The following is a 56,365-nucleotide window of genomic DNA, read 5'->3' as shown; positions in this document are numbered from 1 at the left end:
CGGCGTGGCGCCGCCGTCCAATCCGCTGAACCTCAACTTTCACGCCCGTGCCACGCTGAACGAGGACCGCAAACGCGCCATCGCCAATGCCGCAGCGGCGCTGATCCCCGAAGGCTCGACCGTTCTTCTGGGCATCGGCACCACGGTTCAATACGTCGCCGAGGCGCTGACCCAGACCCCCGACATCACCATCGTCACCAACAATCTGGAAGTTGCCCGGCTGATGTGCAACGCGCCCACCTGCGATGTGCACGTGGTAGCAGGGCAGCTGCGCCCTGAGGACCGCGATCTGGTTGGAGCACAGGCGTTGGAAGGCTACCGGAAGTTCGTCGCGGATTTCGGCGTGATCGGCGCCGGGGCGCTGGATCCCGAATACGGTATCCTCGATTTCAAACACTTCGACGCCGAGGTCAGCAACGCGATCCGCGCCAGCGCGCGGCGGATGCTGCTGGTGGCCGACCATACGAAATGGAGCCGCTCTGCCGCCCACCGCGTTGCGGGGTTCGATGCGATGGATCATTTCATCACCGACCGCCTGCCCGAGAACGTCGATTGGTCCGGCCCGCCCGTGACGCTGGCCAGCGTCACGGGTCACAGCCGGACTGGCTGAGCAAAACGGACAACGACAAGCCTGAGAGGCATCCCGGCGAACATGCAGGGCCGTTTTACCGGGAGCACAGGCTTCAGAACGGGTTCAGAGCATCGGGCCAGCGCCGGGGGTGTTCGGTGATCAACAGCAGCACGTCCGCCCCCGTCAGCGTCTTGCGCGCATCCTCGATCATGCGCAGGTTCAGCTTGTCGATGTCTGATGCTGACATAGGACGGCGAGGATCGTAATAGACAGTCACCAGAAACGTACGGCCCAGTTTGGTCACCGACATGTCCTGCAATTCGCCGCCATCCTCGGCGATCGCGGACCGCAGGCTGCGCCGGGCGCTCGCGACATACTCCGGCCGCGCGCTCGCGCCGGCCAATTCGCCCAGCCCACCCCGGAATTCACGCACATAGGAACCGATGGCCAGCAGACAGAGCAAGAGTACAATCACTGAATCGCCAACCGGCGCAACCGGTGCCAGCGGGCCATCCCGGAACATATAGATGGCGCCCAGACCGGCACCCGCAGCAGCGGTGATCAGCCCGTCAAACATCGCGGCCTTTGCCTCAAGCCGCAGGATCGCGCTGCGCTTCCCCGTTCGGCGCCAGGTAAAATGATGGAATCCCCACAGGATCGCGCAGACCAGCCCGATCCCAGCAAAGTAGATGATCATGGGGGCAAAATTCAGCGGCTCAGGCGTCATCCCACTGAGGTAGTTGTAAACGTTCTTGATCGCATTCGTAATGGCGAACAGGACCAGTCCCAGCAGGGACAGCGACCGGAAAGTTGAGAAGATCGCCTCGTCCGCAGCATAGCCATAGGGGCGCGCCTTGTCGGGGCCTGCATCAATGCGGCGGCTGATCCGCCGTCCAAGAAGCGCGGAACCGAATCCGATCAGGGAGAACAGACCGTCCATCATGATCGCGTTGGAGTTCGATAGCACACCCGCCACCAACCCTGCTGCGGCCATGAACAGGTTGCCCCACATGGCCACGCCCAGCGAACGGCTTTCAAGGCGCTTTGTGTTGTCGCCGTTCTGCGTAGCCATATCGCGCTTTCCCAATGTGACACCCGTTTCGCTGCATCCCTATCCTGCCATCAAATGTCTGCCAACACCCGCAAGGCATGCCTGCCTTCCGCACAACCATAGAAAAAGGCGGCCCCCTTAGAGCCGCCTTTTCATTTTCGCTTCAGAGCAAGGTCAGTCGCCACTGCCCTCGCCGCTCAGCGTGCTCGGAGCAAAGACATTGCCAAAGCCGGAGTTGTTGCTGTCCTCCGCCGCGGGCGCCTTGCTTTCTTCCTCCTCGGTCTCGCCATCCCCGGTCAGGGTGTTGGGGCTGAAGACCCCGCCAAAGCCGGAGTTGTTGCCAGAGGGCGCTGCCTGAGGTTTCGGCGCGGTTTCGGCCTCTTCCGCCGCCTTGCGGGCCGCTTCTTCGGCGCGGCGCTGGCGTAGTTCCTGGATGCGCAGCTCGGTCTCGATGCGCTTTTGCTCCTGCACATCGGCAATACATTGCGCGGGGCTGTAGACCGTGGCGGTGCCGACAACGACAACCGTAGCGCAGGCCAGAACCACCAGGACCACCGCCGCCCAGTTCGAGCTGAGGAAGCCCGGAACGCGGAACTTGCCGCTTTCCAGCTCTTCGACCGTAGCGTCCTTGCGGGCCGTGGCCACCAGTTCCTTGCGGCGGATGTTCGCCTCGTTGAACAGCGCGGCAAAGACGGTCAGCACCACGATGATAAAGGCCAAGGCCGAGATCGCGGGCGTGATGCCATAACGGACCTTTTGGGCCAGTTCGATGGTCAGCGTCGGATATTCGCCAAAGGTGAAGGTGGTGGTGTTGTAGTTCTCGAAACTGGCGAGAAAGGCCAGAACCGCCGCCGAGGCAATCGCCGGCTTCATGAACGGGAGCAGCACCTTGCGGAACGCCTGCGCATGGGTGGCGCCAAGGTCCAGCGCCGCCTCGGTCAGGGCCACGTCATAGCGTTGCAAGCGTGCCACCAGCACCAGCATGCAATAGCTGGCGATAAAGGTGGACTGACCGATCACCGTCAGGAACAGCCCGTTCGACAGGAAACTGTCAGCGCCAAGACCCACCATGCGGTTGATCCGGTCCCAGAACACCAGCGTAGAAATACCGATGACAACGCCGGGGATCAGGATCGGCGCGATGATGATGGTGTAGTATGTGGCGCGCAGCTTGGGCCAGATCTGGGTCAGCATCAGCGCCCCGGCAAGCCCCATCGCCACCGACAGCACCACCGTGCCTGCCCCGACCAGGATCGAATTCTTGATCCCGTTGAGGATACGCTCGTCCTGAAACAGGGCGGAGAACCACTCGAAGGTCAGGCATTCCCAGGGCGTGGCCCGCGGGAATTCGGGGCTGTTGAAGGCGGTGACCGACATGATCACCAAGGGGCCCAGCAGATAGGCAAAGAAGATCGCCAGATAGATCCAGAGGCTGGCGCGCATCAAGGAGAAGGACTTCATTTGCCGATATCCCCCATGTTGACCTTGAACAGGCGCATGATCGCCAGCACCAGCAGGATACAGGTCACCAGCAGCACCACCGCATAGGCCGCGCCCTGTGGCCAGTCACTGTTGTCATTGAACTGCTGATAGATCAGCTGCGTAAACCAGAGCGACGATGGGCCACCCAGGATTTGCGGCGCCGCAAGCGCCCCGGCCGACAGCATGAAAACCATGGTACAGCCGGAGGAAATGCCCGGTTTGGCATAGGGGATGACCACGCGGCGATGGATCATCGGCCAGCTGGCCCCCATGTCCCGCGCTGCCTCGATCTGGTTGCGGTCAAGGCTTTCGATCACGTTGTAGATCGGGAAGATCATCAACAGGATGTAGGCATAGCCAAGACCCGCATAGAGCGCGATATCGTTGCGGATGAAATCAAAGGGCGTGTCGAATATTCCAAGGCCCACCAAAGCGTTGTTCAGAACCCCGGTTTCGCCAAAGATGATGCGCAGGGCAAAGGCGCGCAGGATCTCATTGATCCAGTAGGGAATGATCAGCATCAACGCAAAGATGCGGATGTGATTGCCTTTGGTCTGCGCCAGATAATAGGCAATCGGATAGCACAGGATCAGGTTGAACAGGGTCACGAATACGGCTGCGATCAGGGTCCGGTAGAACACCCGCAGATCGACGGCGTTATAGTCCTGACTGCCGCCCTCGGGGCCGTAGATCAGGTATTTGTAGTTTTCGACAGTATAGACATCCTTAGGTCCGCCGATTTCCGGCGGTGGCAGGTTGGGCCGGAACGAGAAGTCGAGCATCGACAGCTGCGGCAGGATGATGAGGCCCACGGTCCAGAACAGGACCAGACCCAGCATCAAAGACCCCATGCCGACGCCGTTGCGGTTGAAGAATTCCCTCAGAAAACGAGGCATCACGATCGCCTCCTATTCCGTGGCCAGTTCGCCAGCAGGCAAAGCCACGGCGTTCTGGACATCATATTGCAGGGTCATTGCCTCGCCCTTGTGGCTGTCAAAGGACTGGCCAAGGTTGGGCAGGGAGACCTTTAACTCCTTGCCGCCGTCGCCTTCCATGAAGATGTTGAAGACGTTGCCTTCGAATTCCTCGTTGGTGACGGTGGCGGTGACAAAGTGATCGCCAGAGGCGCCCGCAGGCGCGAGGGCAAAGGCTTCGGGGCGGATGAACAGCATGGCATCGTCACCCGGCTGCATCTTGCCGTGATTGGCGGTGGAGATGCGGGCCAGCAGATCGCCGGATCGGTTGGTGCTGATCAGGGCCGTCTCGCCCGAGACCTGTTTCACCTTGCCGCGAAAGACATTGTTTTCTCCGACAAAGGAGGCGGCAAAGGCAGTGGCGGGGTCGTTGTAAACCGATTTCCCATCGCCGATCTGGTCGATGACGCCAGCGCGCATCACGGCGATATTGTCGGACATGGTCAGGGCCTCGCCCTGATCGTGGGTGATGTAGATGAAGGTGATGCCGACCCGCTTCTGGATCTCGCGCAGCTCGGTGCGCATGTGCTGGCGCAGTTTCAGGTCCAGCGCCGACAGCGGTTCATCGAGCAACAGAACGTCCGGCTCGGCGCACAGGGCGCGGGCAATGGCAACCCGCTGGCGCTGGCCGCCGGACAGTTCCGAGGGCAGCTTATCCCCCTGCCCCGGCAGCGCGATCATGTCCAATAGCTCATCGGCCCGTTTGCGACGCTCGCGGGCAGAGGCGCCCTTGATCTCCATGGAGAAGGTGATGTTTTCCCAGACCTTCATCAGCGGAAACAGCGCCAGGTTCTGAAAGATCAGCGCGGTGGGGCGTTTGTTGGGGCCGATCCCCTTCATGTCCTTGCCACCGATCAGCACCCGGCCATCGCTGGGCTCCAAGAAGCCCGAAACCGCCCGCAGAATGGTGGTCTTGCCGCATCCCGACGGCCCGAGGAAGGAGAAGAAATCGCCCCCGTTGATGTTCACATTCGCGTCGCGGACCGCGACGAAATCCCCAAATCGGATCCAGAGGTTCTCAAGATCTACACCGACCCCAGCACTCATATGGCCTCTCCTCAGATTGCACCCCTCCGGTCCGGTGGCAGACCACCGGTCGGCGCAGGATGCACCCGTTCAATTGTCATTGCGTCTTGCGCCATCTGGCGCGCGGCTGGCCCCCCGGATGCACCGGAAGGCCAGTTTTATCAGGCGCGGATCAGGCGCTCTTGAACTTGTTGACGAACTCGGTGCGCACGTCGGCGTACCAGGGCGCCTCGGCCGGCCAGGGGTTGAGATTGGCCAGACTGTCGCCGGGATAGGCTTCGGCGAAGTTCTTCTTGTAGGTGTCGCCCGAGTAGGCATCTGCGCCCAGAACCGGCGAGTTGTAACCATGGCTGTCGATGGCCACGCCTGCGGGCTCCTTGCGGTAGGCGAACTCGATGAAGGCATAGATCTGTTCGATGTTCTGCGCGCCAACCGGCATCGACATGCCATCGACCCATGCCATCGCACCTTCGACCGGCGCCTGGTAATGCACCGGTTCGCCCGCGGATTTCAGCGCCAACGGCGGGCCATCCCAGGTCTGACCAACCACGACGCCTTCGTTCAGCAGACCGTTCTTCTGGGTATCGGCATCGTTCCAGATCAGCTTGATCCGGTCCTTGCGCGCCACACACCAGTCGGTGATCTGGCCCCAGACCTTGCGCATGGTCTCTTCGTCTTCGTAGGCGGCCCAGACAGAACCCGGCTCCATCTCACCCGAAGCTTCCATGTACAGACCGGCGCCCAGCATCATCGAGTGTGCACGGCCCATGGTCTTGCCGGCGTTCTCTTCGCTCCAGACATCGCCATAGGAGGGCGCATCGCCCGCAGGCAGCCATTTGTCGGTACGGTAAGCGATACCTTCGGTGCCCCAGATATGCGGCAGCCAGTGCGAGCCCTTGCCGCCAAAGTTCCAGGCGTCGGTACCGATCTTGGCCATCGCCGGGTTCACCGCGTCGATGTTCACCTTGCTCATGTCAAAAGGTTGCAGCAACTCCAGCGGGCCCCACTGCAGCGAGCGGTTGTTGGTGGGCGAGACGATATCAAAGCCCTGCCCCTTGGTCGCCTTCATCTTGTTGATGATTTCCTCGTTCGAGCCGATACCGGTGTAATTCACCTTGATACCGGTTTCCGCCTCAAAGGCTTCGAGGAAGGAAGGCGGCAGATAATCCGACCACATCAGAATGTTGACTTCACCCGAAGAGGCCAGCGCGCTCTTGGAATAAAGCGGTGCGGCCAGCGCGGCTGCGCCTGCTGTCTTCAGCACGGAACGCCGGGTGACGGTGTGTTTTGCAGTCATTGTTTGGATACTCCCTATTGGATTATTGGTCGTGTTTTTATTTTCGTTGTCTCAAGTAACAAAAGCTTGCGGTTGGCCTGTCTCAGTCGACAGTGACAGTTTCAAAAATTGATAAGGCCAGAATGTCGCAGCGCGACGCCCAAATGGGTCCAGATTCGCCCCAAAGCCCCTGTTTATCTTGATCTTAATGCGCCGCATTGGAAATGTGGCCGCTAACACTTTGCGCGCCGCCCGGCGTTGCGTCAACGCCCATGCCCGAAGATTGAGCAGTCGGCGCGGCTTGATGCCCATCACAAAGACGTTCCGATCAGTGCAACGCCCCCCGCCATCAGAACAGCCGCTCCCAGACGGCGGATCCAGTTGCCCTCTTTCAGGAAAACGAATCCGATCAGCGCCGCAAAGATGACCGAGGTTTCACGCAGCGCCGAGACCGCCCCGAGGGGGGCGAAATTCTTGGCATAAAGAACCAGACCATAGGCTGTCATCGACACCAGACCGCCGCCGATCCCGATGATCCAGGTGCGCGGGCGCAGGGCTGCCAGAGTGTTCCGCTTGCGCAGCCCGATGAAACCGGCAACGAAGAGATGCAGAAAGGCGCCCCAGGCCCAGTAGCTGAGCGTATTGCCAGACAGGCGCACCCCCAGACCATCGGTCAGCGAATAGGCCGAAATACAAAACCCGGTACCAACGGCATAGCCAAGCGCCGCCCGGCCCACGCCGCTTTCGACACCCGAGCGCAGCGCCTGCCAGCTGCTGAGCTGGATGCCCAGGGCGATCAGCGCAATACCGCCCCAGGCCTGCAGCGGCAGCACCTCCCCAGCAAAGATCATCGCCCAAAGCGCCACCAGCGCCGGAACAATGCCCCGGGCGATGGGATAGACGACGCTCAGATCACCATGGGCATAGGCCCGCCCAAGCATGTAGAAATAGCCAAAATGTATCAGCGTGGAGGCCAGCACGTAGGGCATGCTTTCCGGCGCGGGCAAGGGCAGGAGCACCACCATCGCCGCGCCGGGGATCACATGGCCCAGCGCCACCAGCCCGAGCATTGTGGTGCGGTCGGCGGCGGTTTTTACAATTGCGTTCCAGACCGCGTGCAGCATGGCGGCAGACAGGATGATAGATACGACGAATAGGGTCACGGCCGCAGGGCACCTTTCATGACAGGAGAGTTCAGGGCATTTCCGGCGGCGATCACTGTCAGCCCGCCGGTTCCGGTGTCATGTCCTCGATCAGACGCGTCTCCAGCAGCTGCCCGTTGCGATAGAGCACCGGATAGGACACCGCCGCGATATGACTGTTGAACTCCCGCAGCGCCCGCAACGTCTCCAGATGGATGTCCGAGGATTCAAAACTATCAGCCACCCCGCGTTGCAGGCGCTTCAGGTGCCGTTTGCGGCTGTCGCGTTCCATCCGCTTGACCTCTGTCTTTTCCAGGTTGAGCAGCCGCGCGCTTTCCAGATCGTCCGAGATCAGCACGTTCGAAGCCAGCCGCAGATTGGCCATGATGGCTTCGTGCATGCGGGTGATTTCGCTCCAACCGTCGCTGGAGAACCGTAGGCCCTTACGGTTCAGATCCCCGGCCAGCGCTGCCAGCCGCGCGGCAGCAACATCCCCGGCTGTTTCCAGACGGATCGCGTATTCGACCATCTCCCGTGCGGTTTTCAGCTCGGCCCGGTCAAAGCTGTCCTCGGGGATGCCCGCCACATAGGAACGGATCCCGGACAGGCAGGCGTTGACCTCATGATCGAGCGCCTGAACTGCCTTGATCTGCGCAGCGTCACCACTGCGGTAAAGTTCGGGCAGCGGGCGGAACATCGACTCGATCAGGCCAGACATGCGCAGCAACTCGCGCTTGAGGTCGGCCACCGCCTGTGCCGGGGAAGCATAATCGCCCGGCACCAAGGCGCTGACCGGACGGCCCGGCACCACATCTTCGGGTGCGGCAGGTTCAGGCAGCAGCCGGATCATCAAGCCCTGCATGGGACGGCACAGCGGCAAGGCCACGCAGAGGAGTGATGCGTTGAAGGCGAGATGCGCATATACCAGCGTCTGCCCGCCCTGCAGATCGCCCAACATCCCCTCGCGCAGGGCTTCGTTGGCGGCCACAAGGCAGATCACCGCCCAGCTGCCGCGCAGCCCGAGATTGGCAAAGGGGATCCGCCGGGCCTTGATCGCCATGCCCCGGCTCAGCCAGATCGGAATGAAGGCCGAGCCGAAGTTCGCCCCCAGCACCAGCGACAGACCGGCGGCGAAGGGCAGCGCTCCGATCTGCACCAGCGTGACGCACATCAGGATGGCCGCGACCGAAGAATGCATCACGAATGCCAGCGCCCCGCCCACAAGGAAGGCAGTGATGTAATCGCGCGCCAGATAGCCCGCGATGGCAGGCAGAAAGGCGCTGTCGCGGATCGGGTCCATCGCCTCGCGCAGGAAACGCAGAGAGATCAAGATAAAGGCAACCCCCAGCAGGATCCGCCCCAACTGGCGGGGTTTCTTGGCTTCAGTCTTCACGAACAGGTAGCCACCGATGGCCAGCAAAACCGGCACCAGCCAATCCAGCCGGAACGACAGGATCTGAATGATCAGCGCCGAGCCGAGATCGCCGCCCAGCACGATGGCCAGACCCGCCGGAAAGGCGAGATAACCACTGGCGGCAAATCCCGTCACGAGGAGCGCCACCGCAGCCGAGCTTTGCAGCACCAGCGCCAAACCGATCCCGGACAGCCCGGCCTGCACCTGACTGTCGGCGCCGGTCAGCAGCCGCTGAAAAGAAGCGCCATAGCTGCGCTCGATGCCGGTGCGCACCATGCGCACGGCAAACAACAGCAGCATCGTCGCCCCGGCCAGGCTGATCAGAAAGGTCAGTATCGCCATGTCTGTCTTCGTACCTCAGTCTTCTTTTTCATTATCTGCCTGCTCAGCGATGACGGCGCTGATCCCCCAGTCCGCTAGCGCCTTTGTCAATTTCTTCCCCGGCGGCAGGTCGGTCACGAGAAGGTCCAGTTCCTCCGGCGCAGGGCCGCGATGGGGGGCCGTCTTGCCGAATTTGGGATGCGCCAACACCACGATCACCCGCTCAGCACCCTCTGCGGCCACCTGAACCAGCCGTGCCTCGGGGGCGTTCTGGTACAGAACTCCGTGTTTGGCCGATAGGGCATCCGCCGACAGAACCGCCACATCGAACGCGAACCGACCGGCCTGCTGTTCTGTCACCGGTCCGAAGGTGCCCCGTTCATCGCCCTGCATTTCGCCGCCCAGAACATGCACCCGGTTGCCATTGTGGTTCGACAGGACCTGCGCCACGCCGATGGAATTGGTCACCACCGTCAGCCCCACCTTCTGCCGCAACGCCTCCGCCACAAAGGCAGTGGTGGATCCGACATCCAGAAACACCGTCATGCCATCACCGATCTCCGCAGCCGCGGCCTCGGCGATGCGGAGCTTTTCCTCCGGGTTTTCACCGATGCGGCGAAAAAAACTGGCGCCTGCCTGCGCGCCTGTCAGATGCGCCCCGCCATGCACCCGTCCGATCAACCCCGCCTTGGCCAGCGTCTTGATCGTGCGACGCACGGTTTCTTCCGACACATCCAGCACCCGCGCCAGTTCAGCATTACGCCCCGATCCGCCCAGATGGCGCAGGGCGTCCATCAGTTCGGCTTCGCGGCGTGATAAAGTCGGAGCTGTCGGCATGCTGGTCGGCCTCAATACCCAAGATGGAGCGCGTTTTAGACCTCAAAATGGCCAAAACCACAAGTTAAATCCACACAATTCCACAAATACCGGTCAATAATCACATTATTGTGTGGTGCAGAAAAGGCTTTCCAAACCCCGAAGGGCGGGATTATCTGGCAAAAGACAGCCTGAAAAGAGACGCGCCATGGCCCAACCGGATCAACCCCGGAAGAATGTTCTGTTCATCCTCATCGACCAGCTGCGGGCCGATTGCCTGACCGGCGCCCTGGCCGAGCATGTGGAACTGCCGAACCTGCGCACCTTCATGGAAACCGCCGTCACCTTCGAGCGCAATTACACAGTGGTGAACCCCTGCGGCCCTTCGCGCGCCTCGATCCTGACCGGGCAATACGCGATGAACCACCGCTCGGTCCGCAATGGCACGCCGCTGCGCCACGATGCGCCGACGCTGGCCGGAGAAATGCGCAAGGCAGGCTATCTGCCGATGCTGTTCGGCTATACCGACACCTCCCGCGATCCTCGGGTGCATCACCCGAACGACCCGGCGGTACAGACCTATGAATACCACATGGCCGATTTCCACGAGATGTTGGAGATGCGGCTCGAAATGTCCTACCCGTGGCGCTCCCACCTGATGAACAAGGGCTACACCTTCGAGGACTACTGGGATCTCTACAAACCCATTTCGCCCACTGGCGGCGCGCCCCGCCTCAACGATCCGGCGCCCTACCGGGCCGAAGACAGCGACACCGCCTTTCTAACCGATCGGTTCCTGGCCACCCTGCCCGCCTATGGCGATCAAAGCTGGTTCGCGCATCTGACCTATATCCGTCCGCACCCGCCGCTGGTGGCGCCTGCGCCCTATAACGATATGTACGATCCCGCCGCGCTGCCCCTGCCCAACCGGCTGGCCAATGCGGCGGCCGAGCGCGCCTTGCATCCGTTTTTCGGCCCGGCCATCGACGCGGTGACGCCCGCCTCGACCGTGCTGGGCTTTCCCGATCTGGGCGCCGATGACGACGTGGTACAGACACTGCGCGCGATCTACCTGGGGCTGGCAAGCGAGGTGGATGCCCATATCGGACGGGTCCTGCAGTTCCTGAAGGACAGCGGCCAGGAGGACAACACTCTTGTCATCATTAGCGCCGATCATGGCGAGATGCTGGGAGACCGGCACAGTTGGGGCAAGTTCTCGGTCTATGACGCAGCCTACCAGACGCCGCTGATCGTGCGCCTACCGGGCAATGGCGCGCGCGCTGGGAGCAGGGTGCCGGAGATCACCGAGTCGATCGACCTGACCCCCACCATTCTGGACTGGGTCGGACAGGAGATCCCGAATGCGATGGACGGCACCTCCCTGTTGCCGCTGCTGCGGGGTGAGGCACCCACGGACTGGCGCCGTTACTCCTATTCCGAACTGGACTACGCAGACCCCGCCACCACCGGCGCAGGCGCCTTTGGCATCCGGCCATCGGAGGCCTCTCTCGCGATCCTGCGCGATGAGCGGTTCACCCTGGTCGAGTTCGCAGCCGACCTGCCGCCCATCCTGTTTGATCACCAGGGCGCAGGGGAAATGGAAAATGTCGCCGAGGATCCCGCCCTGCAGGCAGATCTGGCGCGGCTGACCCGCACCATGCTGCGCCACCGGATGAGAAACGCCGACCACACGTTATCGCTGCACGAGATCACCACCAACGGGCCGCGCGCGCACCGGCGCCAGCGCCCCGGCGGTTGACGCTGCCCGCATCTATCGGGCAGAAGATTTTGCGAATTTAGCGATAACATCCCGGTGCCGCCCGGATGCCGCGATCTGACAGGGATGATGCCCATGACCGACCTCCGTGACACCGCCCTGGAACTGTTCTCTGCCGCCGTGGAACGCGCCGATCCAGCGCTCGCCCTACGCCGTCAGATTACCACGCATCCGCTGCCGCCCTGCCCCGAGGGCGGGCGCACCCTGATCCTCGCCGTGGGCAAGGCCGCTATCCCGATGATGCGCGAGGCGCTGGAGCATATTCCGCAGCCCCGGGCGGCGCTTGTGGTGACCAACCCGGAAAACATCTGCGATCTGCCCGGGGCGCGCGTGCTGGCGGGCAGCCATCCCGTCCCGGATGAGGCCAGCGCCGCAGCGGGTCGCTCGGTGATCGACTTTCTTGCAGGCACCACCCCACAGGATCGGGTGATTGCCCTCATGTCGGGCGGCGGTTCCGCCCTGATGGTGGCGCCTGCACCGGGTCTGACCCTCGCGGACAAGGCAGAGGTCGGGCGTCTGCTGCTCGCCTCGGGGCTTGAGATCAACGAGATGAACCTGGTCCGCCAGCAGCTGTCAGACCTGAAGGGCGGCGGGCTGCTCCGCCATGCGGCTCCGGCTCCGGTGACGGCCTATCTGCTGTCGGATGTCATCGGCGACGACCTGCGCGCCATCGCCTCGGGGCCGACGGTGTCCCCCATCGGCACCCGGAGTGACGCTCGCGCGGTGCTGGAGCGGGCGGACATCTGGGAGGATTGCCCCGCAGCGGTGAGGGCACATCTGTCAGCCCCCGAAACACCCACCAGCCTGCCAGTGGCCGAGAATATCCTGATCGGATCGAACCGGCATAGTCTGGCCGCCATGAAACAGGCGGCAGAGGGATGGCAGGCAGAGATCGTCAGCGACCATCTGACCGGAGATGTGGCAGAGGCTGCCGAAACCGTGATCGAGGCGGCGCTTAAAGCCGCAACAGATAGGCCCGTCGCGCTGATCTTTGGCGGGGAAACCACAGTGCGGCTGGCCGGTGACGGCCTGGGCGGGCGCAACCAAGAACTCGCGCTGTGGGTGGCGCAGCTGGGCGCCGCGCAGCTCTCTGGCAACTGGCTGTTCCTCTCGGGCGGCACCGATGGGCGCGATGGCCCGACCGATGCAGCAGGCGGACTTGTCGGACCCGGCACCTGGCAGGCCATCCGGAACGCCGGGCAGGACCCCGAGGCGCTTCTGGCCAATAACGACAGCTACGCCGCGCTCAAATCCGCAGATGCATTGCTGATGACCGGCGGCACAGGCACCAATGTCGCCGATGTCCAGGTCTTCCTGCGCCTGCCCGATTAAGCCTCGGCCCAAAGGCCTAACGACGCCCTAGAGGTCGATCTTGTCCAGATCGTTCAGCAAGTCGAGCAGTGCCTCATAACGCTCCTCACCCATTTTGTTCCGGGTCCGGGCGGCCAGTTCCATGCTGGCACCGATATTGTCATCGATGATCTGCTCTCCTGCTGCGGTGATCGTGATCACCTGACGGCGCCGGTCGCTCTCGTCGCGGCTGCGGCTGATCAGCTGTTTTTCCTCAAGCTTTTGCAGAATGCGGGTCAGGCTAGGCAGCAGCAGGCAGGCCTCTTCCGAAATCTGGGTCGGGTCTGTAGGCCCGCTTTCCTGCACCACGCGCAGCACCCGCCACTGCTGTTCAGTGAGGTTCACGTCGCTCAGGAGCGCTCGAATCGGGCCCATGACCCGCTCACGCGCCCGCAACAAGGCAATCGGCAGCGAACGGTCGGTGGATGGCAGTGCTTTTGTCATGTGCGTTTATCACCTCAAAATCAGGCAAAACGCAATTGGAATGGACGATATCCCGCACAGTTGACCACCGGCGTGGATTTTGTTACACATGTTAATGATCTAGGGAGGAGCACGGATCAATGCCCCATATCACGGTGGACTATTCCCCGAATGTCGCAGGCTATGCGGATATTGCCGGTCTGTGCAACCGGCTGCGCCTTGCGGCGGCGGACACCGGTGTGCTGCCCCTGGCCGGGATCCGGGTGCGCGCCTTTGCCGCGACCCATGTCTCGATTGCCGATGGCGATCCGCAGCACGGGTATGTGGACATTGCAGTCCGCCTGCGCGGCGGCCGCGATCTGGACACCCGTAAACGCGCCACGGCTGAAATCTTCGAGGCTGCACGGCACTATCTGGAGCCCGCGATGCAGGCCCACTCTCTCGCGCTGTCGTTCGAGATGCGCGACATCGACCCCGATCTTTCCCCCAAATGCGGCACCATCCGCGACCATATGAAGAAGGCAAAGCAGTGATGAGCGATCTGGCCAGCAATATCGAGAAACTCAGCGGCTTTCTGGCGCGATTCAAGGACACCGGCATCCAGAACCGCATTGCCGGGCAGGATATCGCCGGATCCGGCGGTGTGTTCCAGTCGACCTCCCCGGTGGACAAGAGCGTGATCTGCGATGTGGCGCGCGGCTCTGAGGCGGACGTGGACCAAGCCGCTGCCGCAGCCAAGGCAGCCTTTCCGGCCTGGCGCGACATGCCCGCCACCGAGCGGCGCAAGATCCTCTTGCGCATTGCCGATGCGATCGAGGCCCGCGCCGAGGAAATCGCCCTGTGTGAGTGCTGGGACACCGGCCAGGCCCTGCGGTTCATGTCCAAGGCCGCCCTGCGCGGGGCTGAGAACTTTCGCTATTTCGCCGATCAGGTGGTGCAGGCCCGCGATGGCCAGCACCTGAAATCTCCCACCCTGATGAATATCACCACCCGCGTGCCCATCGGCCCGGTCGGGGTGATCACGCCGTGGAACACGCCCTTCATGCTGTCCACATGGAAGATCGCGCCTGCCTTGGCGGCGGGCTGCACCGTGGTTCACAAACCGGCCGAGGATTCGCCCCTGACCGCGCGCCTGCTGGTCGAAATCGCCGAAGAGGCAGGCCTGCCGCCGGGTGTCCTCAACACCGTCAATGGCTATGGCGAAGACGCGGGCAAGCGCCTGACCGAACATCCCGATATCAAGGCCATCGCCTTTGTCGGCGAAAGCCGCACCGGGAGCCTCATCACCAAGCAGGGTGCCGATACGCTGAAGCGGGTGCATCTGGAGCTGGGAGGCAAGAACCCGGTCATCGTCTTTGACGACGCCGATCTGGACCGCGCGCTGGATGCGGTGATCTTCATGATCTATTCGATCAATGGCGAACGCTGCACCTCTTCGTCGCGCCTTCTGGTGCAGGACAGCATCCGCGCCGAATTCGAGGCCAAGCTGGTGGAGCGCGTCAATCGCATCAAGGTGGGCCATCCGCTCGACCCCACCACCGAAATCGGTCCGCTGATCAGCAAGGAGCATTTCGACAAGGTGACCTCCTATTTCGACATCGCTCGCGCAGATGGCGCTACCGTCGCCGCCGGTGGTGAGACGGTGGGTGACGAGGGCTATTTCGTACGCCCCACACTGTTCACCGGCGCCGACAACCAGATGCGCATCGCGCGCGAGGAGATCTTTGGCCCGGTGCTGACCTCAATCCCCTTCAACACCGAGGAAGAGGCGCTCGAGATCGCCAATGACACGCCCTACGGGCTGACCGGCTATGTCTGGACCAACGATCTGACGCGCGCGCTGCGTTTTACCGACCGGCTTGAAGCTGGGATGATCTGGGTGAACAGCGAAAACGTGCGCCACCTGCCCACCCCCTTTGGCGGGGTCAAGGCCTCCGGCATCGGCCGCGACGGCGGCGACTGGAGCTTTGAGTTCTACATGGAGCAGAAGCACATCGGTTTCGCCACCGGCCAGCACAAGATCGCGCGCCTCGGCGCCTGATCACCCTTTCGGAAACGCGCGCAACCTTTCGGGAGGAGACCCATGGGAGAGATCGTTCTTGCCGCCAAGATGACCCACGTGCCCACCATGCTCATGTCCGAGCAGGAGGGCCCCATCAAAGGCACCCGCCAGCCCGCCATCGACGGGCACTATGAGATCGCCCGCCGGGCCAAGGCGCTTGGCGCCGATACCGTGGTGATCTGCGACACCCATTGGGTGATCAACGCGGGCTTTCACATCAACGCCAACAAACGCTTCGAGGGGCTTTTTACCTCGAACGAGTTCCCGCAGTTCATCCAAGATCTGCCTTACGGCTATGACGGCAACCCGGAGCTGGGTGATGCCATCGCGAAAGAAGCCTCGGACCGGGGCGCCTATACGCTGGCGCATCATCTGGACAGTCTGGAACTGGAATACGGAACCCTGGTGCCGATGCGCTTCATGAGCCGGGAGCACGACATGAAGGTCGTCTCCGTCGCGGCCTGGGCCACGGTACATGGCCATGACGAAAGCCGTATCGTCGGCGAAGCCATCCGCGCCGCCGTTGAAGCCTCAAACAGCAAGGTGTTGCTGGTTGCCTCCGGGTCCTTGTCCCACAAGATCTGGGCCAACAAGGACTACGCCGCCAACAATGGCACCTTCACCATCAGCTCGGAGTTCAACCGACAGATGGACCTGCATGTGCTGGAGATGTGGAAGAACGGCGATCACGCGACCTTCCTGAAAATGCTGAGCGAATATGCACAATTCTGCTGCGGCGAAGGCTCGATGCATGACACGGCGATGCTGTATGGCGCGCTGGGATGGGATGCCTATGATGGCAAATGCGAAGTGGTGACGCCCTACTTCCCCAGCTCCGGCACCGGCCAGACAAACGTGATTTTCCCGGTCTGAGTACCGGATCAGCAAGGAGGCACAGATGCCCGTTCCCGCCCCCGTTCTATACCCGCCCTTCAACATCGTCCGCCTCAGCCATGTGGAATATGCGGTGACGGATCTGGCCGCCAGCCGCGCCTTTTACGTGGACACGCTGGGCCTTCAGGTGACGCATGAGGACGAAAACCGCATCTATCTGCGCGCGATGGAGGAACGCGGCCACCACTGCATCGTTCTGGTGCAGGCCGACACGCCGTCGGTAGCCGTTCTGGGGTTCAAGCTGTTTGACGAGCCGGATCTGGACAAGGCTGCGGATTTCTTTGCCGCCAAGGGGCTGCCTGTGGAATGGGTGGAGCGCCCGCATATGGGCCGCACACTGCGCACCCGCGATCCTTGGGGCATCCCGCTGGAGTTCTACGTCAAGATGGATCGGCTGGAGCCGATCCACCAGAAATACAGGCTCTATAATGGGGTAAAACCGCTCCGCATCGACCATTTCAACATGTTCTCGGCCGATGTGGATGCCAGCGTTGCCTTCTACAACGAGATCGGATTCCGCGTCACCGAATACACCGAAGATGACGACAGCGGGAAGGTCTGGGCCGCCTGGATGCACCGCAAGGGCGGCGTGCATGACGTGGCCTTTACCAACGGGCTGGGACCGCGCCTGCATCACACCGCCTTTTGGGTGCCGAACCCGCTGGCCATCATCGACCTACTCGACCTGATGGCGACCACCGGTTACGTGGACAATATCGAGCGTGGCCCCGGACGGCACGGGATCTCCAATGCGTTTTTCCTCTATGTGCGCGACCCGGACGGGCACCGGATCGAGATCTATTGCTCGGATTACCAGACTTGCGATCCCGACCTTGAACCGATCAAATGGTCGCTCACGGATCCGCAGCGCCAGACCCTTTGGGGGGCGCCAGCGCCGCGCAGCTGGTTCGAGGAAGGGTCAAGTTTTGAAGGGGTAGAGCCACAGCCCAGCGCCCTGACCGCGCAGCCGATCATTGCACCGTAGAACAACATCACGACAGCGACTGAACCTTGAGGAGGCGAGAAGCGCCTTCCCAAGGTCAGGCGCGGTCCGGGCCAAGGCCCGTACATTGGAGCTTAACTTATGAAATGGGATGAATTCTCAGACTGGGGCCGCAAGGTCGCCGACTGGGCACAGGACTATCACCTGACCGTGGGCGAGAAACCCGTGCGCGCCCGCACCGAGCCGGGCGAAGTGCTGAACGCTCTGCCCAGCCGCCCGCCCGAGGCTGGGATCGGCATGGAAAAAATCTTTGCCGACTTCGAAGAGATCGTGATGCCCGGCATCACCCATTGGCAGCACCCGCGCTTCTTTGCCTATTTCACCTCAAATGCCGCCGCACCCTCGGTGCTGGCCGAATTCCTGGTCTCGGCCATCGCACCGCAATGCATGCTCTGGCAGACCTCACCGGCGGCGACCGAGATGGAAACCCGGATGATGGATTGGCTGCGCCAGGCGCTGGATCTGCCAGAGCCGTATCAAGGCGTCATTCAGGACAGCGCCTCTTCGGCCACTCTGGCAGCGGTGCTGACCATGCGGGAAAAGGCGCTGAACTGGAAAGGCAACGAAGAAGGCCTGTTCGGCCAGAAGCCTCTGCGTGTCTATTGCTCTTCCGAAGTGCATACCTCGATCGACCGCGCGATTTGGGTCGCGGGCATCGGCCAGCAGAACCTGGTGCGGGTGCCGATCAAGGGTGATTGGCGTGGAATGGATCCCGTAGCGCTGGAGGCGGCAATCGAGGCTGATATCGCAGCTGGTTTGCAGCCCGCAGGGGTGATCCTCTGCGTCGGCGGCACCGGCACCGGCGCCACCGATCCCGTGGACAAGGTGATGGATGTGGCCGAGAAATATGGCCTTTACACTCATGTGGACGCGGCCTGGGCCGGGTCGGCGATGATCTGCCCCGAGTATCGCCACTACTGGCCCGGCATTGATCGCGCCGACAGCATCGTCTTCAACCCGCATAAATGGCTTGGCGCACAGTTCGATTGCTCGGCCCATTTCCTCAAGAACCCCGACGATCTGGTGCAAACGCTGGCGATCAGCCCCGAGTATCTGAAGACCCACGGCAAGGACGGCATCATCAACTATTCCGAATGGTCAGTTCCACTCGGCCGCCGCTTCCGGGCGCTGAAGATCTGGTTCCTCATTCGCACCTATGGGTTGGAAGGGCTGCGCAACCGCCTGCGCAACCACGTCAACTGGTCGGTGCAACTGCATGACAAGCTCGCCGCGACACCGGATTTCGAGATCGTGACCCCGCCCATGTGGTCGCTCTGGACCTTCCGCTATGCCCCCGAAGGCGCCACGGATCTGGATGCGCTGAACCTGGCGCTGGTCAATGCGATCAACGATGACGGGCGAATTTACCTGACGCAGACCCGCGTCGATGGCGATCTGGTGATCCGCTTCCAGGCGGGTCAGTTTGAAACCACGGAAGGCGACGTGATGATGGCCCATGATGTCATCACCGAAATCGCCGCCAGCCTGACAGAAGGAGCCGATTGATGCGATTTGCCACCTATAGCGCCAATGGCGAGACTTATTACGGCGCTGTCACGGACGAGGGCATGGCCGCCCTGTCGCCCGGGTTCCCCCATTGGCCGACCCTGCGCGATGTGATTGCAGCGGATGGGCTGCATGATCTGGCAGTGGCTGCCAAAGGTCACCCGGTGACCCACCCGAATGGCACATTCACCTACCAGATCCCGGTCCCCAACCCGGAGAAAATTATTTGCGTCGGGGTGAACTTCCCTGACCGCAATGCCGAATACAAGGACGGCCAGGAAGCGCCGCCGAACATGTCGCTGTTCATCCGCTTCCCGCGCTCTTTCAGCGGGCAAGGCCAGCCGCTGATCCGTCCGCCGGAAACACCGCAGCTGGACTATGAAGGCGAGATCGCGATTGTCATCGGCAAGGGTGGGCGCCGCATCAAGGCCGAGGATGCCTTTGACCACATCGCCGCCGTGACCCTTTGCAACGAGGGCACCCTGCGCGACTGGGTGCGCCATGCGAAATTCAACGTGACGCAAGGCAAGAACTGGGACAATTCCGGCGCCATGGGGCCGTGGCTGGTGCCGTTCACCTCCGCCGCGCAACTGGATGATGTGCGTCTCACAACCCACGTGAATGGAGAGCTGCGCCAGGACGACCGTACCAGCCGGATGCTGTTCCCGATCCGCCGCCAGATCGAATATATCTCGACCTTCACCACGCTGGTGCCCGGCGATGTCATCGTGACCGGTACCCCCACCGGGGCCGGCGCGCGGTTCGATCCGCCCCGCTTCCTGAAACCCGGTGACGAGATCAAGGTCGAGGCCGAAGGCATCGGCACGCTCACCAACACGGTCGAGGACGAAGCATGACCCCGGATCAGCACAATGAGGCCGCCGCGCGCCTGCTGACAGCCGAAGAAACCGGCCAGCAATGCGGGCTCTTGTCCCTCGCCTATCCCGGCATGACGCTGGAGGATGCCTATGCGGTGCAAAAGGCGCTGGTGGCGCAAAAGCTGGCGCAGGGGCGTAAGAAAATCGGCTGGAAGATCGGCCTCACCAGCCGCGCCATGCAGCAGGCGCTGAACATCACCACCCCCGACAGCGGCGTACTGCTGGATGATATGGCTTTCGACAGCGGCAGCACCGTGCCCGCCGGGCGGTTCATCCAGCCGCGGGTCGAGGCAGAGATCGCCTTTGTCATGAAGGCGCCGCTCGCGGGTGCCGATTGCACGCGCGAGAATGTCATCGCCGCCACCGACTATGTGGCACCTTCGCTCGAGATCCTCGACACCCGCATCCTGCGCGCCGACCCCAACACCGGGCAGGCCCGTGTCATCACCGATACCATCAGCGACAATGCCGCCAATGCAGGCATTGTCATGGGCGAGGCACGCCACGCCATCGACGCCCAGGACCTGCGCTGGGTCGGTGCCATCGTCACCCGCGACGGCACGGTCGAGGAAACCGGCCTAGGCGCCGGGGTGCTGAACGATCCCGTCACATCCGTCCTGTGGCTGGCCCGCCGCATGGCGGAATATGGACAACAGATCGAAGCCGGGGATATCGTCCTCTCGGGGTCGTTCATCCGGCCCATCGAATGCCCGCCGGGCAGCGAGATCACCGCCGATTTTGGCCCCTTTGGCCAAGTCGCCATTTCATTCGCCTGACCGCCCCTACCTGACCGCCCCAATTTGACCAAAGAGGTTTTCCATGCCCGCACCCAAGAACAGCTTCAAACAGGCCCTCGCCGACGGCAAACGCCAGATCGGCTGCTGGATGAGCTTTGCCGAACCCTCCGTGGCCGAGATCATGGGCACCTGCGGCTTTGACTGGCTGGTGGTGGATGGCGAACACGCGCCCAACGACATCCGCTCGATCCGGGACCAGCTGATGGCGCTTGAAGCCTCAGACAGCCATCCGGTGGTGCGCGTCCCGATTGGCGAAACTTGGATCATCAAACAGGTGTTGGATGCGGGCGCCCAGACCGTTCTGGTGCCCATCGTCGAAAGCGCCGAACAGGCCGAGGAATTGGTGCGCGCTTGCAAGTACCCGCCCCATGGCACACGCGGTGTCGGCGCTGCAGGGGCGCGGGCCAGCCGGTTCGGATCGGTCAGCGAATACATCCAGACCGCAGATCAGGAGATCTGCCTGCTGGTGCAGGTGGAAAACCGCGCTGGGATCGCCGCGCTGGATGACATCCTACAGGTCGAAGGCATCGACGGTGTCTTTATCGGCCCGGCAGATCTGTCAACCGACATGGGCCACCAGGGCAATGCCGCCCATCCCGAGGTGCGCGCGGTGATCGCGGGTGCGCTGGAACATATCCGCGCTGCAGGCAAGGCGCCCGGCATCCTTGGCGTCACCGAAGAGGCGACACAGGCCTATTTCGACATGGGCGCACAGTTCCTTGCGGTGGGTCTGGATGTGCTGATCCTGGCCCAGAGCGCCCGCAAGCTGGCCGCCGACTGGAAGGCGCGCTAAGCCTCGATTGCCTCCCTGTCAGCCCCATCGGCGCAGAGGTTTTTCATACGCAGGCCCGCAGTGGTTTCCCCGCTGCGGGCCTGCTACGTATTTCCCTGCAATTGACCGGTTTTACCTTCCGCCAGTAGCCTGCAATCACAGGAGCGAGAGCGCGCCAGGACCAAGGGAACACCCCGAAAGAGACCGGCGCGACATCAGGGAGGACAACTATGAAACGCGCTATTCTTGCGGGTATGGTGTCGGCGCTTGCCTTGGCTTCGGCCGCAGCAGCAGACATCAAGATCGCCCATATCTACGGCAAAACCGGCCCTTATGAGGCCTATGCCAAACAATCCCATGACGGGCTGATGCTGGGGCTGGAATACGCCACCGGCGGCACCATGGAGATCAACGGCGAAAAGATCGTCGTGATCGAGAAGGACACCCAGTTGAAGCCGGAAAACGGCAAGGCCCTCCTGGAAGAGGCCTATGGCGATGACGAGGTCGATCTGGCCATCGGTCCGGTCAGCTCGGGCGTGGCATTGGCCATGCTGCCGGTTGCCGAGGAATACGAAAAGCTGTTGATCGTGGAACCTGCCGTGGCCGACAGCATCACTGGCGCCAACTGGAACCGCTATATCTTCCGCACCGGGCGCAACTCGTCGCAGGACGCGGTCTCCAACGCCATCGCACTGGCCGGTGAAGACACCCATATCGCCACGCTGGCGCAGGACTATGCCTTTGGCCGCGATGGCATCGCCGCCTTCAAGGAAGCGCTGGAAAGCGTCGGCAGCGACGTTGCGCACGAAGAATACGTGCCCACCGACACCACCGACTTCACTGCAGCCGCCGAGCGGATCTTCAACGCGATGAAGGATCTGGACGGCAAGAAGAAGCTGTTCGTGATCTGGGCCGGTGGCGGCAACCCGATGAGCAAGATCAACGCCATGGACCCCAGCCGGTTCGGCATTGAAATGGCAACGGGCGGCAACATTCTGGCGGCGATGAAGGCCTACAAGGAATTCCCCGGCATGGAAGGCGCAACCTACTACTACTATGAGATCCCGCAGAACCCGGTGAACGACTGGCTGGTGAAAGAGCACGAAGCCCGCTTTGGCGCGCCGCCGGATTTCTTCACCGCAGGTGGCATGACCGCCGGTATCGCCGCAGTCGAGGCCATCAAGAAGGCCGGTTCGACCGACACCGAAGAGCTGATCACCGCGATGGAAGGCATGGAATGGGAAACCCCCAAGGGCACCATGATGTTCCGCGCCGAAGATCACCAGGCTCTGCAGCCCATGTATCACTTCAAGATCAAGGTCGAAGACGGCGTTGAATGGGCGGTCCCGGAACTGGTGCGCGAGCTGGGCATCGACGAGCTGCCGATCCCGATCCGCAACCAGTAATCCCTTCAGAACCGGCGGCCCGGGGTGTCATGCTCCGGGCCGCCTTTTGTCCGGCCTGGCCATCCATGGCCCATTTCCGCAGCCCCGGCGCCCGTTGTTTCAGGCCCCCGGCGCGGGCAGACCAGAGACTGACATGACTTCCTCTCCCATACTGAGTACCCGTGATCTGACGGTCCGATTTGGCGGCCACGTCGCTGTCGATGCGGTGACCTGCGATTTCTATCCCGGGCAGCTGACCGCGATTGTCGGCCCCAACGGCGCGGGCAAGACGACCTATTTCAACCTGATTTCGGGCCAGATCTCCGCCAGCGCCGGGCGCGTCTTTCTGCATGACCGCGATATCAGCGGCCAGTCGGTCTCTGCCCGCACCCGCGCCGGGATCGGCCGAGCCTTTCAGCTGACCAACCTGTTTCCCAACCTGTCGGTTCTGGAAAACGTGCGTCTGGTGGTGCAAGCCAAATCGGGGCGCAGCTTCAACCTTTGGTCTATGGTCTCGCGCCACGGCGATCTGACCGCCGAGGCCGAGGCGATACTGCAGCGCGTGCGCCTGCTGGAGCAGCGCGAACAGGTGGTGTCAGAGCTGTCCCACGGCAATCAGCGTAAACTGGAAGTCGCCCTGCTGATCGCGCTCGATCCCGCTGTCTATATGTTCGATGAGCCCACCGCAGGGATGAGTGTTGATGAGGCTCCGGTGGTGCTGGACCTGATCGAGGAACTGAAAGACCAGAGGAACCGCACGATCCTGCTGGTCGAACACAAGATGGACGTGATCCGCACCCTCGCCGACCGCATCATCGTTTTGCACAACGGCGCCCTCGCCGCTGATGGTCCCCCGGCCGAGGTCATGGCCTCGGATGTGGTGCAGGAGGCCTATATGGGCCGGGGCCTCGAAGGAGTACTGGCCGATGTCTGATCCAATGTCTGATCCGATCCTGAAACTCGAAGGCGTCTATACCAACATCGCGCAATACCACATCCTGCAAGGGGTGGATCTGCAGGTGCCGCGCGCGGCCGTGACCATGCTTCTGGGCCGCAACGGCGTCGGCAAGACCACCACCCTGCGCACCGTGATCGGCCACTGGCGCGCCCATAAGGGCCGCATCCTGTTCGATGGCGAGGACATCACCAAGCTGCCCACCCCGGCGATTGCCCGCATGGGGCTCGGCTTCGTGCCCGAAGACATGGGCATCTTCGCCGATCTCACGGTCGAGGAAAACATGGTGCTGGCCGCCGTCTCCGGTCCGATCAACTCGGCCCGGCTCGACTGGATCTTTGCCGCCTTCCCGCCGCTCAAGACCTTCTGGAAATCCGAGGCCGGAAACCTGTCGGGCGGGCAGAAACAGATGCTGTCGATTGCCCGCGCCATGGTCGAGGAACGCAAGCTTTACCTCATCGACGAGCCGACCAAGGGTCTGGCACCCGCCATCATCTCGACCATGGCACGCGCCCTGAAGGATCTCAAAGATCAAGGCGCCTCGGTGCTGCTGGTGGAACAGAACTTTGCCGTCGCCAAGGCGCTGGGAGACAGTGCCAATGTGATGGACGACGGGCGGATGATCTGGTCCGGCGAAATGCAGGAGCTGGCAACCGATGCGGCCCTGCAGGAACGCCTGATGGGCCTCAGTCTGGAGGCACATTGATGACTGTCCTGACGCCAATTCGCCCTGAACAGCAGATAAACCTATTGGGAGGCCAGCCATGAGCGCCGCACCTGAACACGCCCCCAAGATGGCCGACGTTTCACTGCGCGACCGTATCGCACCGCATATGCCAGTCCTGCTGGTGCCGCTGATCGCCATCGCCGGGTTCCTCGCCATCCAGAACCCCTCAAGCTGGCTGACACTGACGGTGTCGGGTCTGGCCATGGGGATGATGATCTTCATCATGGCTTCGGGCCTGACGCTGGTCTTTGGCCTGATGGATGTGATCAATTTCGGCCATGGCGCCTTTGTCTCGGTCGGGGCCTTTGTCGGCATTTCGGTGCTGCTGCTCCTTGGGCATATGACCGAGGCGCCCTCGCTGCTCCTGAACCTTACGGCGCTGCTGGTGGCGGTGCTGGGCGCCATGATTGCCACTGGCATCATGGGCTGGGCCTTTGAAAAGGTGATCGTGGAGCCGGTCTATGGCCACCACCTGAAGCAGATCCTGGTGACCATGGGCGGGTTGATCGTTGTGGAACAGCTGATCGTCGTGCTCTGGGGCCCCGAGGAAATCTACATCCTGCGTCCCGAGGCGCTGAAAGGCGCGATCACCTTTGCCGGGGCCGCGATCGAGAAATACCGTCTGGTCGCCGTTGGTGTGGGCCTTGCGGTGTTCCTCGCGATGCGCTGGGTGCTGCGGCGCACCAAGATTGGCTTAATCGTGCGCGCTGGCGTTGAGAATGGCGAGATGGTGCAAGCCCTCGGCTATCGGCTGCGACTGGTCTTCGTCGGTGTCTTCATCGCCGGGTCCGCGCTCGCGGGTCTGGGCGGCGTGATGTGGGGCCTCTACCAAGAGGTCGTCACCGCCCATATGGGTAATCAGGCGATGATCCTGATCTTCATCGTGGTGATCATCGGTGGGCTTGGCTCGGTCGAGGGCTGTTTCATCGGCGCCCTGCTGGTCGGGCTTTTGCAGAATTACATCGCCTTCATCGAACCCAAGGCGGCGCTGATTTCCAACATCGCCCTGATGGTCACCATCCTGATGTGGCGCCCGATGGGCATGATCCCGGTGGTAAAAGCAAAATGATACGTACCCTTCTTTCGGGCGATATGCCCCGCTCCGTGCCGCTGGCGCTGATTCTTGGTGTGATCCTTGTCTGCCTGGCGCTGGCGCCCTTCCTCTTTCCCGGCGTGCGCACGGTGGATACGGCAGCACGCATCTGCATCTTCATTGTGTTGGTCGCCAGCTACGACCTGCTGCTCGGCTATGGCGGTATCGTCAGCTTCGCCCATACGATGTTCTTTGGTATCGGCGCCTACGGGGTAGCGCTGGCCTCGACCCATCTGGGGCGCGGCTTTGACTCCATCGCCATCGGCGCCATCGCCGGAGCAGGCGTTGCAGCGCTTCTGGCGCTGGTGATCGGCCTGTTCTCCCTGCGGGTGCGGGCGATCTTCTTTGCCATGATTACGCTGGCGGTGGCTTCGGCTGTCGCGGTGCTGGTCAGCCAGCTCTCGGGCCTGACCGGCGGCGAAGACGGGCTGACCTTCAAGACCCCGCGCGAGCTGGGACCGGCCTTCAAATTCGGCAAGGAAGCCTTCGACGGCCAGCTGTTCGGGGTAAAACTGAACGGCAAGCTCCTGGCCTATTACTTCGTTTTCATCGGCGCGCTGGTGCTGTTCCTCGGGCTGCTGCGGGTGGTGAACTCGCCCTTTGGCCGTGTCCTGCAGGCAATCCGCGAAAACGATTTCCGGGCCGAGGCAATCGGCTACAAGGTGGTTTACTACCGGGTAGCGGCCACCTGCCTCTCGGCAGCAGCAGCTGCCCTCGCTGGAGCGCTCTATGCCGTCTGGCTGCGCTACGTGGGGCCGGACACCTCACTGTCGATGGAGATCATGATCGATATCCTGCTGATGGTAGTGATCGGCGGCATGGGAACCATGTATGGCGCAGTCGTTGGCGCAACGCTCTTCGTGCTGGCGCAGAACTATCTGCAAAACCTGATGGGCGCCGCGTCCGAGCTGACCAGCGCTCTGCCTCTGCTACCGGACCTGCTCAATGCGGACCGCTGGCTGTTGTGGCTGGGCGTCCTGTTCATCCTCAGCGTCTATTTCTTCCCGACCGGTATCGTAGGCCGCCTGCGCAACAGCGGATAGGGTCCCCGGGTCAAGGGCGGCGCAGCCGCCGCACCACAGGTGCGGTTCACCCTTGACGCGGATACATACCCAATAATCGATCTGGCGTCTTGAGAGGCAGAATGGCCCCTCAAGGCGCCTCTCAGCAAATCCCTGCGCCGCGCAAGCGGCGCCAGACCCAACCAACAGAGACAGATCTTCGATCCGGCAATGGTGGGCGGGAGCCCACGGCTCGCCCGCCTGACCTCAGGAACCGCTATCGAGACATTAGGGGCTAGACAGGCAAACAGGGCGCCGAGAGAGAGCGGCACCCTGTTCAAAAAACTGCGCAAATATCAGCCCGGCACCGTCAACGCCGCCAACCACCAATCCCAAGGTAGGGATGCAATGTCCGACCACTGCCAAAGGGGGGGCAGGATGGCGGGCCGGACGGGACTGGTTGTCAGCGACGTCAGGGACAGTGCAGGATCTCAAGACCCCGCGGGAATAAGTAAACCTTACCGTATTTCGGAGGCTGCGCCTATCTGCCCGAAGGGGCAAACAGCCGGGCCATTTTTGCGTTAACCTAGCCAAAAGGATAGATGTTGCTGCTGGTACGCGGCAACGCGCTGTGGACCGGGGGCTGGGGGCTGATACGTTGCGGGCCGGTCCGCCTCTCACCACAGCCACCACAGGAAGCACCCCCTCCGGATGGCCGCTCTCTCTCGGCGCCGCTCAGAATGCGCTAGTTGCGCACCGGCAGTTTGCGCACTGCGCGGGTCGGGGCGGTTTTCTTGAAACGCTGCTCCAGCTCTTCGACAGGGTAGCCGAGGAAGCTGCAGGTGCAGATCTGCACGTGGCTGTGACCATCATAAAGATGCATGTGGCCTTTGGCGCGTTTCATGTAGAACCCCTTGGCCTGCAGGGCGCTGCGCAGCTCGGACCAGCTGGTCGCATCATCGAAAATCGGACACAGAGATATACGCAGCTGGATCATCATCTCGGTGTCCAGGCGGCTTTGATCGCAGGCGCTGGACCAGGCCGTCTGGGCCATGGCTGCATCGCCGGTCGTCACGGTTTCACGTTCAAAATCATGGGAGTACATGGCAGCGTTCCTCGTTTTCTCTGGCCCTTACCAGCATGGTCTTGTTTGTGACCACAATGGGGCGGCTGCCGGATGCAAATGGGGCCACTTCTTGCGAAATGGCCCCAGTTTTATTTGGTTTTTAGAGCAAGTTGCGCTGCAACTCAGCCCTTTTTCAGAACCTCACGGCCCAGGAGTTCGGCAATCTGCACCGCGTTCAGCGCTGCGCCTTTGCGCAGGTTGTCACTGACGCACCACAGGTTCAGACCATTGTCGATGGTGCTGTCCTGACGGATCCGGCTGATGAAGGTGGCATAGTCGCCAACGCATTCGACCGGGGTCACGTAGCCACCGTCTTCGCGCTTGTCGATCACCATGATGCCCGGCGCTTCGCGCAGGATGTCGCGCGCTTCGTCTTCATCCAGATGGTCTTCGAACTCGATGTTCAGCGCTTCGGAGTGGCCAACAAAGACCGGCACGCGCACACAGGTCGCGGTGACCTTGATGGCGGGATCGACGATCTTCTTGGTCTCGGCGACCATCTTCCATTCTTCCTTGGTCGACCCGTCTTCCATGAAGACGTCGATATGCGGAATGACGTTGAAGGCGATCTGCTTGGGGTAGACCTTGGGCGGCACATCCTGAGTCGGATTGTAAACGGCCTTGGTCTGGTCCCACAGCTCATCAATCGCTTCTTTGCCCGAACCGGACACCGACTGATAGGTGCTGACGATCACGCGCTTGATCTTGGCGCGGTCGTGCAGCGGCTTCAGCGCGACGACCATCTGCGCGGTCGAACAGTTCGGGTTGGCGATGATGTTTTTCTTGGAATAGCCGTGCACCGCCTCGGGATTCACCTCGGGCACGATCAGCGGGATGTCCGGATCGTAACGGTACAACGAGGAGTTATCGATCACCACGCAACCCGCAGCCGCCGCCTTGGGCGCATACTTCTTGGTCGCGTCCGAGCCGATGGCGAACAGCGCCATGTCCCAGCCGGTGAAATCGAAGGTGTCCAGATCCTGGGTAGTGAGGGTCTTGTCGCCAAATGTCACTTCGGTTCCCAGGGATTTGCGGCTTGCCAGAACGGCAACCTCATCCACCGGAAACTGGCGCTCGGCCAGAATGTTCAGCATTTCGCGGCCCACGTTACCCGTGGCGCCCGCGATAACGACGCGATAACCCATATTAGTTTCTCCAGTTTTGCCCGGCCTCGTGGCCGGCTGCGGTGTCATATAGGGATTGCGCCAGAATTTAAAGGGCCACCATCACACCATCACCATCAATCCAGGCTATCACGGCTGAACAGATAGATCACACAGCCAAGGAGCAGGGAGGCCGCGAAAAACCCAAACAGGGCAATGTATGGCGCAGCAGGATCGCTCCCTTGTGCCATCTCTGCGTGAATGCGGCCGCTGGCAAATTGCATCAGTCCAACGCCACCGATGCCGAAAAAGTTCAAGAGCGTGACTCCGCGCCCCACCAGATGCGCAGGCACGAAGGCCCGGCCATGGGCGATCACCACCGGGAAGGAGGCGCCGAAGAAGCCGATCCCCGCCATCAGCGCGACCGGCATCCAGACCGGCGCGCCGCTCAGTACAATCAGGGCCACAAGGCCAAGAACCACCGCCATGCTACCGCCCCAGATCACCCATTTGCGCGTGCCCAGCATCCGGTCCAATGGCCCGTAGACAAAGGTGCCGAGGATCATCGCCACGCCCATGATCAGGGTGATCAGCCCGATCTGACCGGTCTCCATCCCGTAGACATCGGAAAAATAGGGACCGATCCACAATCCCCGGATCGCAGCGACCGGGGCATAACTGACCAGCATGATGGGAAAAATCGTCCAGAGCACCGGCATTTTCAAAAGGTCGAGCACCGAGCCTTTGACCTCTGTATGGCTCTTTGGCGGGTCCTTGACCGTCAGCCAGATCCCCGCCGCCACGCTGGCAGAAACGGCGGCCAGCCCGACCAGCGTCGCGCGCCAGCCGACCAGCTCTACTGCCAGCGCCGTGGGATAAGAGGCCACCAGATTGCCAACTGATCCAACCCCAAGCATCAGCGCCGCCAGAGTCGCAAACCGCACCGGCGGATAGGTCTGTGCAAAGATGAAATAGGAGGCCATCAGAACTGGCGAACAGCCGATCCCGATCAGGAACATCGCGACCGCAATGTGAAACGGCCCGCTTGCCAGGGCGAACACAAGCGCGCCGCCCCCACCACCCAGCAACAGCAAAACCGCTGCGCTACGTCTGGGGCCGATATGGTCCAGCGCCCAGCCGACGGGCAACTGCATCGCCGCAAAGGCCAGGAACCACATCCCCGATGCAAAGGCGAGATCGTCCGGTTTCACCCCAAGATCAGTGCCCAGTACCCCTGTGAGAACCGCCAGAAAAGCTCGGAAAAACTGGCTCAGCACATAGGCCAGGCACAGCAGAATCAATCCCGCCTGCATTCATATCCCCCCGATGCTTCTGTTGCGCGGCTCATGCCCGTCGCAAGAGGAGCATTAAATTACGCTGGTGTAACTTGCATGTTTGCCAGATCACTACAATTCCTTTGGAGACCGATATCCCTCGGAACGATTGGAACGGCCAAGGATGCGATGACACGGCAGGACAGGTTTTATGAACAGCTCCCCAAACATGGAGCCTTCTCGGCCCTGGCCCGTCCAGAGGTCTTTGTCCCGCTACCGCAGCACTGGGTGGTATGCTGCACCGACATCGTAGCCTCTACCGACCTGATTGCCGCCGGGGAATACAAGACCGTCAACATGGTGGGCGCCTCGGTCATTGCCGCCATGATGAACACACTCAGCGATACCGCCTTTCCCTATAGTTTCGGCGGCGACGGGGCATCCTTTGCGGTCGCTCCTGAGCACGCGGGCACCGCGCGCGAAACGCTGGCGCGGCTGCGGGATTGGGTCAGAGATGAATTCGGCATCACCCTGCGGGCGGCACAGATGCCGATCGAACGGATCCGCGCCGAGGGGTTAAACGTGACCGTTGCCCGCTATGCAGTGTCCGAGGATGCCGATTATGCGATGTTCTCGGGCGGGGGTCTGGCCTGGGCCGAACAGCAGATGAAGGCGGGTGCCTACAGCATCGGCGCGGCAGAGACCGAGGAACCTCCGGACCTGACCGGCCTGTCCTGCCGCTGGAGCAATACGCCCGCCCGCAACGGGCTGATCATGTCGCTGGTTGTCCTGCCCGTTGCAGGCACCGGACCGCATCAGTTTTCACAGATTGCCTCCGAACTGCTGGAGCTGACGGCACAACTGGACCGCAGCGGACACCCGGTCCCGGTCAGCGGCCCCGCTCTGAGGTTTCCGCCCCCGGGGCTGATGATCGAAGCGCGTCTTTCGCGGGGCTATATCCCGCTGTCTCTGCGCGCCCTGTGGCTGACCGCAGGGTCCGCCATTGCAAGGTTTCTGTTCGGGCGTGGCAAACCAACCGGCAGTTTTGATCCCGATCACTATCTGTCCGTGCTCAGCGCCAACTCTGACTTCCGAAAATTCGATGACGGGCTGAAGATGACCGTCGATTGTAGCCCTGCCGTGCGGAACCGGGTTCTGGACCTGTTGGAGAGAACACAACAGGCCGGGCAGATTCGCTTCGGCCTGCACGAACAGGACGCAGCCATGGTGACCTGTATCGTGCCCTCTGCCATGCGGGATGATCATGTGCATTTCGTCGATGGGGCTTCGGGCGGCTACACCCAAGCCGCCGCTGACCTGCAACGCCGGAGCCGGTCAGAAACGGAAACCGGCTGATAAGACCTAGACCTGCTGAAAGGTCGACGTCTTGGGATCATAGCATTCCAGGCCGCCTTCGCCGATGTCCGTCCACAGACCATGAAGGCTGAGCGAACCGTCGGCGACCGCCTTTTCGATGAAAGGGAAGGTCATCAGATTCTCAAGCGATGCGACAACCGCCTGACGCTCGAACTGGCGCGCCTGATTCTCTGCATCGTCGATGTCTTCGACCAAAGTGAACTTCGGCTTCAGGATGTCCATCCAGCGACCGACGAAACTTTCCTTCGCCTCCAACCCGGGCGCGTGGCCCTTACACATATCGATACAGCCTTGCACGCCTCCGCATTGGGAATGACCCAGCACGATCAGATGCGCCACCTTCAGAACCGTAACCGCATATTCGATCGTGGCACTGGTGCCGTGGTGGTCGCCATCGGGTGCATAGGGCGGCACCAGATTCGCGATATTGCGATGAATAAAGAACTCACCCTGGTCCGCGCCAAAGATCGAGGTGACGTGAACGCGGCTGTCGCAGCAGGAAATCACCATCGCGCGCGGGCGCTGCCCTTCGGAAGCCAGACGCCGGTACCAGCCCTGGTTTTCCTGATAAGCCGTCGCTTTCCAGCCGTGGTAACGCGTCACGAGATAGCTCGGCAGAGGCTTGGCGTATTGCATATGGTGCATTCCCTGATTTGAACCCTGACAGGGGTGATAGCCTGCATTGTCAGCAAATTCGAGAGATTCCAGCATCAGCTTGGAAACCTTTTGACAACTCTTGAGGGTCAAATTGGTCATCGTGCCGTGGGGGCATAGTGAACTGGGGTGAATGTGGTGACCAATATACTCACTGTCATGCATAAGGAAAACGTGCGTCTGGATCCGGGAAAGCTGTCCGAGCTGTATTCACAGCTGGGCGAAACCGGAGCCGAAGACGTCGTTTGCCGTGCAATTGAAGAACTGGCGGTCCGCCTTTCGCATTGCGAACGCTTGTGGCGTCAGAATGATATGGAAAATCTGCGCAAGAACGCGCGCTCACTGATCGCGATTTCGGATCAGATCGGCATGACCGCGATGGCGGCCATCGCCGGCGATGTGACCGACGCCGTCGACAGCAAGGATTCGCCGGCCATTGCGGCAACGGTGTTCCGCCTGCTGCGCGTTGGCGAAAGATCCCTGACCGCAGTCTGGGAACAGCAGGACCTCTCTATCTGAAGCCGACACGACCAGAACCCAAATCCAAAATCCGACCCACAGGCTGTATTCACGCAGGGCTTGCAGGCAACGCGGTGACGGATACTCTGACGGCTGAATAAGCCCCCATGACCGGAGTATCCCGATGACCCCCGTTTTTGCCGCACCCTGCGATAATGCTATTGTGCTTTATGTTATTGATCAGGCGTCCTGCGAAACCTGGCTGCAAACCCAGCCAGATCAGGTCGCAGGATGGGCGCGGGCAAATGGGTTCAAGGGAGCGATAGGTCAGGTGCTTCTGGTTCCGGCCTCCGATGGAAACGGCCCGGCAATGGCGCTGGCCGGATACGGCAACGCAGCACAGCGTGCGCGTCAGCGGTTTACGCTGGCGGCGGCAGCCGAAAAGCTGCCCGAAGGGGTCTATACACTTGCAAGCGGGGGCGATGGCGGCAACGCAATTCCCGAGACTGCTCTGGAACAGGAATGTTTCGGCTGGCTGATGACGCAGTATCGCTTTGATCGCTACAAGGAGGCCAAGGCGCCCGGCGCTGCTCTGGTGGCACCAGAAGGCGTCGATGCGAAAGCCGTCGAATCGCTGGTGGCCGCCGAATGCCTGACCCGCGATCTGATCAATACACCCGCCGCCGATATGGGCCCTGACCAGTTGCAAGCCGCAGCCGAGGACCTGGCCCGCGAATTCGGCGCCACGGCACAGGTGACGCTGGATCAGGACCTTCTGGAACAGAACCTGCCAATGATTCACGCGGTTGGCCGGGCCGCCACGGCGCGCCCCCGCCTCATTGACCTGCGCTGGGGCGACAGCGGACCAAAGCTGACTCTGGTGGGTAAAGGCGTCTGTTTCGACACCGGCGGGCTCAACCTCAAACCCGGCAGCAGCATGGGGTTGATGAAGAAGGACATGGGCGGCTCTGCCACCGTGCTGGGGCTGGCGCGGATGATCATGGCCGCAGGGCTGCCAGTGCAGCTGCGCGTGCTGATTCCCGCGGTTGAAAATGCGGTTTCCGGCAATGCCTTCCGGCCCGGCGATGTACTGACCTCCCGCAAGGGGCTGACGGTCGAGATCAACAACACCGACGCCGAGGGCCGTCTGGTGCTGGCCGATGCCCTGACGCTGGCAGATGAGGATAAGCCTGACCTGCTGATCTCCATGGCGACCCTGACCGGCGCCGCACGGGTGGCTGTGGGGCCGGATCTGGCGCCCTTTTACGCCAGCGCCGATGCGGATGCCGCTGCCATTGCAGGCACGGCGGGGCAGATGGCCGATCCAGTCTGGCGCATGCCTTTCCACGACCCTTATGAGACGATGATCGAACCCGGCATTGCCGATCTCGACAACGCGCCTGCGGGCGGCTTTGCCGGATCGATCACCGCCGCCCTTTTCCTGCGCCGCTTTGCGGGCAACAGCCGCTACATGCATTTCGACATCTATGGCTGGACGCCCAGCGCTGCCCCTGCCCGCCCCAAGGGCGGTGTCGGTCAGGGCGCGCGGGCAATCTTTGCCGCGCTGCCGGAGATGTTGAACCTATGAGCGGCCACGTGATGGACACCGCTGCGCAGGAGCGCGCGCGAATCGCCCTTCCGGTTGTCGATGTTCTGCGACGTCCCGATGGCCCGCGCGACCGGCAGTTTCTTTATGGGGCGCCGGTCGTGGTCCTCTCCTCACGGGATGGCTGGGCGCAGATCCGGGCCGAGAAGGATGGATATACCGGCTATGTCCCGGTGGCGGCCCTGACCGCGCCGCTGGAAGCAACCCATTGGGTCAGCGCCCCGGCGACCCATGCCTATGCGCAAGGTGATTTCAAATCGGCGGACCAATGCAGCCTCAGCTTTGGCAGCCTGCTGCGGGTCAGCGAAACCTCCGGGCGTTTCGCGGCAACTGAACTAGGGCATGTCCCCGCGACGCATCTGATGCCCATCGGCAGCCTGATGCAAGATCCGATCACCGTGGCCGAAGGGTTCCTTGGCACGCCCTACCTCTGGGGGGGCGACAGCCGCTTTGGCATCGACTGTTCCGGGCTGGTGCAAGTCGCGCTGATGGCCTGTGGCATTGCCTGTCCCGGCGACAGCGGCCCGCAAGAGCGGGATCTGGGCCGCGCCCTGCCCGAAGGCTGCACCTATATGCGCGGTGATCTGTTGTTCTGGAAAGGCCATGTTGCCCTGGTGCGCGACGGTGAAAGCATCATCCACGCCAATGCCCATGACATGGCAGTGGCTATCGAACCCCTGCAGGCCGCGATCACCCGGATCGCCGAACAGGGCGATGGCCCCGTCACTGCGCATAAACGCATATCTTGAAAAGGAGGGTCTGGTGCTGGAAATGAAAGCATTTGTCTCAGCTTTGTTTTTCTTGTCGTTGTCTTCCGTAGGGCATTCTCAAACGATTGAGGATTTGGCCGACTATGTTTCTGTCATGCCGCGGGGTACACTCGGCACCCCAGCCTACTGGATGGAGATGAAGTCGCTTGTGGGGTGGGAAAGAATGATCCTGGTCATTGGCTATGCAAGCAATCAGCCTGTTTGTGAACTGATGGTTCGCATGGGTTCAGAACAGTCCCCTGATCGGGAGTTTCGCTGTACTGCTGCGAACTAATCCAACAAAGGAGCCTCCTGGTTTGAGGGACCGACAAAAGGCTCAGTCGACGGCGCGGATCAGCTTGCGCTCCAGCACCCGCAGCACGGTTTTCAGATCGTGCCCCCGCTTCAGGATCTGGCCGTCGATGCCCACCACCGAATACTGTCCTTGACGGTTGCGCAGCTTGGGGCGTTTTTCGATCCGGTAGAGCGGGTGTTCAGCGGTGCGCCGAAACACCGAAAAGACAGCGCATTCCCGCAGCGAGGAAATCCCGTAGTCTCGCCACTCCCCCGCAGCGACCATGCGACCGTAAAGGGAAAGGATCACCGACAGTTCTTTGCGGTCGAATGAAACCTGCTCTGGGATGCCTGCCCCGGGGAATGACGCCGTGTTTTGAAAGCTCATGCCATCAGGTTCGCGTCAATCGGGGCGGGAATCAAGCGGTTTCGGCGCGCACGCCCCCATCGCTGCGATGCACATCGGGCACCCAATCCGCATCCGCCCGGTTCCAGAACCGGTTGGGATTGCCTTCGTCCTGTCCGCGGATATGCAGGGTGCGGCTGGCTGCAAGCAGCTGGATCACCGGCTCTTCATAAGGGTGAACGTCATAGATCGCCCGCAGCAGCGGATCGAGATCAGCGCCAGTTTGCGGCACAAAGACCTGCACTTCGACGCAAGGCACCTCTACCGCCGCTTCGCTGGCCCTGTTGACCCCGCCCGGACGCGAGCGGAACTGCTGCACCCCCGTCGCGGTGGTGAACCCCACCTGATCATAATCGCCCCAGCGCAGCGGATCACAGGCGACAATCGCATCCATCACCTTTGCGGCGTCACCCTTTGGCACCTGCACCAGCAGCCGGGTGCCAGTCTGAACCGTATAGCGTTGGTCCTGCCTGTCGGTTCTGATCTCAGACATGGGGTCCTCCCTCACTCAGTTCCATCGCACTCCCGGACAACTCCAGCCCCAGGATCTGCTGCAGCGCCCTGCGGCCCGGCGCGGTGAGGGTCAGCCCTCGCTTGTGTTGACGGCGCAGCATCCAGCCGCGCTCCAGCGCATGAGACAGCAGTTGCCGCCCCAGCGGTCCCGCCACATGCAGCCGCCGTTCGGTCCAGTCGAGACAGGGCCGGGCAAAGGGCTGGCGCATGCTGCGTTGCGGATCCGGCAGGGTGACCCCAAGCGGCGCCCACAGATCGGATGGGACGGTATCGAACCCGCCGTCCCGTTCTGCCAGCATCCCCCGGCGCAATAAGGCCTGCGTCATCGCCACCGCCAGCGGCCCGGCCAGATGATCATAGCAGCTGCGCACCTCGGCCAGTCCACCCGCCTTGCGGCGCTGCGCCAGATACAGACGCGATTGCGGCCAGTTGTTCCAGCGCTTGGGCAACCTCGGCCCCGGACAGCCGGTGATAAACACAGCGGCCCCGTTTCTCCGCCACCACCAGCCCGGCCTCCTGCAACATCCGCAAATGCGCGGTCGCCGTCTGCGGCGTGATCCCGGCGGCTGCGGCAAGCTCTTTGTTGGTATAGGCCCGCCCCTCCATCAGCTCACACAGCATCCGGGTGCGGCTGGCATCGCCGATGGCCTGCCCCAGAATATCAAAACGCGGGGTCTGCGGGGGCTTATGCGGGTCTGGTCTGTTCATCTGATAACCCTAGGCGCTGCCGCCCCCGGCCCCAAGGGCAAAGACTTCGGCGCAGAGCGAAGGATCGGCGCCGCGGGCGGGGGCACGCTCAGGCAAAACTGCCCTGGCAGAACCAACCCCGCGACAGCGCCGCGCCATGGGCAAAGAACAACCACAACCGGGCCCCGCAGGTGGTCACCACCACCCAGTAATCGCGCACTCCGGTTCGCCAGTTCGGATCCTCCAACCACCATTCCGGGGCGATGCGCTCGGGGCCTTCGGCGGTGGTCAGCTCCCAGTCGCGCCCGCGCCAGCGGAACCGTTCGGGCACCTGGGGCACATCCGGGGCCATCACCAGTTCCGGGCGCCACAGCAACAAGGGGCGCGCATGGGGCGCTGCGGGCCAGTCCTGCGCAGGCTCTGACCAGGCGGCGGCCAGCACCTTGGCGGTTTTTTCCGGGATATGCGTCTCGACCGGGTGGCGCCGGGTGATCGCCTCCAGCCCGACCCGCGCGCCGATACGTCCGATCAGATCTTCCAGCGCCACGGTCTGCCCGCCCGCCTGCCGGGTTCTGGCGGCGGCAGTAGCCTCCAGATGACCTGCCTGGGTGCGGGCATGGATGGGTTCGGCCTGCATGGCCTCAAGACGTAGCATCTCGATGCCAAACCCCGCGTCGATCTGCTCCAGCTTCATCGCCAGCAGCGGCCGGATGCGGTCCGGGTCCCGGCTGGGTCGCGCCAAACCGACGGTCACGATCTGGGCCGCCTGATCGACCCGGTGCGCCTCAAGCCGCAGCAGACGCGCGCCCTTGCCGCGTTCCTCAAGCAAGGCGCAAAGCCGGGGCAGCATCCGATCGATCCCTGCCTGAAGATCCTCCACCAGGCCGATCGGCTCGGGCAGGGTCAGGCGCACCGCAAAACTGTCAGGCACCCCCGCCGGGGAGACCGGTTCCGGGGTGCTGCCCATGGCCTGATCAAGGCGCAGTACCAGCCCCCGGCCAAAGCGCCGCGCCAGACTGGCCCGGGGCTGATCCAGGAGATCGCCGATCTGCCGCAGGCCAAGTCGGCCCAGCTGCGCCACGGCTGACGCCTCCAGCCGCAGGGCCGCCACTGGCAGGGGCGCCAGAACCCGGTGCGCCTGCCCCACCGGCGCGATCCGTTCGGGCTGCTGCGACAGCTCGACCGCCTGCGGTGCCGCACCGCCCCGGGTCCAGTGCCTGCGCCCCGCCTTGCCCGAAGGCGCCCCTTGCCCCGGCGCCGCCGGGCGTACAGATATGCGGGCCGCGCGGGCGCGGGTGGCGCGGGCCTCCTGATCGATGGCATCGCCGGACCGGTCCACCGGCAACCCGGCCCCCTGCCCTGCATAGCGCGCCAGCGCCCAGGCCGCGCCCAGTGTATCGGCCAGCCCCATCCGCACCGTGATCCCCATGTCCGCGCAGTCCGCATCGATCTGCGTCAGCAGGGCCGCCTCGCCATCAAAAAGATGTGAACAGCCGGTCATGTCGAGATTGATTTCATCCGGGACCTGCGGCGCAACCCAGGGGCTGAACTTGCCCGCCCAGCGCCCAAGAGCCATCAAAAAAGCCGTTTCCGCCGGAATATTGCGCTTACGAGTCAAGAGCGTAGCGCAAATGGCATGGGCATCACGCAGCGGTTGCCCAACAAAAAGCCCCTCGGCCTCGGCCGCCTCATTTAACGCAGAAATAACCTGTGTGTTGGAAAGTTCCTCCACAATGGCCAGAGGCCCGGCAAGACTGCCACGCCCGGCGCGCATCACACGCTCTGCTCCGAGACGCGGAAACCAGAGCGACAATATGCGGCGGTGGGACATGACACGATCCGGTTTGATGGTCCAAAATTTTCGAAAACAAGCAGTCGGCACCGCCTATGTTCTACATTTGTTCAAATCATTCGATTCGGTCAATCCACCCCCACACACAGGAGCCGCGCTCATGACGCATCCGCTCATGCCCTCTGTCTCGCCGCGCGGCTTGCGCAGTATTCCTGTCCTTCTGGTGCTGGGGCTGGCCCTGGCAGGTGCGCAACTGGATGCGGCCGCACCGATCGCGGACAAGCACGTCAAGCGGCGGGTCGAGCTGATGGCCACCCAGAAAGCGGCCATTACCACGCTGGCTGACATGATGGCCGGGCGCACCAGCTTTAACGCCTCCAAGGCCAAGGCCGCCCGGCGCACGCTGGTGAAAACAACAGGCGACATCCGCAAACGGTTCAAGAAACCGCGCATGGATCCCAATTCACACGCCAACCCGCTGATCTGGCAACAATGGGATGATTTCGAAACCCGGGCAGAGACCGCCAAGGATGCTGCCAAACAGCTGAACGCATATACCTTGAACGGGTTGCGGCGAACGGTGCCCAGCATGGTGCAGGCCTGCCTCAGCTGTCACGAAACCTACCGGAATGCGCCCAACGATTTCATCACTCACTGAGGGAGACGTGACACAGGAGGGTCGCCCGGGGGGCGGGCCTCCATCAGCGAGGTCACACCGGACCGGCAAAGCGTCCCGGATCAGATCCCATAGCGGGCCAGGAACAGATCTACCGCCCCGGCAATCACCCGCTCGCGCTCTTCGGCGGAAAACTCGGTATCGATATTGAAGACCAGACGCGGCACCAGATCGGCCCGGCACAATTCGGCAAACTGGTCGGCAGCAAGATCGAAATCCTCGATCTGCAATTCCCCACGCGCGGCTGCGCCCTGCAGGTAATCGCGCAGCCGGGCCCGGACCACCATCGGCCCACTTTCATAGAACTGGCGCCCAAGATCCGGGAAGCGATCTGCCTCTGCCACGCAGATGCGGAACATGCGCAGGCCGAATTTCGACAGGCTGACCGACAGGATATGACGCCCGGCGGCGCAAAGCACATCACGCGGTGTACAGCAGGCCCCGGCCAGATCCATAGGTGCGTCGGCCTGACGGGCGCATTCGTTACGCGCAACCTCCATGAACAGCAGGCGCTTGTCGGGGAAATAGCTATAGAGCGTCGCCTTGGACACGCCCGCCGCACGGGCGATATCGTCGACGCTGGCGCCTTCAAAGCCATCGGCCATGAACACCTCGCGCGCGCCTTCCAGAACCTGGTCAAACTTGCGTCCGGTCCGGACAATGCTGGCTTGCTCATTCATGACCGGTCCTCGTGGCGCTGGCGGGATGACCGGACCACTTTAGCCTACCCATCCGCTGTTCAACAACTCCCCAGTCATCAACACTCCAGCAGCACCCGGAACACCCGACGTCAAAGCACGCGCAACAACGACAAATGCTGCACTCTGCCGCAGCGCGCCTCTGCCGATGGGTCTTGCGCTTTGTCCTCAGGCCCATATGGTTAGAACCATTCTAAAAAGATGAGGCCCAAATGCGCTTTCTTCCACAGCGAAAACGGTTTTCGGACCTGACCGGCCAGGAGATCCTGGCGCTGGCCATTTCATCCGAAGAAGACGATGCCCGGATCTATCGCGGTTATGCCGCGCGGCTGCGGGAGGATTTTCCTGCCACCGCGAAGATGTTCGATGGCATGGCCGCCGAAGAGGATGAGCACCGCGCCCGATTGATTGCCCTGCATGAACAGCGGTTTGGCCCGGCGATCCCGCTGATCCGGCGCGAACACGTGGCCGGTTATTACAACCGTCGCCCGATCTGGCTGATGGAGAACCTCAGCCTTGAGCGGATCCGCGAAGAAGCCAAGGCGATGGAGGCGGAGGCCGAACGCTTCTACCTCGCCGCAGCAGCCCGCACCCAGGACGCCGCCACCCGCAAATTGCTGGGCGATCTGGCGGCCGCCGAAGCGGGTCACCGCGACACCGCCGCCGAGCTGGAAGAGGCGCATCTGACGGGCGATGCGCGATCTGAGGAAGACCGCACCGCGCACCGGCAGTTCGTGCTGACCTGGGTGCAGCCGGGGCTGGCCGGGCTGATGGACGGTTCGGTCTCCACCCTGGCGCCGATCTTTGCCACCGCCTTTGCCACGCAGGACACCTGGACGACTTTCCTGGTCGGCGTTGCCGCCTCTGTGGGGGCGGGCATTTCCATGGGCTTTACCGAAGCAGCCTCGGACGATGGAGAGCTGTCGGGGCGCGGATCGCCGATGAAACGGGGCATTGCCTCGGGGGTAATGACGACGCTCGGCGGGCTTGGCCACGCCCTGCCCTATCTGATCCCCGAGTTCTGGACCGCGACGACCATCGCCTTTGTCATCGTGTTCGTGGAACTCTGGGCAATTGCCTGGATCCAGAACAAATACATGGAGACACCGTTCTGGCGCGCCACGCTGCAGGTGGTTCTGGGGGGAGCACTGGTTCTGGGCGCGGGCGCCCTGATCGGCAGCGGCTGACCGTCCAGAGCTACAGCGTCGGAATGCTCCCGCCCGCCGGCAACAGGCCCAAGGCCTGCCCCCTTCCCGTTGGGCGTAGCGCCGCGCCGACGCGCGGCGGGTTGCGCACCATCACCACCGGCGCACAGGCCGAAGCAGGAAAAACCATAGCCAAAGCATATCCCTGCCGTGCGCCAGCGCGGCGCGGCCCAACGGGAGCCCTGCATGTTTCATGCAGAGGCGACGGGCGGGAGGGGCGCGCTCATTTCCTCATCCCCCCTGCCCAATCAGGTCACCCACGAGCGCAATCAGGCTTTTCGTTTTGGTAAAATCAGGTTACCAGTTCAGCGATGGCTGACATATTCTTCAGAACCCTGCCCTTCTTTGCGATCATCGGCCTTGGCTACTGGGCCGGGCGCACGCGGTTCTTCACCGAAGAGGCCACGGCCTATCTGACGAAGTTCGTCTTCTTCTTCCCGCTTTCGGCGATGATTTTCCGCTTTGCCGCCAACCTGTCCTTTGCCGAGGTTTTCGACCCAAACCTGATCCTCGGCTATCTGGCAGGCACCGTCGCGGTCTACCTTATCGCCACGGCGGTGGCGGCCCTCAGGGGGTTGGACGTGCCCACCGCAGCGGTCGAGGCGCAATGCGCCGCCATCGGCAACGTCGGCTTCCTTGGCCTGCCGATGATGGCGATCCTGTTTGGCGAAGCCTCGATCGGGCCGATGATGGTGGTGCTGAGCGTCGATCTGGTGGTGTTCTCCTCGCTCATCGTCATCCTGATCAATGCCGGGCGCGGATCAGGTCTGGGGCCGCGCACTCTGAAACTGGTCGCAATGGGATTGGTACGCAACCCGATGATCGTCGCCATCGTCGCTGGGCTGGCCTGGTCCGCCTCGGCGCAGCCGATCCCGGCGCCGGTCAATGATTTCCTGTCGATCCTCGGCGGCGCCGCCACTCCCGGCGCGCTTTTTGCCATCGGTGCCTCGCTGGCCTCGAAATCGGCCGAGCGCATGCAGGTTGCCGTCTGGCTCAGCTTTGCCAAGCTGGTGCTGCATCCGCTCTGCGTTGCCATTGGCGTGTTGTGGCTGGTGCCCGTCGCCAACTTTCCGGCCTCGGTGGCCATCGCGGCAGCCTCGCTGCCGGTGGCGGGCAATGTCTACATGCTGGCGCAGCATTACAACGTCGCGCCGCACCGGGTTTCAGCGGCGATTCTGATTTCGACCGCGCTGTCGATCCTGACCGTACCGCTGGCTATCGCCTGGGCGTCTGGACTTTAATCTCCACCAACCGGCCAGCATTCAGTCTTTTGCAAAGCTTCTGACGCAAAAAGGCTGCGACAGGGCGCCGCAACACTGGACCCGGCCCCCGTCGGCGGGTAGCTGATAGGCACTCATTTGCAAGGAGCCTCACCATGGAAACCGTATCGGAAAACAAATGCTTTGGCGGCGTGCAGGGCGTCTACCGGCACAAGAGCACGGTCACCAACTGCGATATGACCTTTGGCCTGTTCCTGCCGGAAGAGGCAAAGGATGGTCCGGTGCCGCTCCTGTGGTTCCTGTCCGGGCTGACCTGCACCCATGAAAACGCCATGACCAAGGCGGGCGCGCAGGCCTGGTGCGCCGAGCAGGGCATCGCCATTGTTTTCCCCGACACCTCGCCGCGCGGCGACGATGTGGCTGACGATGAAAACTACGACCTGGGCAAGGGCGCGGGGTTCTACGTGAACGCCACCCAGGATCCCTGGGCGCCGCATTACCAGATGTGGGACTATATCGCCGAAGAACTGCCCGCCTTTCTGGGCGCAAATTTCTCGGTCGATCTGGAGCGGCAGGCGACCACCGGCCACTCAATGGGCGGCCATGGCGCGCTGACGCTGGCGATGAACCTGCCCGGACGGTTCCGCTCGGTCTCGGCCTTTGCGCCGATCTGCAACCCGACCGCCAGCGACTGGGGCCGCAAGCAGCTGACCGCCTATCTGGGCGCGGATGAGGCGGCATGGGCGAAACATGACGCCAGCCTGATGATGCGCGACACCGGTTTTGACGGACCGGTTCTTGTCGACACTGGCACCGCCGACCAGTTCTATGAGCTGCTGCGCCCCGAAGCCCTGGCACAGGCTGTCGCCGAACGCCGCCAGCAGGCCACGCTGCGGCTGCAACCGGGCTATGACCACAGCTATTTCTTCATCTCCACCTTCATGGAAGAGCATGTCTCGTTTCACGCCGAGGCGCTGTACCGGGACTGATCCGCAAAAGGACCGAACCACATGAGCCAGTACGACTACGATCTTGTCATCATCGGCTCTGGCCCCTCGGGCCGGACTGCCGCCATTCAGGCCGGGAAACTCAAGCGGCGGGTGCTGGTCATCGACCGCAAGGACCGGCTGGGGGGCGTTTCGGTGCACACCGGCACGGTGCCGTCGAAAACCCTGCGAGAAACGGTGCTGAACCTCACCGGCTGGCGCGAGCGCAGTTTCTACGGCCGCGCCTACCGGGTGAAGGATCAGATCGATGCCGAGGACCTGAAGGCGCGCCTGCACATGACGCTGGACCACGAGGTGGACGTGCTGGAGCACCAGTTCAACCGCAACCACGTGGACTGGCTGGCAGGGCTTGCGCGCTTTACCGGTCCAAACGAGATTGAAGTGGCGACAGAGGCCGGCGACACCACTCGGATCACCGGCGAGAAGTTCCTGATCGCCACCGGCACCCGCACCTATCGCCCCGATGACGTGCCCTTTAACGGCAAGACCGTGGTCGATGGCGACGAGTTCCTGGAAATGGAGGAAATCCCGCGCTCGCTGATCGTGGTCGGCGCCGGGGTCATCGGCGTGGAATATGCCACCATGTTCTCGGCGCTTGATGTGCGAGTGACCCTGATCGAGCCGCGCGAGACCTTCCTGGATTTCATCGACCGCACCATCATCGAGGATTTCACCCATCAGATCCGCGAAAACGGTGTCGACCTGCGGCTTGGCTCGGCCATCGAGAAGATCGAGGACGAAGGCAGCCATATCGAGGTCAGCATGGCCAATGGCCGCCATGTGCGCGGTGAAATGCTGCTGTTCGCGGCCGGACGCATGGGCAATACCGACAATCTTAACCTCAAGGCCGTGGGGCTGGAGACCGACCACCGAGGCCGCATCAGCGTCGAGCGCAAGACCTACCAGACCTCGGTGCCGCATGTGTATGCCACCGGTGATGTGATCGGGCACCCCTCTCTCGCCTCCACATCCCTGCAGCAGGGCCGCGTTGCCGCCTGTCACGCGCTGGAGACGCCCACCGTTCCCGAAAGCCCCTGGTTCCCCTATGGCATCTATTCAGTGCCGGAAATCTCCACCTGCGGCATGTCCGAGGAAGAGCTACAGGAACGCGGTGTGCCCTATGAGGTCGGAATCGCGCGGTTCCGCGAAACCTCGCGCGGGCATATCATGGGTCTGGAACACGGCATGCTGAAAATGCTGTTCTCCCTCAAAACCCGCCGAGTGCTGGGGGTTCAGATCGTCGGTGAAGGCGCCACCGAGCTTATTCACATTGCCCAGGCGGTGCTGAACCTTCAGGGCACGGTGGAATACTTCGTCCAGAACACCTTCAACTATCCGACCCTGGCCGAAGCCTACAAGATCGCGGGTCTGGATGCCTTCAACCGGATGCCCATCCCGGATGAGTTCAAGGTGAAGCAGCCGACCAAAGCGCCCGAGAAATCAGAGCCTAAAAAGGCGAAAGAGTGAGCGCGCTTTACATTGATGCCGACGCCTGCCCGGTCAAGGCAGAGGCCGAGCGGGTCGCCACCCGTCACGGGCTGAAGATGTTCGTGGTCTCCAACGGCGGTTTGCGCCCCTCGGCCAATCCGCTGGTGGAAACCGTGATCGTCTCCGAAGGCGCCGATGTGGCCGACATGTGGATCGCCGACCGCTGCGGACCGGGCGATGTGGTGGTGACCGGGGATATCCCTCTCGCCGCGAAATGCATCGAAACCGGCGCCCGGGTTCTGCGCCACAATGGCGAACGCTTCACCGAGGCCAACATTGGCCAGCAGCTGGCGATGCGCGATCTGATGGCCGATCTGCGCGCCGCCAACCCCTTGGGCGCGGGGGGCAGCGGCAAGGGCTTCACCAAAGCGGACCGCTCGCGGTTTCTGGACAGTCTGGAGCGCGAGATCCGGGCCGCCAAACAGTCCTGAACGAAAACAATTTTCCGGCAACAAAGTCTCACCCAGAGCCTTGCGGCGGAGAGGCAACTCCGTCACTGATCAGGCAAGCGTGCAGGGGGGACCATGAGTCAGGAAATCAAAGTCAGTGTTCTGGGGCTTCTGGCCGCCGCCGGATCGGCCATCAGTTTCTCCGTCATCGACGTGATCTTCAAATTCCTGTCCGGGGACTACCCCCTTTATCAGGTGGTCATGGTCCGCTCTGTGGTGGCGCTTCTGGTGCTGGCGGCGGTGATTATTCCCCTCGAAGGGGGATTTAACATCCTGCGCACCCGGCAGCCGAAACTGCACCTGATGCGCTGCTGCGCGGTGCTGTTTGCCAACATCTGCTTTTTCACCGGGCTGGCCATCATGCCCATCGCCGAGGCTGTCGCCATCGCCTTTGCCACGCCGCTGATCGTGACTGCCCTGTCGGTCGTTGTGCTGAAAGAGCGCGTCGGTCCCTGGCGCTGGGGTGCGGTGGCGGTGGGGTTCCTTGGCATTCTGATCATCATGCGGCCCGGCCCCGGCAGTTTCCAGGCCGCCGCGATCCTGCCATTCCTGGGCGCCTGCGGCTATGCCACGCTGCACGTGCTTACCCGCCTGGCGGGCGGCGCCGACAAGGCGGCGACCCTGTCGTTCTACCCCACCTTCGGCTTTCTTGTGGTCAGCGCGCTGGTCGGCCTTTTCACCGGTGACGGGCGGTTTGCCACCGGCGACAACGCCGCAGTGGATTACATCCTGCGCGCCTGGGTCTGGCCCGCGCCTCAGGACTGGTGGCTGTTCATCGGGGTCGGACTGGCCGGATCCGTTGGCGGCTATCTGGTCAGCCAGGCCTACCGGCTGAACGAAGCAGGACTGGCCGCGCCGTTTGAGTATATCGCCATGCCGATGGCCGTGCTCTGGGGCGTTCTGGTGTTCGATGAATGGCCCGATCTGCCGGTCTGGGCCGGTTCGGCCTTGATCATCGGCGCCGGCCTTGTTTCAGTCTGGCGGGAAACCCGGCGCAGCCGCCCGGTGGCCCGCCCGCGCCCACGTTCGGTCGGGTAATGTAACGGAACAGGAAGCAGCAGATGCCCATCGACGCCGTCGTTTTCGACATTGGCCGCGTGCTGATCGAATGGAACCCCGAGGCTTTCTTTGACGCCCGCCTCGGCCCCGAGCGCCGCAAGAGGCTGTTTGCCGAGGTCGATCTGCACGGGATGAACCTGGGCGTGGACCGCGGCGATGATTTCCGCGCCTCGGTCTACGGGCTGGCCGAGCGTCACCCGGAGTGGTCCCAGGAAATCCGCCACTGGCACGACAGCTGGATCGAAATGGCCTCTCCCGAGATCCCGCACTCGGTGCGACTGATGCGAGCGCTACAGGCCCGCGACATCCCAGTGTTTGCCCTGACCAATTTCGGCGTCGGCACCTTTGCGGTGGCGCGCCAGACCTATCCGTTTTTCGATGAATTCGATCAGGCCTTCGTGTCGGGCGATCTGCGCACCATCAAGCCCGAGCCCGAGATCTACGCGCATCTGGAACGCGACACAGGCATTGCGCCGGAGCGCCTGCTGTTCACCGATGACCGCCCCGAAAACATTGACGCCGCCGCGCAACGCGGCTGGCATACCCATCTATTCACCACACCCGACACCTGGGCCGCGCGCCTGGTGGCAGAGGGGCTGTTGACCCCAGAGGAGGCAAAATGAGCATTCCATCCATCGGTTTCAAAGAGGGCGAGGCCCTGCTGGACTGGGTCGGCTTCACCGAGGCGCTGGCCAAGGGGCATAATCTGCCCAAGGCGGAAATCGGCGATACTTTCCTCTACCGTGATCCCGACACGCTGCTCAGCCGCTCGGCCTGGATCGACGGCATGGGGCTGGCCGTAAAGACGGCGACAATCTTTCCCGGCAATCCCAAAGCGGGCAAGCCGATGGTCAATGGCGCGGTCTGTCTTTACTCCGATCAGGACGGTACCCTGGACGCGCTGGTGGATTTCCACCTGGTGACCAAGTGGAAGACCGCGGGCGACAGCCTGCTTGGCGCCATGCGTCTGGCTAACCCCGACAGCCGCGACATCCTGATCGTCGGAGCGGGCACCGTCGCCGGATCGCTGGTCGAGGCCTTTGGTGCCGCCTACCCCCGCGCCCAAATCCGGGTCTGGAACCGCACCCAGTCCAAGGCCGAAGACATGAAGGCCAGCTATCCGCAGATCGAGGTTGCCGCCGATCTGGAAGCCGCCGTGCGCTCGGCCGATATCATCGTCACCTCCACCATGTCATCGACCCCGGTGGTTCAGGGCGCATGGCTGAAACCCGGCCAGCACCTGAACCTGATCGGTGCCTACCGCCCCGACATGCGCGAGACCGATGACGAGGCGCTTTGCCGCGCGCGCATCTATTGCGACAGTTTCGACACCACGCTGGATCACATCGGTGAGTTCAAGATCCCGCTGTCCGAGGGCGTCATCCAGCGCGGCGATGTGCTGGCGGATTTCTATTCCCTCGACAGCTTCCCGGCCTATGATCCCGAGGCGATCACCCTGTTCAAGAACGGCGGCGGCGCCCATCTGGACCTGATGACCAGCCGTCACATTCTGGAGAAATGGCGCGCGAAGGGCTAACGTGCGGCCAATAATCAAAGCCTATGAAATCTTGAAGGGACAAGGAGTAAGCCTGATCAATTCTCGATCTCGCCAGAGGAGCTGCGGTTTTCTGACGTCCTGTCGATGCAAGTCACCTTTGAGCCCGAAGATCGAACAGCATCAGGGTTGGAGGCCAAGGCGCGCGACATCACGCACGCGCGTCTCGCAGGTACTCCAACCCAATCTCACCAGATTTTTCAAGGAAGCTCAGGACACTAAGAGTGAAACGGTTCTCCTTGCTTGGATCGAGGACGGGCTCACCATCGACCACCGTGATGCCATCAAACATCCGAGTGAATTGGCTTTGCCTTGCCTCTGACATGGTCCAGTCAGCATCAAAGGCAACGCCGTTTTCCGGCTGAACGACCAGCCCTTCTCCAGCAGTATCCAGTGTCGCATAGCCTTTATCATAGTTGGCGGCATGTACGCTGGAGAAGACGTCAACCTGGAGTCTCAACTCGCCACGCTGGAATTCGTCCCGCCGTTTGGCCAGAAGATCGGCGCGTATTGCCGCCAAATCATCCTCCTGTAGCGGCTCGCCAAGCTCCGTCCGTTCCGTGGCATCCCCCGCGAATTGCCCGAACTCATCACTGCGCGCCATCTCAAACGTGGTTTTGATTGCATTCATTTGCATATCGACCATCGCGTTGATCTGATGATCGATGAGCTCTTCTTCGGTCATGCCTACGTACTGCTCACCAAACAAGATCGACCGGGCATTACTGAGCATCTCTGCGCCCTGCGACGCAAGGGATGACTGCAGGCTGAATTTCATCTGCAACAGACCGGCTGCTTTTGTGTCATCGGACAGCTTCTGAGATTGCTCAAGCTCCAAATCGGACAGTATCGTGTCCTCCGGCAGGCCTTCTCCTGGTTCAAGTTCAAGATCCTGATTTGCCAGCCCGCGGAAAACCGCGCCAATAGTCTCCAACTCATTCCTGACGAGAGATTGGATCTTTTCGAGAACATCCTGCGTCTTTCGCGACAGCGTGGCCGGGCCAACCGACGTAACCCTTGGATCAGAATAGACGCCAGTCATGTCTGTGCTGACACCACGGCTAAAAACACTGGCCGGGCCGGGCGATGCAGCAGGTTGTCCAGCCGGATCAGCCGCCTTGGGCTCTTGAAATAGCGAAGTCGTGTAAGTGCTAAAAGTATTATTGATTTGCATGGTTTACCTCACGATACGGCGGCCGAGCCTCGAATGGACCCATCCACTGCATCACAGTGATACTCATAAAAACGGGTAAACGATGCGGGATGCAATCGTTAAAGTTGTCTTGGGCGACATGCCAGCACGGCTGCTTCCGTCACACGACGTGATGCTCAAGGCTAGCGCCCAGGTTCAAAAATCATCGCGGAGCTAAGAAGCATTCTTGGACGTTACGCCGCGAAGCCGACACTGCTGCGGCATTCGGCACCGGCTGAATTCACTTCACGCCGCCACGCTCCCCAGCGGGCGTTCCCGCACCGGCAAATGCACGATGGCGCTGAAGGCCCCGACGGCCACCCCGATCCACCACACGAAGGTGTAATCGCCATAGGCGTCATACATCCGCCCGCCCAGCCAGACGCCGAGGAAACTGCCGAGCTGGTGACTGAAGAAGACGATCCCGTAAAGCGTCCCCATATAGCGCAGCCCGTAAATATGCGCGACAAGTCCCGACGTCAGCGGCACCGTCGCCAACCACAGGGACCCCATGACGATGGAGAAGACGATCACCGACGTCGGCGTAATCGGCACCATGATAAAGGCCGCCGCCGCGATGGTCCGCCCGGTATAGATCGCCGCCAGCAGGTATTTCTTGGAGTAGCGGTTGCCCAGATATCCCGCCAGCAGGGTGCCGCCGACGTTGGCCGCCCCGATCAGCGAGATCGCAACCGCCCCCAGCGCCGAGGTCGAAGTGATCCCGAGACTATAGAGCGCGCCGCCCGGCATGATCGGCCCGCACATCTCGGTCACGAAGGCCGGGAAATGCGCGGTGACAAAGGCCAGCTGATAGCCACAGCTAAAGAACCCGAGGAAGATCAGCGTATAGGACGGATCCTTGAAGGCCTTGATCAGGATGGTGCCCATGCTCTCTTCAAGCTCAGATTTGCTCGCCATCTGCGGCGCGCGCATAAGCGGCAGCGTCAGGATCAGCGCCAGCACCACGCCTGCAAAGATCAGGAACACGGTCTGCCACGTCAGGAAGGACAGCATCCATTCCGCCCAGGGCGCGCCAAAGATTTGCCCGGCAGAGCCTGCCGCCGTGACAATCGCCAGCGACATCGAGCGGTTTTCATCCGAGCTGGCCCGGCCCACGACCGCTAGAACCACGCCAAAGCCGGTGCCCGCAATGCCAAAGCCCACCAGCCATTCATAGGCCTGCATCTGGAACGGCGTCACCGCGCCTGCGCTCAGCACCAGCCCCGCCGCATAAGTAAGCGCGCCAAGGATGATGGCCTTTCTGTCACCGATCTTCTCGGCCACCGCGCCAAAGATCGGCTGCCCGATCCCCCAGGCCAGGTTCTGGATCGCGATCGCCAGCGAGAACTCCGAGCGCAGCCAGCCGAACTCCTCGGCGATGGGGATCTGGAACACTCCGAACGAGGCGCGCACCGCAAAGCTGACCATAATGATCACGCAGCCCACGATCAAAACGGGGGTGAACAAGGGTGTTTTCTGTGCCGCTGCGCTGCTCATGCCGGGTCCTTTCAAATCAGAGCTGCGACGGTAGGCATTGCGGCCCCGGGGTCAATTCAAGAAATCTGCGCAGTCACATAAGGAAAATTGATGTGACCTGACTGCCTTCCAGCCAGGCGCTTGTTGCTTCATCTGCCCGCATGGCTTTTCAACCGCCTGCCTGCGCGCTATGGCTGGCGCCATGACCCAGGTTAGCGCGCTTTATCAGACCCGCAGCGAAGCAGGCCAGATCCGCCCGGATCCGGCGCAGCAAGCTGTTCTGCCGGAATTCGACCGTATTGCCGAAGGGCTGATGGCCCCGCCGGTGAAACGGGGCCTCTTCCGCAAGGCTACTCGGGAAGAGGTCAAGGGCCTCTACCTCTGGGGCGGCGTCGGGCGCGGCAAATCCATGCTGATGGATCTCTTTGTCGATAGCCTCGGCGATATCCCCGCGCGGCGGGTGCATTTTCACGCCTTCATGCAGGAAATCCACGCCAAGATGCACGAGGCGCGTCAGAACGGCGTGCAGGATGCCCTCGCGCCGGTGGCAAAGGAGGTCGCCGACTCCGTGCGCCTTCTGGCCTTTGACGAGATGCAGATTACCGATATCACCGATGCGATGATCGTGGGGCGGCTGTTTGAATCCCTCTTCGAGGCAGGCGTCACCGTGGTCACCACCTCGAACCGGGTGCCGGATGATCTTTACAAAAACGGCCTCAACCGCCAGCTCTTCCTGCCCTTCATCGATCTGATCAAGGAAAAGATGCAGGTCTGGGAAATGGTCAGCCCGGTAGATTACCGGCAGGACCGTCTCAAGGGCTCACCGGTCTATTTCTCGCCTGTGAATGCCGACTCCCGCGCCCAGCTCCGCGCCATCTGGGAGGATCTGTCGGGCGGTGATGCCCAACCCCTGACGCTTGAGGTGAAGGGCCGCGAGGTCGTGCTGCCCGGTTTCAGGAATGGCGTGGCACGGGCAAGTTTTTATGACCTTTGCGGCAAAATGCTGGGGCCGGGCGATTATCTGGCCATCGCCGAAGAGGTGAAGGTGCTGGTGCTTGAGGATATCCCGCGCCTGTCCCGCAGCAACTTCAACGAGGCAAAGCGTTTCGTCACCCTCATCGATGCGCTCTACGAGGCGCAGGTGCGGCTGATCTGCACCGCCGCGGCCGAGCCGGAATATCTATACGTCGAAGGCGACGGTGCCTTCGAGTTCGAGCGCACCGCCTCGCGCCTGCGGGAAATGCAAGACAAGGATTGGGGACAGGACGGCTGAGCCTGCCCCGCGCCGCGCAAGCGGCGCCACGCCCAACAGGATGAGATCGCAAGATCGAAGACGGGCGGGAGCGCCCCTGCCCGCCTTTGCCTAATCCCTCAGCCGTTTTCGCGCAGGATATGGCCCGCCAGATAGAGCGATCCGCAGATCAGCACACGTGCGGAGGGATCGTTGGCGATGATTGCCTGCAGCGCCGACAGGGCATTCTCGGCCCGGGTTGCGGTAATGCCGACGGATTGCGCTGCTGCCTCGGTTTCCTCAGTGCTCAGCGTCGCCGCCTCGCCGGGGATGGAAATGGCCGTTAGGCTCTCCACATGGGGCACGAGCGGTGCCATGTAGCCGGTTACATCCTTGGTGTTCAGCATACCGCAGATCAGATGCGTTGGCCGTTTCGGCAGCCCCGCCAGAACATCCGCCAGCGCATGACCAGCCGCCGCGTTATGCCCGCCGTCCAGCCAGAGCTCGGCGCCCGCGGCCGCCTCCACCAATGGACCGGCCTTCAGCCGCTGCATCCGGGCGGGCCATTCAGCCCGCGCCATCGCCGCCTCACAAGCCACCTCATCCGCGCCCAGATGGCGCAGGACGGCCAGAGCCATCCCCGCGTTCTGCACCTGATGCGCGCCGATCAGCGCGGGCATCGGCAGGTCCAGCAGCCCGGTTTCATCCTGAAAGATCAGCCGCCCGCGTTCCTCATAGACATGCCAGTGCTGTCCATGGGCGATCAGCGGCGCGCCAAGGCGGGCAGCGACATCCTCGATCACCTCCATCGCCTCATCCTCCTGTGGGCCGACGACCACCGGTACGCCGCGCTTGATGATGCCTGCCTTTTCGCCCGCGATCTTGGCCAGGGTATTGCCAAGGAACTGTTCGTGATCGATCGACACAGGCGTGATCACCGACAGGGCGGGTTTTCCAATCACGTTGGTGGCATCCAGCCGCCCGCCAAGTCCGACTTCGAGCAGCGTGTAATCCGCAGGCGTGCGGGCAAAGGCCAGCAGCGCAGCGCAGGTGGTGATCTCGAAATAGGTGATATTCTCACCGCCATTCTTGGCATAGCACTCGTCGAGCACCTCACTCAGATGCGCCTCCGAGATCAGTTCTCCGGCCAAACGGATCCGTTCGTGAAACCGCGCCAGATGCGGCGAGGTATAGGCGTGCACCGATTTTCCGGCCCCCTCGAGACCCGCACGGATCATCGCCTGGGTCGATCCCTTACCATTGGTGCCTGCGATATGGATCACCGGCGGCAGCCTGTCCTGCGGGTTATCCAGCGCCGCCAGCAGCCGCCAGACCCGGTCCAGCGTCAGGTCGATGATCTTGGGATGCAGCGCCATCATGCGATCGAGGATGGCGTCGGAACTCGCTTTGGTCATGGGTGGCTCCCGAACCGGATCTGATGAAAAAGCCCGCCCGCCGGATCAGGCAGACGGGCGCGGCAAAGCACCCAGCACGGGCGCTTCTTTCAATGACAGGGCTATTTGCTATCGGCCTCTGCGGCTGCGGCAGATCCCGCGTCGTTTTCGACCTTTGGCGCGGGCAGCTCTTCGGCAACCGGTTCCGGCGCAGGCAGATCGCCGTGCACCTGCGGTGGCATGCTCATCAACATGCGGACGATAGTGATCAGCTCCTCACGCAGCTCGGTGCGCGGGGTCACCCGGTCCAGCATGCCGTGATCCAGCAGGTATTCCGCACGCTGGAACCCTTCGGGCAGTTTTTCGCGGATGGTCTGCTCGATCACCCGGGGGCCTGCAAAACAAATCAGCGCGTTGGGTTCGGAGATCTGCACATCGCCCAGCATCGCATAGGAGGCCGTCACACCGCCGGTGGTGGGATGGGTCAGAACCACGATATAGGGCAGGCCTGCCTCTTTCAGCATCTGCACCGCCACGGTGGTGCGCGGCATCTGCATCAGCGACAGGATGCCTTCCTGCATGCGGGCACCGCCTGCGGCAGAGAACAGGATCAGCGGCCGGTGCAGCTTTACCGCTTCTTCGGCGGCGGCAATGATCGCATTGCCCACATACATGCCCATGGAGCCGCCCATGAAGGAAAAGTCCTGGGCCACCGCCACGATGGGCGTACGGCCCATTTCACCAGCAGCGACCAGCATGGCCTCTTTTTCGCCGGTCTTCTTCTGCGCCGCCTTCATGCGGTCTGGGTATTTCTTCTGGTCGCGGAACTTCAGCGGGTCCGCCAGCGGCTCGGGCACCTCGACCTCGCTGAACACACCACCGTCGAACAGGGCCGTGAACCGGTCCCGCGGGGTGATGTGCATGTGATGGCCGCAGTTGGTGCAGACGTTCAGATTGTCCTTCAACTCGCGGTGAAACAGCATGGTGCCGCACTCATCGCACTTGGTCCACAGGTTCTCTGGGACTTCGCGGCGCGAGAAGATCGAGTTGATCCGCGGCCGGACGTAGTTGGTGATCCAGTTCATATCGTGCCTCTGTAGGGGCTGTTTGGCCCCTCAGATAAGACTCATTGCGCACAAATGCAATCAGCGGCGTATCGCAAGCCGCGCCGTGAGCCATGTCACCAGCATCATGGCAAAGTCGACCGCCAGCCAGGGGCGCAACGCAGCACCATCGGACATTTCATAGGGCATCAGGTAGAGCGACAGTCCGTAAAGACTGGTGGGAGAGGCAAAGACCAGAAGCGCGGTGACGTTGTTGAAGAAATGCACCGCGATGGCAGGCCCCAGCGTGCCCGCCCGCGCGGTCAGATCCGCCATCATGCAGCCGAACACCCCGGCCCAGAGGGTGATCAACAGCGCATTCTCTCCGGCCTCGGCCGGCAGGTAATGGCCCAGCGCGAACAGAGCCGACGGGCCAAGGATCCAGACCGCCGGGCTTTTGAAGCGCGCCGCAAGACCCTGCTGGATATAGCCACGAAAGACGATTTCCTCGGCACTGGTCTGGATCAGCACCACCAGCAGCGACACCGGCAACAGCGACAGCCACAACCCCGGTTCCAGATTGGGCTGCAGCGGTTCCCCCATGTCATAGGGCGGCAGCAGCGACAGGGCGATGCCCAGCGCCAGAAGATACAGGCTAACCCGGATGAACTGCCGGACCAGCGGTCTCGGATGACCGACGACCGACAGGAAGGACCGATCCTGCAGCAGCCGCGCGCACAGCGCCACGCCCACGGTGATGAACAGGAAACCGCCCAGAAGCACCAGCATCGCCCCCGGCGTGCTGCCATCGCGCAACCCCTGCAGCCAGACGCCGGGGAACAGCGCCGCCAGCAGCGGCAGCACTATCGAGGACAGGGCAAAGCTGATGAGGTAGATCAGAACCAGCCCAAGCCCCAGCCGCCACAGCTGCGGTTTCCTGCGGGCGCTGCGCACCAGCGCCTCATGGGCGGAATAATTCTGTCTATTCAGCATTCGGATCCGCATCCTTCAGAGGTCTGTCTTCACTGATCGTACCGCCCGTTTGGTGGGCAATGGACACCATTTTGTCCCGGGCAGTCGCCAGATTACCCGCCACCGTCTCTAACAAGCGCAGCGCGACGTTGATATCGCTTTCGATCACCGCGCGGTATTCCGCAGCACCGATGCGCAGGAAACGGCAATCCTCGGTGGCGCGCAGGTTCATGGTCCGCGGCTGATCCAGAATCACCGCCAGGTCCCCGATCAGCCGCCCCGGTTCGATCACCGTCACCGGCGGCGCCCCGGCGGGCGCATCGGGGAAGGTCAGATCGGCTCGGCCCGACAGGCACAGGTACACTGCATCACCGCTGTCGCCGTGGGAAAAAACCATCTCCCCGGCCGGAACCTCGTGCCAGCCAGCCGAAAATGCCAGAAGACGCTGGTTGCGCGCATCCAGCTGCGAGAACAGCTCGGTTGCGGCGATGATATCGAACTTGGCAGAGAAATCGGCCGCGGCGGCGCCTTCCGGGCTGCCCAGTGGGCGCCGCTCGACCCCGTCGATCCGGCCATCGCGGATTTCGACATAAAGATCGTAGCGCTCCGGATGCTGGATGGTGTCTTCCATGAAGATCATCGTGGTCTGTGGCATCAGATCGCGCAGCTTTTCGCGTGTACGCAGCCGGTTTTCCGCCGTGTGGCTGGCCAGCACCTTGTCCAGGATCAGAATGTCCGGCCGTTTGATCGCGGCGCGGGTAAAGGCGGCCCGTTCCTGAAACACCGGCTCCAGCAGCGATCCGCCCAGTCCGGTTGGCAGATCGTAAAGGATCAACGCCAGCCGTTTGCGCAGCCCGTGGGTATCCAGCACCTCGGCCACCAGCGATTCAACCTGCGCTGCCCGCGCCCCAGCCCGCAACGAAATCTTGCCGAAGAGAGCATTTTCAAGAACCGTCAGCCGCGG

54 protein-coding genes and 1 pseudogene (2 of these 55 cut by a window edge) are annotated in these 56,365 nt (G+C 62.4%); 31 read left to right on the top strand and 24 right to left on the bottom strand.

The features are described from left to right. Positions 1–610: the 3' portion of a DeoR/GlpR family DNA-binding transcription regulator gene (locus tag SM763_RS07550; protein ID WP_368998142.1), read on the top strand. 164 nt of this gene lie to the left of the window's left edge; the window shows 610 of its 774 coding nt (coding positions 165–774); the start codon falls outside the window, past its left edge; the stop codon is at positions 608–610. 73 nt (positions 611–683) lie between these two features. Here the strand turns inward: SM763_RS07550 and SM763_RS07545 are convergent, their stop codons facing one another. The 8 genes from SM763_RS07545 to SM763_RS07510 all read right to left on the bottom strand — a co-directional run bounded on the left by SM763_RS07545 (position 684) and on the right by SM763_RS07510 (position 10,094). Then, on the bottom strand, positions 684–1,643 hold the full coding sequence (locus SM763_RS07545; protein WP_274835535.1) for a cation efflux transmembrane domain-containing protein: 960 nt from the start codon (positions 1,641–1,643) through the stop codon (positions 684–686). Between the two features lie 153 nt (positions 1,644–1,796). After that, positions 1,797–3,083: an ABC transporter permease gene (locus SM763_RS07540; RefSeq protein ID WP_368948423.1), complete on the bottom strand. Its 1,287-nt coding sequence runs from the start codon at positions 3,081–3,083 to the stop codon at positions 1,797–1,799. Next, positions 3,080–4,000 (bottom strand): ABC transporter permease, encoded by a 921-nt coding sequence (locus SM763_RS07535; RefSeq protein WP_065271599.1) that lies wholly within the window; start codon positions 3,998–4,000, stop codon positions 3,080–3,082. Before SM763_RS07535 ends, SM763_RS07540 begins: the two co-directional genes overlap by 4 nt. Positions 4,001–4,012: 12 nt before the next feature. Further along, complete coding sequence (locus tag SM763_RS07530; protein ID WP_065271600.1) at positions 4,013–5,125, bottom strand: ABC transporter ATP-binding protein; 1,113 nt, start codon at positions 5,123–5,125, stop codon at positions 4,013–4,015. A gap of 151 nt (positions 5,126–5,276) precedes the next feature. Then, positions 5,277–6,401 carry an extracellular solute-binding protein gene (locus tag SM763_RS07525; protein ID WP_065271601.1) on the bottom strand — a complete coding sequence of 375 codons (1,125 nt, stop codon included), beginning with the start codon at positions 6,399–6,401 and terminating at the stop codon, positions 5,277–5,279. 290 nt (positions 6,402–6,691) lie between these two features. Then, positions 6,692–7,543: a DMT family transporter gene (locus SM763_RS07520; protein ID WP_065271602.1), complete on the bottom strand. Its 852-nt coding sequence runs from the start codon at positions 7,541–7,543 to the stop codon at positions 6,692–6,694. 58 nt (positions 7,544–7,601) lie between these two features. Continuing rightward, positions 7,602–9,278, bottom strand: a complete 1,677-nt coding sequence (locus SM763_RS07515; RefSeq protein WP_368998141.1) for a Na/Pi cotransporter family protein — start codon at positions 9,276–9,278, stop codon at positions 7,602–7,604. Between the two features lie 15 nt (positions 9,279–9,293). Further along, positions 9,294–10,094 carry a DeoR/GlpR family DNA-binding transcription regulator gene (locus tag SM763_RS07510; RefSeq protein ID WP_368998140.1) on the bottom strand — a complete coding sequence of 267 codons (801 nt, stop codon included), beginning with the start codon at positions 10,092–10,094 and terminating at the stop codon, positions 9,294–9,296. A 187-nt stretch (positions 10,095–10,281) separates the two neighbouring features. Here SM763_RS07510 and SM763_RS07505 point away from each other — a divergent pair, with 187 nt between their 5' ends. After that, entirely contained in the window at positions 10,282–11,832 is a 1,551-nt protein-coding gene (locus SM763_RS07505) for a sulfatase-like hydrolase/transferase (RefSeq protein WP_368998139.1), read from the top strand. A gap of 93 nt (positions 11,833–11,925) precedes the next feature. After that, a complete protein-coding gene (locus SM763_RS07500) occupies positions 11,926–13,182 on the top strand; it encodes a glycerate kinase type-2 family protein (protein ID WP_368998138.1) in 1,257 nt (418 codons plus the stop codon). A gap of 27 nt (positions 13,183–13,209) precedes the next feature. Here the strand turns inward: SM763_RS07500 and hpaR are convergent, their stop codons facing one another. Continuing rightward, on the bottom strand, positions 13,210–13,644 hold the full coding sequence (hpaR, locus tag SM763_RS07495) for a homoprotocatechuate degradation operon regulator HpaR (protein ID WP_065271606.1): 435 nt from the start codon (positions 13,642–13,644) through the stop codon (positions 13,210–13,212). Positions 13,645–13,763: 119 nt separating this feature from the next. Here hpaR and SM763_RS07490 point away from each other — a divergent pair, with 119 nt between their 5' ends. From SM763_RS07490 to SM763_RS07430, 13 genes are all read left to right on the top strand, one after another. Continuing rightward, positions 13,764–14,156 carry a 5-carboxymethyl-2-hydroxymuconate isomerase gene (locus tag SM763_RS07490; RefSeq protein WP_274835542.1) on the top strand — a complete coding sequence of 131 codons (393 nt, stop codon included), beginning with the start codon at positions 13,764–13,766 and terminating at the stop codon, positions 14,154–14,156. Further along, positions 14,156–15,664 (top strand): 5-carboxymethyl-2-hydroxymuconate semialdehyde dehydrogenase, encoded by a 1,509-nt coding sequence (gene hpaE / locus SM763_RS07485; RefSeq protein ID WP_368998137.1) that lies wholly within the window; start codon positions 14,156–14,158, stop codon positions 15,662–15,664. Before SM763_RS07490 ends, hpaE begins: the two co-directional genes overlap by 1 nt. A 42-nt stretch (positions 15,665–15,706) precedes the next feature. After that, entirely contained in the window at positions 15,707–16,558 is an 852-nt protein-coding gene (gene hpaD, locus SM763_RS07480) for a 3,4-dihydroxyphenylacetate 2,3-dioxygenase (protein WP_274838228.1), read from the top strand. A gap of 25 nt (positions 16,559–16,583) precedes the next feature. After that, complete coding sequence (hpaD, locus tag SM763_RS07475) at positions 16,584–17,564, top strand: 3,4-dihydroxyphenylacetate 2,3-dioxygenase (RefSeq protein ID WP_368998136.1); 981 nt, start codon at positions 16,584–16,586, stop codon at positions 17,562–17,564. Positions 17,565–17,663: 99 nt separating this feature from the next. After that, a complete protein-coding gene (locus tag SM763_RS07470) occupies positions 17,664–19,088 on the top strand; it encodes a pyridoxal phosphate-dependent decarboxylase family protein (protein ID WP_368998135.1) in 1,425 nt (474 codons plus the stop codon). Then, positions 19,088–19,945: a fumarylacetoacetate hydrolase family protein gene (locus SM763_RS07465; RefSeq protein WP_368998134.1), complete on the top strand. Its 858-nt coding sequence runs from the start codon at positions 19,088–19,090 to the stop codon at positions 19,943–19,945. The genes SM763_RS07470 and SM763_RS07465 overlap by 1 nt, the downstream gene beginning before the upstream one ends. Further along, positions 19,942–20,742, top strand: a complete 801-nt coding sequence (gene hpaH / locus SM763_RS07460) for a 2-oxo-hept-4-ene-1,7-dioate hydratase (protein ID WP_368998133.1) — start codon at positions 19,942–19,944, stop codon at positions 20,740–20,742. Before SM763_RS07465 ends, hpaH begins: the two co-directional genes overlap by 4 nt. Before the next feature lie 43 nt (positions 20,743–20,785). After that, positions 20,786–21,556 carry an HpcH/HpaI aldolase family protein gene (locus tag SM763_RS07455; protein WP_368998132.1) on the top strand — a complete coding sequence of 257 codons (771 nt, stop codon included), beginning with the start codon at positions 20,786–20,788 and terminating at the stop codon, positions 21,554–21,556. A 209-nt stretch (positions 21,557–21,765) separates the two neighbouring features. Continuing rightward, positions 21,766–22,941 carry a substrate-binding domain-containing protein gene (locus SM763_RS07450; RefSeq protein WP_274830357.1) on the top strand — a complete coding sequence of 392 codons (1,176 nt, stop codon included), beginning with the start codon at positions 21,766–21,768 and terminating at the stop codon, positions 22,939–22,941. Between the two features lie 133 nt (positions 22,942–23,074). After that, entirely contained in the window at positions 23,075–23,854 is a 780-nt protein-coding gene (locus tag SM763_RS07445; protein ID WP_368998131.1) for an ABC transporter ATP-binding protein, read from the top strand. A gap of 4 nt (positions 23,855–23,858) precedes the next feature. Beyond that, a complete protein-coding gene (locus SM763_RS07440) occupies positions 23,859–24,581 on the top strand; it encodes an ABC transporter ATP-binding protein (protein ID WP_368998231.1) in 723 nt (240 codons plus the stop codon). Between the two features lie 58 nt (positions 24,582–24,639). Continuing rightward, on the top strand, positions 24,640–25,671 hold the full coding sequence (locus SM763_RS07435) for a branched-chain amino acid ABC transporter permease (protein WP_065271618.1): 1,032 nt from the start codon (positions 24,640–24,642) through the stop codon (positions 25,669–25,671). After that, positions 25,668–26,738 (top strand): branched-chain amino acid ABC transporter permease, encoded by a 1,071-nt coding sequence (locus SM763_RS07430; protein ID WP_065271619.1) that lies wholly within the window; start codon positions 25,668–25,670, stop codon positions 26,736–26,738. The genes SM763_RS07435 and SM763_RS07430 overlap by 4 nt, the downstream gene beginning before the upstream one ends. Before the next feature lie 703 nt (positions 26,739–27,441). On the opposite strand, the gene SM763_RS07425 is transcribed toward SM763_RS07430, so the two are convergent. The 3 genes from SM763_RS07425 to SM763_RS07415 all read right to left on the bottom strand — a co-directional run bounded on the left by SM763_RS07425 (position 27,442) and on the right by SM763_RS07415 (position 30,238). Continuing rightward, positions 27,442–27,801 (bottom strand): aspartate-semialdehyde dehydrogenase, encoded by a 360-nt coding sequence (locus SM763_RS07425; protein WP_065271620.1) that lies wholly within the window; start codon positions 27,799–27,801, stop codon positions 27,442–27,444. A 143-nt stretch (positions 27,802–27,944) separates the two neighbouring features. Then, positions 27,945–28,967, bottom strand: coding sequence for an aspartate-semialdehyde dehydrogenase (locus SM763_RS07420; RefSeq protein ID WP_368998130.1), 1,023 nt, complete (start codon positions 28,965–28,967; stop codon positions 27,945–27,947). Positions 28,968–29,062: 95 nt separating this feature from the next. Continuing rightward, entirely contained in the window at positions 29,063–30,238 is a 1,176-nt protein-coding gene (locus SM763_RS07415) for an MFS transporter (protein WP_368998129.1), read from the bottom strand. Positions 30,239–30,388: 150 nt separating this feature from the next. Between SM763_RS07415 and SM763_RS07410 the strand changes: the two genes are divergently transcribed. Further along, positions 30,389–31,555, top strand: coding sequence for a DUF3095 domain-containing protein (locus tag SM763_RS07410; protein ID WP_368998128.1), 1,167 nt, complete (start codon positions 30,389–30,391; stop codon positions 31,553–31,555). 6 nt (positions 31,556–31,561) lie between these two features. Here SM763_RS07410 and SM763_RS07405 read toward each other — a convergent pair whose 3' ends face one another. Continuing rightward, a complete protein-coding gene (locus tag SM763_RS07405) occupies positions 31,562–32,212 on the bottom strand; it encodes a carbonic anhydrase (RefSeq protein WP_368998127.1) in 651 nt (216 codons plus the stop codon). A 177-nt stretch (positions 32,213–32,389) separates the two neighbouring features. Here SM763_RS07405 and SM763_RS07400 point away from each other — a divergent pair, with 177 nt between their 5' ends. The 4 genes from SM763_RS07400 to SM763_RS07385 all read left to right on the top strand — a co-directional run bounded on the left by SM763_RS07400 (position 32,390) and on the right by SM763_RS07385 (position 35,339). Continuing rightward, positions 32,390–32,749 (top strand): hypothetical protein, encoded by a 360-nt coding sequence (locus tag SM763_RS07400; RefSeq protein WP_065271624.1) that lies wholly within the window; start codon positions 32,390–32,392, stop codon positions 32,747–32,749. Positions 32,750–32,873: 124 nt separating this feature from the next. Next, positions 32,874–34,277 carry a leucyl aminopeptidase family protein gene (locus tag SM763_RS07395; RefSeq protein WP_368998126.1) on the top strand — a complete coding sequence of 468 codons (1,404 nt, stop codon included), beginning with the start codon at positions 32,874–32,876 and terminating at the stop codon, positions 34,275–34,277. Next, the gene (locus tag SM763_RS07390; protein ID WP_368998125.1) at positions 34,274–35,044 is read left to right on the top strand and encodes a C40 family peptidase; all 771 of its coding nucleotides are present in this window, start codon (positions 34,274–34,276) and stop codon (positions 35,042–35,044) included. Before SM763_RS07395 ends, SM763_RS07390 begins: the two co-directional genes overlap by 4 nt. A 13-nt stretch (positions 35,045–35,057) precedes the next feature. Beyond that, complete coding sequence (locus SM763_RS07385; RefSeq protein ID WP_368998124.1) at positions 35,058–35,339, top strand: hypothetical protein; 282 nt, start codon at positions 35,058–35,060, stop codon at positions 35,337–35,339. Between the two features lie 42 nt (positions 35,340–35,381). Here SM763_RS07385 and SM763_RS07380 read toward each other — a convergent pair whose 3' ends face one another. The 4 genes and pseudogenes from SM763_RS07380 to SM763_RS07365 all read right to left on the bottom strand — a co-directional run bounded on the left by SM763_RS07380 (position 35,382) and on the right by SM763_RS07365 (position 38,775). After that, positions 35,382–35,726 (bottom strand): DUF2794 domain-containing protein, encoded by a 345-nt coding sequence (locus SM763_RS07380; RefSeq protein WP_065271626.1) that lies wholly within the window; start codon positions 35,724–35,726, stop codon positions 35,382–35,384. Between the two features lie 31 nt (positions 35,727–35,757). After that, on the bottom strand, positions 35,758–36,237 hold the full coding sequence (locus tag SM763_RS07375) for a YqfO family protein (protein WP_368998123.1): 480 nt from the start codon (positions 36,235–36,237) through the stop codon (positions 35,758–35,760). Then, a pseudogene (locus tag SM763_RS07370) lies at positions 36,230–36,965 on the bottom strand (ArsR/SmtB family transcription factor). Before SM763_RS07370 ends, SM763_RS07375 begins: the two are co-directional and overlap by 8 nt. 88 nt (positions 36,966–37,053) lie before the next feature. Beyond that, positions 37,054–38,775, bottom strand: coding sequence for a Y-family DNA polymerase (locus SM763_RS07365; protein WP_368998122.1), 1,722 nt, complete (start codon positions 38,773–38,775; stop codon positions 37,054–37,056). 121 nt (positions 38,776–38,896) lie between these two features. On the opposite strand from SM763_RS07365, the gene SM763_RS07360 reads away from it, so the two are divergent. Continuing rightward, positions 38,897–39,394: a c-type cytochrome gene (locus SM763_RS07360; RefSeq protein WP_368998121.1), complete on the top strand. Its 498-nt coding sequence runs from the start codon at positions 38,897–38,899 to the stop codon at positions 39,392–39,394. 80 nt (positions 39,395–39,474) lie between these two features. On the opposite strand, the gene SM763_RS07355 is transcribed toward SM763_RS07360, so the two are convergent. Further along, positions 39,475–40,092, bottom strand: coding sequence for a TetR/AcrR family transcriptional regulator (locus SM763_RS07355; protein ID WP_368998120.1), 618 nt, complete (start codon positions 40,090–40,092; stop codon positions 39,475–39,477). Between the two features lie 230 nt (positions 40,093–40,322). Between SM763_RS07355 and mbfA the strand changes: the two genes are divergently transcribed. The 8 genes from mbfA (at position 40,323) to SM763_RS07315 (ending at position 48,075) form a co-directional block, all read left to right on the top strand. Further along, positions 40,323–41,297 carry an iron exporter MbfA gene (gene mbfA, locus SM763_RS07350; protein ID WP_274838215.1) on the top strand — a complete coding sequence of 325 codons (975 nt, stop codon included), beginning with the start codon at positions 40,323–40,325 and terminating at the stop codon, positions 41,295–41,297. A 329-nt stretch (positions 41,298–41,626) separates the two neighbouring features. Further along, the gene (locus SM763_RS07345) at positions 41,627–42,556 is read left to right on the top strand and encodes an AEC family transporter (RefSeq protein WP_368998119.1); all 930 of its coding nucleotides are present in this window, start codon (positions 41,627–41,629) and stop codon (positions 42,554–42,556) included. Positions 42,557–42,690: 134 nt separating this feature from the next. Further along, positions 42,691–43,524: an S-formylglutathione hydrolase gene (fghA, locus tag SM763_RS07340; protein WP_368998118.1), complete on the top strand. Its 834-nt coding sequence runs from the start codon at positions 42,691–42,693 to the stop codon at positions 43,522–43,524. Between the two features lie 21 nt (positions 43,525–43,545). Then, the gene (gene sthA, locus SM763_RS07335; RefSeq protein WP_065271634.1) at positions 43,546–45,009 is read left to right on the top strand and encodes a Si-specific NAD(P)(+) transhydrogenase; all 1,464 of its coding nucleotides are present in this window, start codon (positions 43,546–43,548) and stop codon (positions 45,007–45,009) included. Beyond that, complete coding sequence (locus tag SM763_RS07330; protein ID WP_274839998.1) at positions 45,006–45,461, top strand: YaiI/YqxD family protein; 456 nt, start codon at positions 45,006–45,008, stop codon at positions 45,459–45,461. Before sthA ends, SM763_RS07330 begins: the two co-directional genes overlap by 4 nt. A gap of 93 nt (positions 45,462–45,554) precedes the next feature. Then, complete coding sequence (locus SM763_RS07325) at positions 45,555–46,517, top strand: DMT family transporter (protein ID WP_274839999.1); 963 nt, start codon at positions 45,555–45,557, stop codon at positions 46,515–46,517. A 23-nt stretch (positions 46,518–46,540) separates the two neighbouring features. Further along, the gene (locus tag SM763_RS07320; RefSeq protein WP_368998117.1) at positions 46,541–47,161 is read left to right on the top strand and encodes an HAD family hydrolase; all 621 of its coding nucleotides are present in this window, start codon (positions 46,541–46,543) and stop codon (positions 47,159–47,161) included. After that, positions 47,158–48,075 (top strand): ornithine cyclodeaminase family protein, encoded by a 918-nt coding sequence (locus SM763_RS07315; RefSeq protein WP_368998116.1) that lies wholly within the window; start codon positions 47,158–47,160, stop codon positions 48,073–48,075. Before SM763_RS07320 ends, SM763_RS07315 begins: the two co-directional genes overlap by 4 nt. A 169-nt stretch (positions 48,076–48,244) precedes the next feature. Here SM763_RS07315 and SM763_RS07310 read toward each other — a convergent pair whose 3' ends face one another. Both SM763_RS07310 and SM763_RS07305 read right to left on the bottom strand, forming a co-directional pair. Further along, positions 48,245–49,267 carry a hypothetical protein gene (locus SM763_RS07310; RefSeq protein WP_368998115.1) on the bottom strand — a complete coding sequence of 341 codons (1,023 nt, stop codon included), beginning with the start codon at positions 49,265–49,267 and terminating at the stop codon, positions 48,245–48,247. A 264-nt stretch (positions 49,268–49,531) separates the two neighbouring features. Further along, positions 49,532–50,782 (bottom strand): MFS transporter, encoded by a 1,251-nt coding sequence (locus SM763_RS07305; RefSeq protein ID WP_368998114.1) that lies wholly within the window; start codon positions 50,780–50,782, stop codon positions 49,532–49,534. A gap of 181 nt (positions 50,783–50,963) precedes the next feature. Here SM763_RS07305 and zapE point away from each other — a divergent pair, with 181 nt between their 5' ends. Beyond that, a complete protein-coding gene (gene zapE / locus SM763_RS07300; RefSeq protein WP_368948452.1) occupies positions 50,964–52,034 on the top strand; it encodes a cell division protein ZapE in 1,071 nt (356 codons plus the stop codon). A 98-nt stretch (positions 52,035–52,132) separates the two neighbouring features. Here zapE and SM763_RS07295 read toward each other — a convergent pair whose 3' ends face one another. The 4 genes from SM763_RS07295 to SM763_RS07280 all read right to left on the bottom strand — a co-directional run. Beyond that, the gene (locus tag SM763_RS07295; protein WP_368998113.1) at positions 52,133–53,407 is read right to left on the bottom strand and encodes a bifunctional folylpolyglutamate synthase/dihydrofolate synthase; all 1,275 of its coding nucleotides are present in this window, start codon (positions 53,405–53,407) and stop codon (positions 52,133–52,135) included. A gap of 101 nt (positions 53,408–53,508) precedes the next feature. Continuing rightward, on the bottom strand, positions 53,509–54,471 hold the full coding sequence (gene accD, locus SM763_RS07290; RefSeq protein ID WP_274833271.1) for an acetyl-CoA carboxylase, carboxyltransferase subunit beta: 963 nt from the start codon (positions 54,469–54,471) through the stop codon (positions 53,509–53,511). A gap of 60 nt (positions 54,472–54,531) precedes the next feature. Further along, positions 54,532–55,422, bottom strand: a complete 891-nt coding sequence (locus SM763_RS07285) for a CPBP family intramembrane glutamic endopeptidase (RefSeq protein WP_065271644.1) — start codon at positions 55,420–55,422, stop codon at positions 54,532–54,534. Beyond that, positions 55,412–56,365, bottom strand: the 3' end of a protein-coding gene (locus SM763_RS07280) for an ABC transporter transmembrane domain-containing protein (RefSeq protein WP_274838208.1). It continues 2,211 nt past the right edge of the window; only the last 954 of its 3,165 coding nucleotides appear in the window; its start codon lies off the right edge, out of view — the gene reads right to left on this strand; its stop codon occupies positions 55,412–55,414. The genes SM763_RS07285 and SM763_RS07280 overlap by 11 nt, the downstream gene beginning before the upstream one ends.

This window comes from Pseudophaeobacter sp. C1-32P7 (assembly GCF_041008775.1).
Classification (GTDB): Bacteria; Pseudomonadota; Alphaproteobacteria; order Rhodobacterales; family Rhodobacteraceae; genus Phycobacter; species Phycobacter gallaeciensis_A.
This window is presented reverse-complemented; position numbering and strand designations above follow the sequence as displayed.

Bases quoted from the DNA above. Each gene is read 5' to 3' on its own strand.
- SM763_RS07545 (WP_274835535.1), bottom strand. From the start codon at position 1,643: ATGGCTACGCAGAACGGCGACAACACAAAGCGCCTTGAAAGCCGTTCG.
- SM763_RS07540 (WP_368948423.1), bottom strand. From the start codon at position 3,083: ATGAAGTCCTTCTCCTTGATGCGCGCCAGCCTCTGGATCTATCTGGCG.
- SM763_RS07535 (WP_065271599.1), bottom strand. From the start codon at position 4,000: ATGCCTCGTTTTCTGAGGGAATTCTTCAACCGCAACGGCGTCGGCATG.
- SM763_RS07530 (WP_065271600.1), bottom strand. From the start codon at position 5,125: ATGAGTGCTGGGGTCGGTGTAGATCTTGAGAACCTCTGGATCCGATTT.
- SM763_RS07525 (WP_065271601.1), bottom strand. From the start codon at position 6,401: ATGACTGCAAAACACACCGTCACCCGGCGTTCCGTGCTGAAGACAGCA.
- SM763_RS07515 (WP_368998141.1), bottom strand. From the start codon at position 9,278: ATGGCGATACTGACCTTTCTGATCAGCCTGGCCGGGGCGACGATGCTG.
- SM763_RS07510 (WP_368998140.1), bottom strand. From the start codon at position 10,094: ATGCCGACAGCTCCGACTTTATCACGCCGCGAAGCCGAACTGATGGAC.
- SM763_RS07505 (WP_368998139.1), top strand. From the start codon at position 10,282: ATGGCCCAACCGGATCAACCCCGGAAGAATGTTCTGTTCATCCTCATC.
- SM763_RS07500 (WP_368998138.1), top strand. From the start codon at position 11,926: ATGACCGACCTCCGTGACACCGCCCTGGAACTGTTCTCTGCCGCCGTG.
- hpaR (WP_065271606.1), bottom strand. From the start codon at position 13,644: ATGACAAAAGCACTGCCATCCACCGACCGTTCGCTGCCGATTGCCTTG.
- SM763_RS07490 (WP_274835542.1), top strand. From the start codon at position 13,764: ATGCCCCATATCACGGTGGACTATTCCCCGAATGTCGCAGGCTATGCG.
- hpaE (WP_368998137.1), top strand. From the start codon at position 14,156: ATGAGCGATCTGGCCAGCAATATCGAGAAACTCAGCGGCTTTCTGGCG.
- hpaD (WP_274838228.1), top strand. From the start codon at position 15,707: ATGGGAGAGATCGTTCTTGCCGCCAAGATGACCCACGTGCCCACCATG.
- hpaD (WP_368998136.1), top strand. From the start codon at position 16,584: ATGCCCGTTCCCGCCCCCGTTCTATACCCGCCCTTCAACATCGTCCGC.
- SM763_RS07470 (WP_368998135.1), top strand. From the start codon at position 17,664: ATGAAATGGGATGAATTCTCAGACTGGGGCCGCAAGGTCGCCGACTGG.
- SM763_RS07465 (WP_368998134.1), top strand. From the start codon at position 19,088: ATGCGATTTGCCACCTATAGCGCCAATGGCGAGACTTATTACGGCGCT.
- hpaH (WP_368998133.1), top strand. From the start codon at position 19,942: ATGACCCCGGATCAGCACAATGAGGCCGCCGCGCGCCTGCTGACAGCC.
- SM763_RS07455 (WP_368998132.1), top strand. From the start codon at position 20,786: ATGCCCGCACCCAAGAACAGCTTCAAACAGGCCCTCGCCGACGGCAAA.
- SM763_RS07450 (WP_274830357.1), top strand. From the start codon at position 21,766: ATGAAACGCGCTATTCTTGCGGGTATGGTGTCGGCGCTTGCCTTGGCT.
- SM763_RS07445 (WP_368998131.1), top strand. From the start codon at position 23,075: ATGACTTCCTCTCCCATACTGAGTACCCGTGATCTGACGGTCCGATTT.
- SM763_RS07440 (WP_368998231.1), top strand. From the start codon at position 23,859: ATGTCTGATCCGATCCTGAAACTCGAAGGCGTCTATACCAACATCGCG.
- SM763_RS07435 (WP_065271618.1), top strand. From the start codon at position 24,640: ATGAGCGCCGCACCTGAACACGCCCCCAAGATGGCCGACGTTTCACTG.
- SM763_RS07430 (WP_065271619.1), top strand. From the start codon at position 25,668: ATGATACGTACCCTTCTTTCGGGCGATATGCCCCGCTCCGTGCCGCTG.
- SM763_RS07425 (WP_065271620.1), bottom strand. From the start codon at position 27,801: ATGTACTCCCATGATTTTGAACGTGAAACCGTGACGACCGGCGATGCA.
- SM763_RS07420 (WP_368998130.1), bottom strand. From the start codon at position 28,967: ATGGGTTATCGCGTCGTTATCGCGGGCGCCACGGGTAACGTGGGCCGC.
- SM763_RS07415 (WP_368998129.1), bottom strand. From the start codon at position 30,238: ATGCAGGCGGGATTGATTCTGCTGTGCCTGGCCTATGTGCTGAGCCAG.
- SM763_RS07410 (WP_368998128.1), top strand. From the start codon at position 30,389: ATGACACGGCAGGACAGGTTTTATGAACAGCTCCCCAAACATGGAGCC.
- SM763_RS07405 (WP_368998127.1), bottom strand. From the start codon at position 32,212: ATGCAATACGCCAAGCCTCTGCCGAGCTATCTCGTGACGCGTTACCAC.
- SM763_RS07400 (WP_065271624.1), top strand. From the start codon at position 32,390: ATGCATAAGGAAAACGTGCGTCTGGATCCGGGAAAGCTGTCCGAGCTG.
- SM763_RS07395 (WP_368998126.1), top strand. From the start codon at position 32,874: ATGACCCCCGTTTTTGCCGCACCCTGCGATAATGCTATTGTGCTTTAT.
- SM763_RS07390 (WP_368998125.1), top strand. From the start codon at position 34,274: ATGAGCGGCCACGTGATGGACACCGCTGCGCAGGAGCGCGCGCGAATC.
- SM763_RS07380 (WP_065271626.1), bottom strand. From the start codon at position 35,726: ATGAGCTTTCAAAACACGGCGTCATTCCCCGGGGCAGGCATCCCAGAG.
- SM763_RS07375 (WP_368998123.1), bottom strand. From the start codon at position 36,237: ATGTCTGAGATCAGAACCGACAGGCAGGACCAACGCTATACGGTTCAG.
- SM763_RS07365 (WP_368998122.1), bottom strand. From the start codon at position 38,775: ATGTCCCACCGCCGCATATTGTCGCTCTGGTTTCCGCGTCTCGGAGCA.
- SM763_RS07360 (WP_368998121.1), top strand. From the start codon at position 38,897: ATGACGCATCCGCTCATGCCCTCTGTCTCGCCGCGCGGCTTGCGCAGT.
- SM763_RS07355 (WP_368998120.1), bottom strand. From the start codon at position 40,092: ATGAATGAGCAAGCCAGCATTGTCCGGACCGGACGCAAGTTTGACCAG.
- mbfA (WP_274838215.1), top strand. From the start codon at position 40,323: ATGCGCTTTCTTCCACAGCGAAAACGGTTTTCGGACCTGACCGGCCAG.
- SM763_RS07345 (WP_368998119.1), top strand. From the start codon at position 41,627: ATGGCTGACATATTCTTCAGAACCCTGCCCTTCTTTGCGATCATCGGC.
- fghA (WP_368998118.1), top strand. From the start codon at position 42,691: ATGGAAACCGTATCGGAAAACAAATGCTTTGGCGGCGTGCAGGGCGTC.
- sthA (WP_065271634.1), top strand. From the start codon at position 43,546: ATGAGCCAGTACGACTACGATCTTGTCATCATCGGCTCTGGCCCCTCG.
- SM763_RS07325 (WP_274839999.1), top strand. From the start codon at position 45,555: ATGAGTCAGGAAATCAAAGTCAGTGTTCTGGGGCTTCTGGCCGCCGCC.
- SM763_RS07320 (WP_368998117.1), top strand. From the start codon at position 46,541: ATGCCCATCGACGCCGTCGTTTTCGACATTGGCCGCGTGCTGATCGAA.
- SM763_RS07315 (WP_368998116.1), top strand. From the start codon at position 47,158: ATGAGCATTCCATCCATCGGTTTCAAAGAGGGCGAGGCCCTGCTGGAC.
- SM763_RS07310 (WP_368998115.1), bottom strand. From the start codon at position 49,267: ATGCAAATCAATAATACTTTTAGCACTTACACGACTTCGCTATTTCAA.
- SM763_RS07305 (WP_368998114.1), bottom strand. From the start codon at position 50,782: ATGAGCAGCGCAGCGGCACAGAAAACACCCTTGTTCACCCCCGTTTTG.
- zapE (WP_368948452.1), top strand. From the start codon at position 50,964: ATGACCCAGGTTAGCGCGCTTTATCAGACCCGCAGCGAAGCAGGCCAG.
- SM763_RS07295 (WP_368998113.1), bottom strand. From the start codon at position 53,407: ATGACCAAAGCGAGTTCCGACGCCATCCTCGATCGCATGATGGCGCTG.
- accD (WP_274833271.1), bottom strand. From the start codon at position 54,471: ATGAACTGGATCACCAACTACGTCCGGCCGCGGATCAACTCGATCTTC.
- SM763_RS07285 (WP_065271644.1), bottom strand. From the start codon at position 55,422: ATGCTGAATAGACAGAATTATTCCGCCCATGAGGCGCTGGTGCGCAGC.